Origin of the sequence: Sediminibacterium sp., from assembly GCF_030695065.1 — a bacterium.
Classification (GTDB): Bacteria; Bacteroidota; Bacteroidia; order Chitinophagales; family Chitinophagaceae; genus Sediminibacterium.
Map to the genome: position 1 here is coordinate 115343 of NZ_JAUYTR010000025.1, position 43811 is coordinate 159153.

The 43811-nt window shown below is 34.7% G+C and carries 41 protein-coding genes, 1 tRNA gene and 1 riboswitch (1 of these 43 cut by a window edge); of the genes, 30 read left to right on the top strand and 12 right to left on the bottom strand.

Going from position 1 to position 43811, the window contains the following annotated elements; genetic code table 11:
* The 6 genes from Q8S25_RS14485 to Q8S25_RS14510 form a co-directional block, all read left to right on the top strand.
* A protein-coding gene (locus Q8S25_RS14485; protein WP_305538831.1) for a hypothetical protein crosses the window boundary here: on the top strand, window positions 1-127 show its final stretch. Its footprint begins 221 nt before the window's first position; only the last 127 of its 348 coding nucleotides appear in the window; its start codon lies off the left edge, out of view; it ends in the stop codon at window positions 125-127.
* A 67-nt stretch (window positions 128-194) separates the two neighbouring features.
* Window positions 195-1085 carry an AAA family ATPase gene (locus Q8S25_RS14490; protein ID WP_305538832.1) on the top strand — a complete coding sequence of 297 codons (891 nt, stop codon included), beginning with the start codon at window positions 195-197 and terminating at the stop codon, window positions 1083-1085.
* Window positions 1057-2067 (top strand): DUF3871 family protein, encoded by a 1011-nt coding sequence (locus Q8S25_RS14495; protein WP_305538833.1) that lies wholly within the window; start codon window positions 1057-1059, stop codon window positions 2065-2067. Before Q8S25_RS14490 ends, Q8S25_RS14495 begins: the two co-directional genes overlap by 29 nt.
* Window positions 2068-2116: 49 nt before the next feature.
* On the top strand, window positions 2117-2362 hold the full coding sequence (locus tag Q8S25_RS14500; RefSeq protein WP_305538834.1) for a hypothetical protein: 246 nt from the start codon (window positions 2117-2119) through the stop codon (window positions 2360-2362).
* 10 nt (window positions 2363-2372) lie between these two features.
* Entirely contained in the window at window positions 2373-2831 is a 459-nt protein-coding gene (locus Q8S25_RS14505) for a RadC family protein (RefSeq protein ID WP_305538835.1), read from the top strand.
* Between the two features lie 88 nt (window positions 2832-2919).
* Window positions 2920-3603 carry a hypothetical protein gene (locus Q8S25_RS14510; RefSeq protein ID WP_305538836.1) on the top strand — a complete coding sequence of 228 codons (684 nt, stop codon included), beginning with the start codon at window positions 2920-2922 and terminating at the stop codon, window positions 3601-3603.
* 75 nt (window positions 3604-3678) lie between these two features.
* Here the strand turns inward: Q8S25_RS14510 and Q8S25_RS14750 are convergent, their stop codons facing one another.
* The gene (locus Q8S25_RS14750) at window positions 3679-3918 is read right to left on the bottom strand and encodes a helix-turn-helix domain-containing protein (protein WP_371131622.1); all 240 of its coding nucleotides are present in this window, start codon (window positions 3916-3918) and stop codon (window positions 3679-3681) included.
* Between the two features lie 77 nt (window positions 3919-3995).
* On the opposite strand from Q8S25_RS14750, the gene Q8S25_RS14515 reads away from it, so the two are divergent.
* Window positions 3996-4733 carry a hypothetical protein gene (locus tag Q8S25_RS14515; protein WP_305538837.1) on the top strand — a complete coding sequence of 246 codons (738 nt, stop codon included), beginning with the start codon at window positions 3996-3998 and terminating at the stop codon, window positions 4731-4733.
* 4 nt (window positions 4734-4737) lie between these two features.
* Window positions 4738-5496: a hypothetical protein gene (locus Q8S25_RS14520; RefSeq protein ID WP_305538838.1), complete on the top strand. Its 759-nt coding sequence runs from the start codon at window positions 4738-4740 to the stop codon at window positions 5494-5496.
* A gap of 96 nt (window positions 5497-5592) precedes the next feature.
* Here the strand turns inward: Q8S25_RS14520 and Q8S25_RS14525 are convergent, their stop codons facing one another.
* Window positions 5593-5967 (bottom strand): hypothetical protein, encoded by a 375-nt coding sequence (locus Q8S25_RS14525; RefSeq protein WP_305538839.1) that lies wholly within the window; start codon window positions 5965-5967, stop codon window positions 5593-5595.
* 55 nt (window positions 5968-6022) lie between these two features.
* Here Q8S25_RS14525 and Q8S25_RS14530 point away from each other — a divergent pair, with 55 nt between their 5' ends.
* From Q8S25_RS14530 to Q8S25_RS14580, 11 genes are all read left to right on the top strand, one after another.
* A complete protein-coding gene (locus Q8S25_RS14530; RefSeq protein ID WP_305538840.1) occupies window positions 6023-6388 on the top strand; it encodes a hypothetical protein in 366 nt (121 codons plus the stop codon).
* A 24-nt stretch (window positions 6389-6412) separates the two neighbouring features.
* Window positions 6413-6775, top strand: a complete 363-nt coding sequence (locus tag Q8S25_RS14535; protein ID WP_305538841.1) for a hypothetical protein — start codon at window positions 6413-6415, stop codon at window positions 6773-6775.
* Window positions 6776-6922: 147 nt separating this feature from the next.
* The gene (locus tag Q8S25_RS14540) at window positions 6923-7996 is read left to right on the top strand and encodes a type I restriction endonuclease (RefSeq protein ID WP_305538842.1); all 1074 of its coding nucleotides are present in this window, start codon (window positions 6923-6925) and stop codon (window positions 7994-7996) included.
* Window positions 7997-8101: 105 nt separating this feature from the next.
* Window positions 8102-8350, top strand: coding sequence for a hypothetical protein (locus tag Q8S25_RS14545; protein ID WP_305538843.1), 249 nt, complete (start codon window positions 8102-8104; stop codon window positions 8348-8350).
* Between the two features lie 222 nt (window positions 8351-8572).
* Entirely contained in the window at window positions 8573-10426 is a 1854-nt protein-coding gene (locus Q8S25_RS14550) for an ATP-dependent endonuclease (protein ID WP_305538844.1), read from the top strand.
* A gap of 471 nt (window positions 10427-10897) precedes the next feature.
* Window positions 10898-12142 (top strand): PKD domain-containing protein, encoded by a 1245-nt coding sequence (locus Q8S25_RS14555; protein WP_305538845.1) that lies wholly within the window; start codon window positions 10898-10900, stop codon window positions 12140-12142.
* 9 nt (window positions 12143-12151) lie between these two features.
* On the top strand, window positions 12152-13390 hold the full coding sequence (locus Q8S25_RS14560; RefSeq protein ID WP_305538846.1) for a PKD domain-containing protein: 1239 nt from the start codon (window positions 12152-12154) through the stop codon (window positions 13388-13390).
* A gap of 106 nt (window positions 13391-13496) precedes the next feature.
* Window positions 13497-13895 (top strand): hypothetical protein, encoded by a 399-nt coding sequence (locus tag Q8S25_RS14565; RefSeq protein ID WP_305538847.1) that lies wholly within the window; start codon window positions 13497-13499, stop codon window positions 13893-13895.
* 108 nt (window positions 13896-14003) lie between these two features.
* On the top strand, window positions 14004-15656 hold the full coding sequence (locus tag Q8S25_RS14570; protein WP_305538848.1) for a M28 family metallopeptidase: 1653 nt from the start codon (window positions 14004-14006) through the stop codon (window positions 15654-15656).
* Window positions 15653-16603 carry a threonine/serine dehydratase gene (locus tag Q8S25_RS14575; protein ID WP_305538849.1) on the top strand — a complete coding sequence of 317 codons (951 nt, stop codon included), beginning with the start codon at window positions 15653-15655 and terminating at the stop codon, window positions 16601-16603. The genes Q8S25_RS14570 and Q8S25_RS14575 overlap by 4 nt, the downstream gene beginning before the upstream one ends.
* A 5-nt stretch (window positions 16604-16608) precedes the next feature.
* Window positions 16609-18297: a GMC oxidoreductase gene (locus Q8S25_RS14580; protein WP_305538850.1), complete on the top strand. Its 1689-nt coding sequence runs from the start codon at window positions 16609-16611 to the stop codon at window positions 18295-18297.
* A 10-nt stretch (window positions 18298-18307) separates the two neighbouring features.
* On the opposite strand, the gene Q8S25_RS14585 is transcribed toward Q8S25_RS14580, so the two are convergent.
* Both Q8S25_RS14585 and ggt read right to left on the bottom strand, forming a co-directional pair.
* The gene (locus Q8S25_RS14585; protein WP_305538851.1) at window positions 18308-19117 is read right to left on the bottom strand and encodes a methyltransferase, TIGR04325 family; all 810 of its coding nucleotides are present in this window, start codon (window positions 19115-19117) and stop codon (window positions 18308-18310) included.
* 60 nt (window positions 19118-19177) lie between these two features.
* On the bottom strand, window positions 19178-20899 hold the full coding sequence (ggt, locus tag Q8S25_RS14590; protein ID WP_305538852.1) for a gamma-glutamyltransferase: 1722 nt from the start codon (window positions 20897-20899) through the stop codon (window positions 19178-19180).
* Window positions 20900-20969: 70 nt separating this feature from the next.
* Here ggt and Q8S25_RS14595 point away from each other — a divergent pair, with 70 nt between their 5' ends.
* On the top strand, window positions 20970-23459 hold the full coding sequence (locus Q8S25_RS14595; RefSeq protein ID WP_305538853.1) for a M14 family metallopeptidase: 2490 nt from the start codon (window positions 20970-20972) through the stop codon (window positions 23457-23459).
* An 85-nt stretch (window positions 23460-23544) separates the two neighbouring features.
* On the opposite strand, the gene Q8S25_RS14600 is transcribed toward Q8S25_RS14595, so the two are convergent.
* A complete protein-coding gene (locus Q8S25_RS14600; RefSeq protein WP_305538854.1) occupies window positions 23545-25917 on the bottom strand; it encodes a TonB-dependent receptor plug domain-containing protein in 2373 nt (790 codons plus the stop codon).
* Between the two features lie 59 nt (window positions 25918-25976).
* Window positions 25977-26078: riboswitch (TPP riboswitch) on the bottom strand.
* 73 nt (window positions 26079-26151) lie between these two features.
* On the opposite strand from Q8S25_RS14600, the gene Q8S25_RS14605 reads away from it, so the two are divergent.
* The 7 genes from Q8S25_RS14605 to porQ all read left to right on the top strand — a co-directional run bounded on the left by Q8S25_RS14605 (window position 26152) and on the right by porQ (window position 33265).
* Complete coding sequence (locus Q8S25_RS14605) at window positions 26152-26880, top strand: head GIN domain-containing protein (RefSeq protein WP_305538855.1); 729 nt, start codon at window positions 26152-26154, stop codon at window positions 26878-26880.
* 58 nt (window positions 26881-26938) lie between these two features.
* A tRNA-Met gene (locus Q8S25_RS14610) sits at window positions 26939-27010 on the top strand.
* Window positions 27011-27133: 123 nt separating this feature from the next.
* The gene (gene era, locus Q8S25_RS14615; protein ID WP_305538856.1) at window positions 27134-28006 is read left to right on the top strand and encodes a GTPase Era; all 873 of its coding nucleotides are present in this window, start codon (window positions 27134-27136) and stop codon (window positions 28004-28006) included.
* Window positions 28007-28042: 36 nt separating this feature from the next.
* The gene (gene der / locus Q8S25_RS14620) at window positions 28043-29356 is read left to right on the top strand and encodes a ribosome biogenesis GTPase Der (RefSeq protein ID WP_305538857.1); all 1314 of its coding nucleotides are present in this window, start codon (window positions 28043-28045) and stop codon (window positions 29354-29356) included.
* 80 nt (window positions 29357-29436) lie between these two features.
* The gene (locus Q8S25_RS14625; protein WP_305538858.1) at window positions 29437-29619 is read left to right on the top strand and encodes a hypothetical protein; all 183 of its coding nucleotides are present in this window, start codon (window positions 29437-29439) and stop codon (window positions 29617-29619) included.
* Between the two features lie 196 nt (window positions 29620-29815).
* A complete protein-coding gene (gene lon, locus Q8S25_RS14630) occupies window positions 29816-32218 on the top strand; it encodes an endopeptidase La (RefSeq protein WP_305538859.1) in 2403 nt (800 codons plus the stop codon).
* Window positions 32219-32236: 18 nt separating this feature from the next.
* The gene (porQ, locus tag Q8S25_RS14635) at window positions 32237-33265 is read left to right on the top strand and encodes a type IX secretion system protein PorQ (protein WP_305538860.1); all 1029 of its coding nucleotides are present in this window, start codon (window positions 32237-32239) and stop codon (window positions 33263-33265) included.
* A gap of 12 nt (window positions 33266-33277) precedes the next feature.
* Here the strand turns inward: porQ and Q8S25_RS14640 are convergent, their stop codons facing one another.
* From Q8S25_RS14640 to Q8S25_RS14670, 7 genes are all read right to left on the bottom strand, one after another.
* Window positions 33278-34801, bottom strand: a complete 1524-nt coding sequence (locus tag Q8S25_RS14640; protein ID WP_305538861.1) for an aldehyde dehydrogenase family protein — start codon at window positions 34799-34801, stop codon at window positions 33278-33280.
* A 50-nt stretch (window positions 34802-34851) separates the two neighbouring features.
* Complete coding sequence (locus Q8S25_RS14645) at window positions 34852-35550, bottom strand: LytTR family DNA-binding domain-containing protein (protein WP_305538862.1); 699 nt, start codon at window positions 35548-35550, stop codon at window positions 34852-34854.
* Window positions 35547-36638 (bottom strand): sensor histidine kinase, encoded by a 1092-nt coding sequence (locus Q8S25_RS14650; protein WP_305538863.1) that lies wholly within the window; start codon window positions 36636-36638, stop codon window positions 35547-35549. The genes Q8S25_RS14645 and Q8S25_RS14650 overlap by 4 nt, the downstream gene beginning before the upstream one ends.
* Before the next feature lie 80 nt (window positions 36639-36718).
* Complete coding sequence (locus Q8S25_RS14655) at window positions 36719-37600, bottom strand: exopolyphosphatase (protein WP_305538864.1); 882 nt, start codon at window positions 37598-37600, stop codon at window positions 36719-36721.
* Window positions 37581-39674: a polyphosphate kinase 1 gene (gene ppk1 / locus Q8S25_RS14660; protein ID WP_305538865.1), complete on the bottom strand. Its 2094-nt coding sequence runs from the start codon at window positions 39672-39674 to the stop codon at window positions 37581-37583. The genes Q8S25_RS14655 and ppk1 overlap by 20 nt, the downstream gene beginning before the upstream one ends.
* Before the next feature lie 52 nt (window positions 39675-39726).
* A complete protein-coding gene (gene rfaE2, locus Q8S25_RS14665) occupies window positions 39727-40224 on the bottom strand; it encodes a D-glycero-beta-D-manno-heptose 1-phosphate adenylyltransferase (RefSeq protein ID WP_305538866.1) in 498 nt (165 codons plus the stop codon).
* Window positions 40211-41224: a lysylphosphatidylglycerol synthase transmembrane domain-containing protein gene (locus Q8S25_RS14670; protein ID WP_305538867.1), complete on the bottom strand. Its 1014-nt coding sequence runs from the start codon at window positions 41222-41224 to the stop codon at window positions 40211-40213. The genes rfaE2 and Q8S25_RS14670 overlap by 14 nt, the downstream gene beginning before the upstream one ends.
* Before the next feature lie 139 nt (window positions 41225-41363).
* On the opposite strand from Q8S25_RS14670, the gene Q8S25_RS14675 reads away from it, so the two are divergent.
* The 3 genes from Q8S25_RS14675 to Q8S25_RS14685 all read left to right on the top strand — a co-directional run.
* The gene (locus Q8S25_RS14675; RefSeq protein ID WP_305538868.1) at window positions 41364-42182 is read left to right on the top strand and encodes a glycogen/starch synthase; all 819 of its coding nucleotides are present in this window, start codon (window positions 41364-41366) and stop codon (window positions 42180-42182) included.
* Window positions 42183-42191: 9 nt separating this feature from the next.
* Window positions 42192-43676 (top strand): DUF4270 family protein, encoded by a 1485-nt coding sequence (locus Q8S25_RS14680; RefSeq protein WP_305538869.1) that lies wholly within the window; start codon window positions 42192-42194, stop codon window positions 43674-43676.
* Between the two features lie 30 nt (window positions 43677-43706).
* Window positions 43707-43811, top strand: a 105-nt coding sequence (locus tag Q8S25_RS14685; protein WP_241143773.1) for an S-adenosylmethionine synthetase N-terminal domain-containing protein, incomplete at its 3' end; no start/stop codon positions are given.

A 43811-nucleotide genomic window follows, 5' to 3' on the forward strand; every position in this document is an offset into this window, starting at 1 on the left:
ACCTTATGATTTTACTAATCCTCAAACTGGCGAAGTAATGTCATTAGCCTATAGTTGGGCATATCAGCCAGAAGGTGCAAGTGAAACCATTGGTGAAACTAGAGTAACAATTATGGACGAAGCATAGACAAGACAGAGAAAGCAGGACTGAGAAGTTCTGCTTTTTTATTTTAAACATTTCAAATTAAAAATTTATGCAGTTAATTACAGCTAGCAGAAAGAATGCTAAAATCAAAATGGCACTTCAGGGCCCAAGTGGTTCAGGGAAGACCTATTCCTCATTACTAATTGCTTTTGGTTTGTGCAATAATTGGAGTAAAATAGCAGTCATTGATACAGAGAACCATTCCTCAGAACTATACTCTCATTTGGGTAAGTATAATGTTTTACATGTAGAAGAACCTTTTACACCTGAAAGGTATATTGAAGCTATTCAGTTATGTGAGAAGGGAGGAATGGAAGTTGTAATCATTGATAGCATCACTCATGAGTGGATGAATATCCTTGAGGCACATAGTAAGATGACTGGTAATAGTTATACCAATTGGAGTAAGCTTACCCCAAGACACAATGCCTTTGTGAATTACATCTTGCAAAGCCAAGTACATATTATTGGTACAATTCGCTCTAAGCAAGAGTATGTATTATCTGAAAAGAATGGCAAACAAGTGCCTGAGAAAGTTGGGTTAAAGGGGGTGACCAGGGATGGAATGGATTATGAGTTCACTTTAGTGTTTGAAATTGACATTAAGAACAATGCAATTGCTACTAAGGACAGAACTTCCATTTTTAAAGGAACACCTGAGTTTGTAATTACTTCTAAAACTGGCAAAATGATACTGGATTGGTGTAATGAGGGAGATAAAGTATCAGAATCAAATAAGGAAGTATTCAAAAGAATAAATAGCTGCAAAAGTCTAGATGAATTATTACAGTTGTATTATCAGCAGCCTGTAGACAACCCAACTATCCTTAGTGCGTTTACTGAGAAACGAACAGAACTAGAAAAACTTGCTACTCCATCTCAATTAACTGACCCAACAAATATCAAACCCAATGGAAAACTTAAAACTGCTCAATCATAGTGAGAGTGAGTATATCGAGCATGAATTGATTTTGCCTATTAATAATCTTCCTGTAGAAGTAAGTACAGATAATCCCTTCATACATGCCAATACCACTCAAATACCATTTAGTGAGCTAAATGAAAAGCATATAATTCCTGTTTTCATTAAGGATAATGAGCCAGTAATTAGTTGCCATGATTTTATTAGTGTCACTAGTGATGTGGTTCAGGATATATATGGGCATGAAACGATCCTATGCCCCAATATCAGGGTTTCGCATCCTATAAAGGGAAGAGTGCCAGAAGCTAGAAATAAGCCTGCAAATGAACTATTAGAGCATGAAAAGACCTTGTATTATGAAAGGATGGCTTATATAATTGAAATTCCCACTATTTACGATGTAATAGATGGAAATAAACTTTCATTAACAGTTGGTGGAGTTAAGTCTTACCATTTAGATAACCTTAATTCCAAAAAAGGCAGTGATGAGCATTTTAAAGTGTTCATAGGATTCAAGAATCAGGTTTGTACCAATCTATGTGTTTGGTCTGATGGATTGTATGCTGACTTAAAAGTCACTTCTATTGGTCAATTAAAGGCGCTTATTAGAACCCTTCTTGAAAAGTACAATCCTAATTTCCACTTAAGGCAAATGGAGCTTTTAACAAAGTATCATTTAACAGAGCATCAGTTTGCAACATTAATTGGCAGATGTAGGATGTATCAACATTTATCATATTCCATGAAAAAGGATTTGTCTCCTATGCTTCTAGGTGATTCCCAAATTGGAATGATTTGCAAAGACTATTATAGAGATAGTAGTTTCTGCAAAAATGAGGATGGTACCATCAACCTCTGGAAATTGTACAATCTATTTACAGGTGCAAATAAGAGTACTTATTTCGACAGTTTCTTAGATAGAAGTGTAAATGCTTATCATTTCATTGAGCAGATACGTTTTGCCCTCCAAAACCAAACCAATAACTGGTATTTAAATTAGTAACTAGTCCTGTAGGTGAAAACTTACAGGACTTTTATTTTATTAAAAAATGAGTAATTCTTTAAGATTAAGATTTGTTACTGATAGTTGCTTATTAGTTGTAAAGCAAAATGGTAAAATGGTGGTTTTGTATACCCCATTTAGGGTATTAACAATTATTCCTGTAGAAGGTCTTAATATCCATACCCAAGTATATGTTGATGCTGTTTTTCATCACCATCAATACAGATTATGCTTTCTAATCAATGGGAAGCTTTACCCATACAATTATTTCCAAATTAATGTATCCTTTTAAAAAGAAAATTATGAATGCCTATAATGTCGTAAATGTCGCAGAAATACAAGTAAGTTATAATCCAACTTGTTATAATAATCCTTTAATATCACGAAGCCAAGATGCTTTTAATGTATTAAGGAAGTTTATACCTAATGAAACAATTTCACTACAGGAACATTTTCTTGTTATGTTTCTTAATAATTCAAATATGGTATTAGGTGTTTATATGCTTTCAAAAGGTGGAATAACTAGTACTTCAGTAGACCCCAGATTAATATTAGCTACAGCATTAAAGGTCGCTGCAACTGGTATGATTTTATGCCATAACCATCCATCAGGTAATTTGAAGCCTTCAGAAGCTGATAAAATGCTCACTAGAAAATTAACAAATGCAGCAGCTTTTATGGATATCAAGATTGCAGACCATATAATTATGTCAGGAACAAATAACAGTTACTTCAGTTTTGCTGATGAAGGACTTATTTAATATTGATTTCAATTTATATCTTCCTTTGAATTATTTTAATTTTACTTTGGACTGTAGTTCTATTTACTATTAAATAAATTCCAGAATAATGACATTAGAAAGTCTAGGCGATTATTTAAAAGGGAAACCTAAGTCAATATTAACTTGTGTGCATTTAGGTAATCAATTATCATTTTCTCCAAAATGCTATACTAAAAATGCATTTTTTTATGATGAAAATCGAAACCTTGTAAAACGTTTGGATTTTCATGTTCCATCCAAGCTTATTGATACTTACACATATATTACTAAAGCGAATTATGAAAATACTATTAGGTATGAGTTTCTGGGTAATCAAATTGTACACTACAACATTTACCAATTTGATAAGTTTAGGAACTTGGTTGAAGATGAAGAAATTAGTAAAAGGGGTTATTCGCTAACGAAAACTTATTATACCTATGATGCAAATAATAATTTGATTTTTAAGAAAAAAATTGATTGTATGTCTAATTTAATAATTTATTCTTGCTCAATCAAATATACCAGTGATAGTTCTAGAATTGAAACTGCTGAAATTAAATACATGAATAGTGTAGAAAAGACTTGGCTTGGTACTTTTGAGTATGAAGATAATATTATCATATCTGAAAAATATCTTTTTAATAATAAAAGGTATTATGAGTATCAAGTAAAACAATTGGATAAAAAGGGAAATTGGATAAAAAGGGAGTTTAATTCCAATTTTTATAAAAATCATATTTATCAGAGGGAGATTGAGTACCACATTTAACTTCAATTAGTACTGATAAAATTGTGTAAGAAACTATTTCACTTGGAATTCAATAAATTAGTTTGTTAATTCCTTTTAAACTAATTCTTTAGGATTAACATCCAACGCTTCTGCAATTAGTAATAGGTAGGAAACAGAGAAGTTTACTTTACCTAATTCAACCCTATTTATTTGGGAATAATCCTTATCGTTACATTTAAAGGCTAAATCCATCTGTGTAAGACCTTTTTGGAGACGCAATTCTCTGATTCTGCTACCAATTTTAAGCAGAAATTCATCATCCCTATAATATGGCTTCCTTGACTTTTTTTTCACCCACTAAAGGGAACAAATAAGGATAATTTGTCATAGGGATAATTATCCTTAATTTTAATTTATAATTCAAGTTTTTTATGGAACTAGCTCAGATAAAAGCAATTGAAATTTTTTTAACAAAGTACCCTAAACTTAAAGAAATCATAAATGATAGAAATAAGCTTGAACAATTCCTCGAAAGGAATCCAGATATAAGTTTAGAATTTATGGAAAAATTAGCAAATGCTAATAACCCTTATTTAGAGTTGATTGATGAAATTGATTCAATTCCTGAAGAAGACATTGATGTAGCAATTTTAAAATGTCAACAAGGTGTCTTAAAATTTCCTAATGAACAACATATATTCTACAAGAAAATATCCCAGTTATTTGAAGGAAAAGAAAAGTATACAGATTCTATTACATATGCTAAAAAATCAATTGAAACAACTCCTAAAGAAATAGAAGATTATCAATATAAAATATATTGGCTCCAAATGAACATTTTCGATTGTTATATGAAATTAAAAGAATGGGAAAAGGCATATTCATTAATTGACGAAATTATATTACCTTCTCCTGATTACAAATATAGTAGAGGAATAAAAAAAGTAGAAGTTCTAATTAAATTAGAATTTCTTGAATTAGCAAACTTAATAGTATGGGAACTTATTGATGATATTTCTCCAAAAGTTGGTAGTGATTATATGAAATTATATGACCTTTATTCTTTCAAAGTAAGAATTAGCATTGCTGCAAATTTGGATGAAGATTCTATTAATAAGGATAGAGAAAAGATGGCTGAATATTCTTATTTAATGTTACAAAATTGGTAGGGCTATGCTAAAATTTGAAACTATAGAATCAAGTGGAACAAATGCATCTTGCAATAAATGTGGTATTTCAACTTGGGTTACAAATTACATGGAAGGGACTGAAGAAGGTGAAAGAGTTACTTATTGGGGATTTCAATGTCTTACTTGTGGGAATATAGAAACTGGTAAAGCTAGAGAAACTGAAACAAATGGAGGATGTAGGGAATGTGGTGGCATATTAAGTCGAAAAGAACCAATTAAATGCCCTGCATGTTTAGGAAGTGGAATTGTATCTGATAAGGTAAAAGCTAAAAAAAGATTTTTACTTACTATTAAAAAAGGTGCAGATTATAAAATACCACCTCTTGACAATAAAATAGGATTTACAAAAGAAATTATTTCATCACTACTAAGCCTCAATTTAATATTAGCTAATATAGATGCTGATGGGAAAGATATTGTACATACTGGTGAAGCAACTGTTGCAATAAAAATGCTTAGTTTCTTTGAAATAGACCCTAGTACTTCATTATTTGAATATGATATTTCTATGGAATTAGAAGTTATCTTAAAGTACTTGAAGCACTTAAGGAAAGAGCAGATTGATTGGCTATTAGTTTGCTTGCATGAACTTATAGTTTATGATGAGGATATAAATGAAATCGAATGGAATTTTATGAAAATCCTTCTGAATAACTTTGGAATGGATGAAGAGTACTATTTCAATTGTCTTTTAGAAGCTACCATGACTGATGGAACTTGGATAATCAGAGGTTCTGATTAAATAGCAAATATGGATATATTTCCCTTCATTAGTAAGAATGGCTTATGGCATTTAGATGGGTCTGAATACTTAAGTTTGGATATTAATTGTAATTAACTAGATAATATCTAGTTGCATAACAGAAACTTCCAGTTCTGGTTCATAAAAAGTGTCTTTGATATGTTTGTTAAGGTATTCAATTATTAATATTTCATCTGCTTCTTGATAAAATAATTCAGGGTCTTTGCTAAACTTAGTGAAAATAACTCCTCTTAGAAACTTCATTATTGCTTCAAAGAGTTCTTTATTATAAGTAGCAGGAACTTCTATCAATTGATTCTCTTCATTCCAAATATTGATTTGTAACGAAGCTTGTTTAGTATGGGTGTCATAAACTAATATAAATCCATGTGGTTCACAGCCTCTTTTCAACACCCATTCTACATATATAGGACGAGCAAAATCATCAAATAATTCTATTAGTTTAGACATAGGATAAAGATAACTTACATTAAATTTTAAAAGAATAATTTAAACGTATTTATTAATGCACATGGATATTTTGCATTTTGTTTGTAAAAATGGCTTATGGCATTTAAGTACACCTGAGTTAATTGATAAGTTTGATATTTATCATACTCCATTAATTATTGCAGAAAGAGGCTTTGTTGAGATTCTAGATGAATTATCAACAGGTATATTTAACTATTTGATTCTTGGTTTCCATTATCAGCCCATATATCCATATGATGTTTTGATTATTCGAGAAGGAGCAAGTTATAAATGTGTTTCACTTCTAGGTCAGGATAAGGATTCATTTGTTTGGTTTCCAGATTACGTCTACAAGGCTATGGAGAATAATTATAACTCTAATAGGATTTATATAGAAATTGGTGCTGTATATCTTTCTTGATGTTTGAATTCTTAATTAATAAGCATGGATAAAATTTCCTTCATTAAAACCAACGATTTATGGCATGTTAATATGCCTGAACTTATTGTAAACCATATAACTTATAAAGAGCCAAACTTTATAACTGAAAGAAACATGATTGAACTATTGGACACTTTGGCTAAGAAAAAATCAACCAATCTGCATCTGGAGTTTCATTACGAGTATATAAATCCTTATGATGCAAAAATGGTAAGAGCCAGGAATACATATAAGTGTGTTTCAATCTTTTACAAGGAAAAGGAGATGTTATTGTCTTTCCCTCCAATTCTTGAAAGGGCTATGAAGAGTAATAATAACTCACAGTATATTTTTGTAAGGGTATTTTCTGTATTAGTAAAAGAATAATATTTTCGTCATATCATCCTTTCTTCATATATTCATAGTACCCAATTTATTCCTCCCCCAATTGTTTCGTTTGTAATTATTTACTAACCCTATAAACTTATGTTTCTTAGGTAGTATGATTTGTTTAAAATAAATTAAAACAACAATATGGATTTCAAAGACCAGATTAAACAGTTAGGTGAAAGAGTAATAAAACTCAAAGACCAAATTAACACTGAAGAAGCTACTAAGAATGCTTTTATTATGCCATTTATGCAAATATTAGGCTATGATGTATTTAATCCTACAGAAGTAGTTCCAGAGTTTGTGAGTGATATTGGTATTAAAAAGGGTGAAAAGATTGATTATGCAATATTTAAAGATGGAATGCCAACAATACTCATTGAGTGTAAGCATTGGGCACAAAATTTAAATTTGCACGATGGTCAACTACTTAGGTATTTTCATGTATCTAAAGCAAAGTTTGGCTTACTTACTAATGGTATCATATATAGATTCTATTCAGACCTTGTAGAGGCTAATAAAATGGACGAAAAACCATTCTTAGATTTTAATATTACTGATATTAAGGATAATCAAATTGAAGAGCTTAAAAAGTTTCATAAATCAGTGTTTGATTCAGAAAGTATAGTAAATACAGCTAGTGAGCTTAAATATACAAATGAGCTAAAAGCACTTCTACATCAAGAACTTACGAATCCTAGTGCTGACTTTGTAAGGCATTTTGCAAAGCAAGTTTACCCAAGTGTGGTTACTGCTAAAGTTTTAGATTTATTCACTAATCTCACTAAGAAATCTATTCAACAGCATATCAGTGACCTTATTACTGAAAGACTAAAGACAGCTTTAACAAAAGAAGATGAGGCTACTAAGGAACAGCAATTAGTAGAAGCAGAAATAAATAAAACTGAAGAAAGCAAAGTTGAAACTACTCAAGAAGAATTAGAAGGTTTCATGATTGTTAAATCAATATTAAGGGAAAAAATACCTGTAAAGAGAGTAACTCACAGAGATGCGCAATCTTATTTTGCAATTTTATTAGATGATAATAATCGTAAAACAATTTGTAGACTCTATTTAAATGGGCAGAAAAAATATTTTGTTATACTAGATGAAAGTAAAAAGGAAGTCAAGAAAGAAATTTCTTCAGTTGATGATATTTTCAATTATTCTCAAGATTTATTTAGTGTAGTTGAGAGTCTAGATAAAGGTAAAGAGTAATCAAAATATTTTGTGGGGTATCATTTAAAGTTTTTTCCCATTAAAACATGACTAATTTTATTAAACGCCCTGAATAATAGTACTTAGTATAAACAAGTATAACAAATGGAATACTACTTTATAATATTTTGGATAGCTGGAATTGTTCTAGGTTTTACTGTTTTGTATCTAGTAATAAAATCAGCTATTATTAATGGTATTAAGGAATCTGGTATTTTGAATGCTAGAAGCGATTCAACCAAAGAAGCCAATTCTACTTATTATAAACCCAACTCTGCACAAAGTTTGCTGAAAAGTAGATATGAAAGAGGTGAAATATCTTTTGAGGAATATATTAAGAATCTAATGAGTTGAAGTAGTCGAGGTTTGCCCTAATTATTTTTTGTGGATTAGTTTAATTATTCATGTTTGCTTCATTTTTGGATTACTAGATTAAGCAAAAAAATATTTTTTAAAAGTTAAAATGGTAATGATTTCTAGGTTTTAATAAGGATGATATTCTATTCTAAAAAAAATATCTACTTTCTAGTATATAGAATTTGGGCACTTTTATTTAATAGGTAAAAAAAGTTTAAAATGAAATATAAAAAGTTGCAAATCCAAAATTATAAAGGGATTAAAAATGTAGAAATAGATTTTACACATAATCGAATACTAACTTTAGTTGGATTAAATGAGAGTGGTAAGACAACAATATTAGATGCAATTAATTTGTTTTATTCTTTAGCTAAAGATAAAAAATTAACAACTGAAGAGCTTAATCTATTAAGACCTAAAGGAATAGATTTTACTGGAGATATTATACTTAGGGGTACTCTAGAATTTGAAGAATCAGATTATGCTAAAATGGATATTTATTTAAAAGAAAACAATATTCCAACAAAAATAATTTACCCTAAAATATATAGTTATGCTTTTTCATTTAAATATGAGGTTCATACATATTTATCTAGTATTGGAAATGTAATATTCGAGGCAAAAGACAATGCCAAAGCCAAAACCAATAAAACGCTATTCAAAACAAACAATGAATTATGGAATAAGTTAGTCTTTTTTATAAGAAGAGAATTAGTACCAGAAATTTTATATTATGAGGATTTTATTTTTGAAATTCCAGATAAAATAAATTTTGATATTAATTCTAAAATAAATTTGCCTCAAAAGAATAATGCAATTGAAGAATGGAAACTTGTATTTGATGATATCTTAAAATCAGTAAATCCTAAATTCATCACTTTTCAAGAACAAGTAGTAAATATTTGGAATACAGATAATGATACTGCGAGGCAAAGGATTGCAGCTATGGAAAAGATATTGGATATTAAAATTACGAAATCTTGGAAAGCACTTTTTGATGATAATGATGAAAAAAGTAATCAAAGATTGAATTTTAAAGAAATCAAATTAATTCCAATTGCTGTTGAAGCCAATTCTATAAACTTTTCGTTTAAAATTAAAACAGATAGTGGGAAAGAATTTTCTTTGAATGAAAGAAGTAAGGGATGCAAATGGTTTTTTTCTTTTTTAATATTTACTGAGTTTAGAAAAAATAGGACTAAGAATATTTTGTTCCTGCTTGATGAACCAGCTTCTAATTTACATTCATCAGCACAGCTGAAAATTTTGAGTGCTATTGAATCATTAAGTGATAAATCTGTTATTGTTTATTCAACTCATTCACACCATTTAATTAATCCCAAGTGGTTAAATGGAGCTTATATTGTAGTAAATGAAGCAATGTCAACAAGTAATCTTGAAGGTGCATTTACAGATAACGATGCTAAAATAACTGCTTATCGTTATTATAATTATGTAAGTCAAAATAAACAACAATCTCAAAGTCTTTTTTTTCAGCCTATTTTAGATAGATTAGATTATAAGCCTAGTTATTTAGACCCAATTCCAGATGTTGTTATTACAGAAGGTAAATTCGATTGGTATACTTTTAAATATATTAATGAAGTCCTTCTCAATAATGAATTTGATATTAGCTTCTATCCTGGAAAAGGTGCTGATTCAAACGAACAAATTTTAAGGCTCTACATGTCTTGGGGTTCTGATTTTATCTTATTACTTGACAGCGATGAGAAAGGTAAATCTGCAACTATTCAATACATCGATATTCTTGGAGCATATGTTAATGATAGAATAATTACTTATGAAAATATTTTCAATAGACTACTTGTTACAGAGGATTTATTTACAGATAATGATGTTAAGGAAATAATTACTGCTGCTTTTGAAAAAGAAAATTATGATTCCATAAAAAGTGATAAAAAGAAATTCAAATCAACATTAAATTTTGCGATTTCCCAATTATTGGTTTTAAAACAGCCAATTTCACTTGAATCCACAACGATTGAAAACTTTAGACTACTTTTCAATCGTTTAGCAAATGCATTAAAGGGGAATAAGATTTATACTCATTAAGGTGTTATTCCTTTTTGATTATTAGAAGAGTTTGAAAAAAACAAAAAGGGGCTACCAAAAAGGCTAAAATTTTCTTTATATTTAGATTTAATGATAATTTTAATATGTGGGCTACAAATTTATATAGGAAATATTAAAGGAGCCTTAAAATTAGATGGTTTAATTGATTTCTGGTCAGTCAGTAAAACCATTAGAAGTTTGATTGACTGACTAATATTTTCAGATAACGATATTTTGGGTCAGGTTTGGGTCACAAGTTACAGTCAAAAAAGATGGAAGTGCTGTATAAAAAGGGTTTCAGAAGAATTTCAATTTGCATGCCATGCAAGCGCTCTAGCCAACTGAGCTAACCCCCCATAGGAGTGCAAATGTAAGCGGCGGGCGCTAATCCCCAAAATTAGTTTTGGCCTAATATCACAATAAAACGCCCTATTTCTCGTTGTACTTGACAGATAAGTTTAAGTGAACACCATGAGAAATAGCCAACTATTCATAGTCCTCTGCCTTTCAACTGCTATTGTGCTATCGGCATGTAAAAAGGAAGTAGACAAACCTGCAGATCAGCAGGAAACCACTGAAGATAATAGCCCGCCCATTGGGGGTGCTACGGCGGTGTTTAGAGACACTGTTTCGGTGAAAGATGGGGAAGTAACCATTACTTATGCAAAGTCTGATGCTTGCTATCCTAGTAATGAAATTTTTTCTTTTACTGCTTCTGCAGCCGGCATTCCTGCTGGGGCTAAATATGTGTGGGAATTTGGAGACGGCAAATCACTTACAGGAACAACGGTAAGAAATATGTATCGTAATCCTGCAACTTATACCATTATTTTACAAATCAAGAATGCTGCAGATGTATTGATTCATAAAGCTTCTGTTTCAGTTAAAGCTTTGGGGCAACAAGTAACCCCGACTGCAATTTTTTCAAGTGCGTTGCCCGACATCAATTACTTAAACAACATGACTTTTACCAGTAGATCTACAGTTCCTACTGGTACAATTGTAGACCATTTATGGGATTGGGCCGATGGTACCACTAACAATAGTTCTAATTCTTTCATGCCAAAGAATTTTCCTAAAGTTCCAGAAGATAAAACCTATAATGTTAAGCTGATAGTTTCTGCTAATTCAGGCTGTAAAGACACAGCTTCTTTAAATGTATTCGTGCCTGCTTCCTATAATATCAGTGGCAACTTTACTGCTGAACAATTTGATGCTTGTACCAATGAGTATTTTGTTTTCACTCCAACGGCAACAGGTGTTCCAGCAGGTGCGGTGTACACATGGGATTTTGCCGATGCTACTGGTTTAGTTACGGGCAGCCCTGTTAAAAAGCAGTTCACTTATCAGAACGATTACGATGTTAAAATGACCATTACCTTAAAAGGTAAAATTATTTATCAAACCCATAAACCTGTTCGTGCATTTGGTCAAAACATTAAGCCCAAAGCCTTGATGTTAAAGAATGTAGTAAGTTCTACTTCTACCAAAGAAATATGGGCGTTCTATAGCCAGTCAAATATTCCGCACGGGTATTTAACTGGATACAGATGGGAAATGCCTTTTAACAGAGTTGATGATAATTTCAACACTATTGTAGAACAAGAATATACCAAAGCTGCAACGCCTACTAATTATTCTGTTCTTTTAATTGTGACCAGTAATACCGGTTGTAAAGACACAGCCGTTGCTAATATAACCGTACCGGCTAAATAAGCCTACCCAATGAAGCAGTTAAGTGTTTTGTTCCTTGTTGGCTTTATGGCAATCATTCTTTTTTCTTGTAAAAAAGAAGCGGATATAGATTTGGATAAATTGGTGCAAGTAGACTCTGTACAAATTACTAAGGGAGCAATTGTTACGGTGGCTCGGGATACCACAACGGTTACTTATGGAAATGTGGAAGCAAAGTTCAGCCAAACTTCTACCTGCTATCCTTCTAAAGAAGTGTTCTCATTTACAGCATCAGGTGTTGGCTTGCCTGCAGGTGGTTATTATAGTTGGAGTTTTGGGGATGGGAATATCGCCAACGGCGCAACCACTACCCATTCTTACCAAGCCGCTGGTTCTTTTGTAGTAACTTTAATGGTGATGGCCAATGCCAATAATATGTTGGCTAAAGTGAGTTTTGGTGTAAAAGCTTTGGGTCAGCAAACCAAGCCAGAAGCCATTTTTTCGACCAAGTTTGATTTTCCGCAGAATATTAATTACGTCACATTCAATAGTGCTTCTTCCATTAATCAAGGAGATATTATTCAATTCAAATACAATTGGGGCGACGGAACCGAATACATTAGTTCAGTGGGTTTGGTACGGCATGAGTTCCCCAAAAAAGTGAATGATACCACTTATTCAGTTAAGCTTACAGTGCTTTCTAATTTTGGTTGTACCGATGATACCACCGTTCAAGTAACTATTCCGGGAATGTATAGTATTAAAGGAAAATTCAAAACAGAATCCATTGATGCATGTACCAATGAAAGAATTTTATTTACGGCGGAGGCAGAGAATGTGCCTACTGGGTCAGTTTATGAATGGGATTTTTCGGATGGAACAGGGCCTAGAACAGGTAATCCAGTCCTTTACAAATACAAGCACCCCAATGATTACGATGTAATCATGACCATAAAATTAAACGGAAGAGAAATTTATAAGACCAATAAACTAGTGAACGCAAAAGGAGAGAACCCTAGGCCTAAAGCAATTTTTGAAGAGACGCTTGTTTGGGATTATCCTTCTTCACAACGATGGTCTTTTAATAGTAAATCTACCATCCCTACCAGTACCATTGATTCTTATCAGTGGAATTTCGGAAATGGCAATACCAATAATGAATTCTACAGTTTCATTGAAACCAGCTACAATAAAGAAACCACTAGTAAATCTTACACTGTTCAATTAATTGTAACCGGAAATGGTTGTGCGGATACTGCTAGAAAGACGATTACTATTCCGCCTAGATAAATTTTATGGAAACACATAGCTTTTTAGTTATTATTTATCAATATCTAAAATGTTGTTTATGATATTGGTATACTTATTGTTGTGTATCTATGAATAAAATGAGCCCATGAAATTTTTCACATCAACCATCTTATTTGTTTTTGCTTTTGCAAGTTGCAAAAAAGATTCTACTCCAGAAATTGACCAAAGAGTGGTTGTTAAATATGATTTACTAGCAACAGCAAAGTTTACCAATCCAAGTTGGGTATATATAACTGAAAGTCCCGGAAAGGAATTGCCTACTAATATGCTTATAACAGATTCTGTTTGGAGTGCTGAATTTAAATTTCCTAAAGGAGCTATCATAAAGTTTGAAACTGGGATTGCACTAGCAGGTATTAATCAATCTTTTGTTTCTTCTATTTATTTTAATGGGGTAAAAAAAGCAACATTGGTCCCAAGTGTAACTACTAATGTAAATAATACTACAAGAGGCGCTACTAAACTAGAAATGGTGGTTGAATAATTCTTTTCATATTGTTATTAATTAGGTTGATGTGCTGCTTTTTTTAAGAAATGTTTTTTTATATATGCATTTCTTATATTTAGTTTAATTTCAAACTAAACTAGCAATATGTACAAAATACTCAAAACAGTATTGGCTATTCCTTTAATAATAGCCTGCTCCAATCAGGGTAATCAGTTTAATGAAGAAGACGGTCTCTCCGTTTTTAACGCCGACACACTCAAAAAACATATTGCTGTATTGGCTTCAGACGATTTTATGGGGCGTAAACCTTTTACTGAAGGAGAAACCAAAACGGTAGCTTATTTGCAAGCTCAGTTTAAGCAAATGGGGCTAGAGCCTGGTAATGGGGATAGCTATATTCAAGAAGTGCCCATGGCTAATATTTTGGCAACTGCTGCTCCTAGTCTGCAAGTAAAATCTGCAAAGGGAACTTTTAATTTAAAAGCATTTGACGATTATATTATTTGGACAGATAAAACCGATTCAAGCATTAGTTTAAACAATGCAGACTTAGTTTTTGCAGGGTATGGGGTAGTGGCTCCTGAATATAATTGGAACGATTATGCAGGCTTAGATGTGAAAGGAAAAGTGGTAATGGTAATGGTGAACGATCCTGGTTTTTGGGTAGGAGATACTACCCTCTTTAAAGGGAAGGCCATGACTTATTATGGCAGGTGGACCTATAAGTTTGAAGAAGCTGCAAGGCAGGGTGCTAAAGGTTGTTTAATTATTCACAACACTGCTGCAGCAAGTTATCCGTTTAGTGTACAACAAAACAGTTTTAATACCACTCGATTGAAATTAGACAATCGCGGTAAGGATATTCCCAATTGTGATGTGATAGGTTGGGTGCCAGAAAAAATTTCACACCAATTATTTGCTGCCGCGGGTTATGACTCTAGTTTGTTGGTTAATGCCAATCAGCCTGGCTTTAAAGCGGTGCCGTTGGGTTTGCAATTGAGTACTACCATGACTGTGAAAGCCAGCTTCAATAAGTCGAGCAATGTGATTGCAAAAATCACCGGAACTAAAAGACCTGATGAAGTGATCATTTATACTGCGCATTGGGACCATTTAGGTATTGGACGTCCAGATCAAACTGGGGATTCAATATACAATGGGGCTTTAGACAATGCTTCAGGCACTGCGGGTTTATTAGAAATGGCGAGGGTATTTAAGAATATGAAAGCTAAGCCCGAACGTACGATTGTGTTTTTAGCCGTTACTGCAGAAGAGCAAGGGTTATTAGGTTCTGCTTATTATGCAGAAAATCCAATTTATCCAGTTAATAAAACAGTAGCCAATATCAATATGGATGGGCTCAATCGTTTCGGTAAAACCAAAGATATGGTGGTAGTTGGACAGGGCCAATCGGAGTTAGAAGATTATTTAAAAGAAGCCATTGAAAAAACGGGTGGATACCTTTCATTTGATACGCATACCGAAGCGGGGTATTATTATAGATCCGATCATTTCAATTTTGCAAAAGTGGGTATTCCTGCATTATTTGCCAACAATGGGGTAGATGTGGTTGGTAAAGGAAAAGAATATGGGGAGACTTTAGAAAATGAATATACCAGTAAAAATTATCATCAGCCTTCTGATAATTATGATGCAACAACTTGGACGGGTGATGGTGCCATTAACGATTTAAAATTATTGTTTACCATTGGCCGCAGAATGGGTTTTGAAACTAGTTTTCCAAAATGGAAAGAGGGTTCCGAATTTAAATTGATTAGAGAAAAAAGCAACAAATGATTACCCAAGCAGCCATAGAAAAAGCCCACGAAAAAATCAAACCATTTATTCATCATACGCCTGTATTAACCAATAGTAGTATAAATGAAATGGTAGGTGCGGAACTTTTTTTCAAGTGCGAAAATTTTCAAAAAATTGGCGCGTTTAAAATTAGGGGAGGAATGAACGCGGCCCTTAGTTTGAGCCCCGAACAAATTGCTAAGGGATTGGCTACACATTCATCTGGCAATCATGCACAGGCTATTGCATTTGCTGCAAAAACATTGGGCACCAAAGCTTTTATTGTTATGCCTGAAAATTCTCCTGCAGTTAAAGTGAATGCTGTAAAAGGGTATGGCGCAGAAGTTATTTTTTGTGCACCTAATCAAGCAGCTCGTGAAGAGGCACTTAATAAAATTGTTGCTGAAACGGGCGCTGAGTTTATTCACCCTTACGATGATGATCGGGTAATTACAGGTCAAGCAACTTGTGTGAAAGAATTGATTGCAACAGTACCCACATTAGAAATAGTTTTGACGCCAGTAGGTGGTGGTGGTTTACTATCGGGTACTGCTTTGGGAGCGCATTATTTTAAACCTACTCTAAAAGTTTATGCAGGTGAACCAGAAGGTGCAGCAGATGCCATCTTAAGTTTTAAGTCGGGCAAAGTTGAAAAAGCGCCCTATGTAAATACCATTGCTGATGGCTTATTAACCACTTTAAGTGAACGAACTCTTTCAATTATTCGCGAACATGTTACCGATATTTTTTTAGTAACAGAAGCCGAAATAAAAGCGGCATTACGATTGGTATATGAGCGAATGAAAATTGTGGTAGAACCCAGCTGTGTAGTGCCTTTAGCAGCAGTAATTAAACACAATGAATTATTTAAAGACAAGAAAATAGGCATTATTTTAACGGGGGGTAATGTAGACTTGAAAAAATTTGCTGATTGGTTTAATGATTAAAGTATATGCCTGAACAGAATATCCAATTTGATGCAATTGTAATAGGGTCCGGAATCAGTGGAGGTTGGGCTGCAAAAGAATTATGTGAAAAAGGATTAAAAACGTTGGTGCTAGAACGTGGTAGAAATGTGGTGCACAAAAAAGATTATCCCACGGCCAACTTTAATCCTTGGGACATGCCACACAGAGGAAAAATTCCTCCCCCCGAAATGGACCTTGATCCCATTGTAAGCAATTGTTATGCTTATAAAGAAGACACCAAACATTTTTTTGTAAAAGACAAGGAACACCCTTACATACAAGAGAAACCGTTTAGTTGGATTCGTGGCTACCAAGTAGGTGGTAAGTCTTTGTTATGGGCCCGGCAAACACAACGTTGGAGTAAATACGATTTTGAAGCACCACTTAGAGATGGCTTTGCAGTTGACTGGCCAATTCGTTACAACGATATAGATGCATGGTATAGTTATGTAGAAAAGTTTGCTGGCATCAGTGGTAATAAAGATGGGTTAGACGTGTTGCCAGATGGTGAATTTTTACCTCCTTGGGAAATGAATTGTGTAGAGAAAATTCTACAAGAAAAAATCATGCAAGCTTACCCTGATAGATATGTAATTCAAGGAAGGTGTGCGCATTTAACTGAGCCCACTGCTGAACATTTAGCTCAGGGAAGAGGACAATGCATGGCCAGAAAATTATGTGAGCGTGGATGTCCTTTTGGGGCTTATTTTAGTTCAAATAGTGCTACTATTCCAGCTGCTGAAAAAACGGGTAATATGCATTTGAAAACCAATGCAGTGGTTGAATCAATTGTATACGATGATCAAACTAAAAAAGCTTCAGGAGTTAGGGTAGTAGATGCCATTACACATGAAGTAACAATATACAATGCGAAAATTATTTTTGTAAATGCAGCTTGTTTAAATACCAATTTAATTTTACTCAATTCAAAAAGCACTCGTTTCCCCAATGGGTTAGGAAATGACAATGGTTTAATGGGCAAATACATTGCATTTCATAATTACCGTGGTAATATCACTGCTCAATTTAAAGGTCCATTAGACCAATACTATTATGGAAGAAGGCCCACCCAAGTGATGATGCCTAGTTTTAAAAATGTATTGAAACAAGAGACTGATTTTTTAAGAGGCTATATGGTTCATTTTAGTGCATCACGAGCCGGAAGGCCAATGGTGGATGGGGTAGGAGCTGCATTTAAAGAAGCGATAACAGAACCGGGCGATTGGAGTATTTATATGATGATGCAAGGGGAAACTATACCCAAGGAAACCAATCAAGTTTCTTTAAGTGAATATGAGCGAGACAATTGGGGTGTTCCTCAATTGGTTGTATCAGTAGACTACGATGAAAACGACGAGAAATTACTCCAAGACTTTTTTAGAGAAGGGAAAGCCATGTTAGAAAAAGCGGGTTGTACAAAAATTAATACATGGGATAGTAAGCAACCTCCGGGTTTAGATATTCATGAAATGGGTGGAGTAAGAATGGGTAAAGATCCCAATACTTCTTTACTGAATCAATTCAATCAATTGCACCAATGTAAAAATGTTTTTGTGACCGATGGGGCTTGTATGACTTCTACCGGAAACCAAAATCCTTCTCTTACTTTTATGGCACTCACGGCAAGGGCTGCTGATTACGCGGCTGAACAAGTAAAACTTGGCTTATTATAAAAGCCCAATTTTATTTTAATTTCCATAATTGTCCTTCGTAAAAAAAAGGTTTAAGTTGAATATAGTATTTATCTGAGTCTGCAATAAAATCGTATACCAAGTTAAAGTGTTGGTGCATATACCCATAAAATTTGGGCTTACTATAAAACCAACAAGTATAAGAAGCAGGTACCCCATAAAATTCTGGTGGTACATGTTGTATGGCTATTCTATCTCGGTCTTCATCGTTAAAAGCAATATAGTCAATGTATAAATATTTGACCCCGCTCATTCGTATCTGGTCTAATAACTCGTAAGTCTTTTCTATATATTGTATAACTCCAGAAAAAATAATGATATCAGGCTGATGGTGTTGTAAGCATTCTTCTAAAGAGTAGTAAAAATGCAATCTTTCATGTTCAAATTCTTTTCTACCTATTTCTACATAATTAGGCTGTTCAACAATACACCAGTTTAAATTATGCACAGATTGTAGAAACTGCTTTTTATGATTATAAGTGGTTCCTAAAGAACCCCCAAAATCGAGCACAGTTAAATTGCAGTTGTTTTCCGCAGCCACATGTAAAAGGGTTGATAGCATAGTGAAATTCAGCTTCGGATTATCGTACACAATCCCGTCTCGCTCATAAGCCACTTCGCCATTGACTACTTTTCTTGTAGTTACTCTAATTTTCTCAACAATGCTTTGTTCATCATAGCCTTTGGCTATTTTATTGGCTTCTGCAAAGTTTTCATAATCTCCCTTCCAACCATATTTAAAACTATACCAGTAAAGGGTTCTGAATATAGGCGGTATAAATTGTTTAAGTAGGTAATGCATAACTGTGTAAAAATAACACAGCAAATCCCATATAAAAAATAAACTATATAACCTGTAGTTTTAATATCCTGCAACCGAATCATCCCCTCTTCTGTCAGCAGCAGCTTCTCTTATTTTATTGGGGAGTATTCTAATTCCATCAGTTCTTCCTATACTGCTTCTGTCTTTTAGTATATAGCCCATTTTTTGCAACGCTTCTTTGGTTTTGGGATTGAAATTGGTTTCAATCATTACTTCATCTGGCAACCACTGGTGATGAAATTTAGGGAGGTCAATGGCATCGCCAATTTTCATATTGAAATCAATGATATTCACCAATGCTTGGTAAACCGAAGTTGGTATGGTTGTTCCACCTGGTGTGCCAATGACTACATAAGGTTTTTTATTTTTTAATACCAACGTAGGGGTCATTGAACTCAACATCCTTTTACCCGGAACAATCGAATTGGCTTCTCCACCAACAGCGCCAAACATATTGGGTACTCCTGGCTTTACACTAAAATCGTCCATTTCATTATTCAATAAAAAACCTGCACCACCCACAACAACTTTAGATCCATAACTACCATTTAGGGTGGTTGTTACAGATACCACATTCCCTGCCGCATCCACTACACTTAAGTGAGTTGTTTCTTCACTCTCTTTAATAAGACCGGCATTAATTTCTTTACTACTGCCAGCTTTGTCGGGGCTATAGTCACTCATTCTTTGTGCCAAATAATCATCACTAATCATGGTCTTCACAGGGACTTTCCAAAAATCGGGGTCTCCCATATGTTCAGCTCGGTCTGCAAATGCCCTTCGCTCAGCTTCAATCATTAGTTGAACCGATTGAATGGATTGAAATCCCATTTTAGAAACTGGATATTTTTCAATCATTTTCATCATTTGTGCCAATAAAATTCCTCCACTGCTGGGCGGAGCAAAGCTGACTACTTCGTGACCTCTATAGTTGAACACAATTGGTTCTCTAAGTTTGGCGGTATAATTTTTTAAATCAGCATGTGAAATAATTCCTCTGCCTCTTTCCATTTCTGCAACAATCAAGTCTGCTGTTTTACCGCCATAGAAACCCAATGCGCCTTCTTTTTGAATTCGCTCAAACGTTTGCGCTAACTCTTTTTGAATTAAAGTGTCGCCTACTCTCCAACGGTTGGGTCTATAAAAAGCGGTAGGTTGAGTACTGAATCTTGCAATGGCATCTTTTATACTATTAATACTGGCTGCTTCTTTTTCTGTTAATACAAATCCTTTGGCAGCAATATCAATGGCAGGTTGAATAAGCACTTCAAACGGAAGTTTGGCATATGCATGTGAAGCAAATAACCCTGCAACGGTACCGGGAATACCAGAAGCCAAATGGCCATGTTGAGATAAATTGAGTTGTGCATTGCCGTTTTTATCTAAGTACATATCCCTAGAACCTTTTTCTGGAGCGGCTTCTCTATAGTCTATGCCAATCAATTCACCGTTCGTTTTTCTTGCCAATAAAAAACCACCCCCACCAATATTGCCGGCATTTGGGAATACAACAGCTAATACCAATTGAGTGGCTATAGCTGCATCAAATGCATTGCCTCCTTTTTTCATTATAGCTGCACCAACCATACTTGCAAGTGGATGCGCACTACTTACTGCTGCCTGTTTAAACTCGGCCCTTTTTACAACTGTATAATGATAAGGATCAATTTCTTTATTGGGTCCTACAATGGAGGCTATTTGCTGTCCGTTTGTTTGGTAGATGCTGCCCAACAAAACGAAACCTATTAAATATTTTCTCATATGGTAATTTACATTTTTTATCGGGTTTTCATTCCCTTTCTTCCTATTTTCATGTTTCATTAATGAACTTATGAAGAAATTATTATTTGGACTTTTAAGTCTTGCCTTTTCATTGGCAACCATTGCTCAATCGGTACCTAGCCCCGAACAATTTTTGGGATACAAGGTAGGAACTCGTTTTACGCGTCACCATCGCATAGTAGAGTATGTTAAAACGGTTGCAAACGCAAGGCCAGAAATGGTTAAGATAGAAAAATACGGGGAAACCAATGAAGGCAGAGAACTGATGTTGGCTTTTGTGAGTACGCCAGAGAATATGCAAAAATTAGATCAAATTCGCATCAATAATTTACGCATGGCTGGTTTGTCAAAAGACAAAGCAGCTCCTCAAGTTGAAAATGCACCTGCCATTGTTTGGTTAAGTTATAACGTGCATGGCAATGAGGCTTCTTCTTCAGAAGCATTCTTGTTAACCATTCATGCTTTAACCGATCCAGCTAATGCACAAACCAAAGAATGGTTAAAAAATACAGTAGTGGTTTTAGACCCTTGTATTAATCCAGATGGAAGAGATCGTTATATTAACTGGTATAATTCAGTTGTAGGAAAAAACTACAATGCCGATCCAGCTTCAAGAGAACATGCAGAACCATGGCCAGGCGGAAGAAGCAATCACTATAATTTTGATTTAAATAGAGACTGGGCTTGGCAAACACAAGTTGAAACCCAACAGCGTATTAAAAAGTATCAAGAGTGGATGCCACAAATTCATGTAGACTACCATGAGCAGGGTTTTAATGAGCCTTATTATTTTGCACCTGCGGCAGAACCGATCCACGAAGTGATTACTCCTTGGCAGCGCGATTTTCAAGTAATGATTGGTCGTAACCATGCTAAGTATTTTGACCAAAATAATTGGTTGTTTTTTACAAAGGAAAGATTTGATTTATTGTACCCTTCTTATGGGGATACTTACCCGGTGTACAATGGAGCAATTGGTATGACTTATGAGCAAGGTGGAATTAGAGCCGGTTTGGGTATTTTAAATGAAGACAACGATACCTTAACCTTGGTAGACCGTGCAGCTCATCATTTTACTACAGGCTTGTCTACTATTGAAATAGCTTCAAAAAATAAAAGCAAATTATTAGCTGAGTTTAAACAATTTTTTGACGACAGCAGAGCAGGAAAAATTGGGGAATACAAAACCTATGTTTTCACTGCAAAGGATGAAAATAAAATGGCAGCATTAAAAAAATTGCTAAGTCAAAATGGAATTGAGTATGGTGTATTAAGTAGCAAAACATTTAGAGGGTTTAATTATTTTACAGGGAAAGAAGATGCTTTTACCGATGAAGGAAATCATATTGCAGTAAGTTCATTTCAACCAAGAGCAGTAATGGCTAAAGTATTATTAGAGCCAAGAACGGTAGTATCTGATTCAAATACTTATGATATTACTGCATGGGCGGCGTCTTATGCTTATGGAATTAAAGGTTATGCAGTTAAGGAAAAATTAGCGGTAAACCCTGAATCAGCAGGCACTTCAGTTGCTTCAATTAACAGCAACTATGGTGCCTTGGTACCTTATACATCATTCAGTAGTGCCAAAGTATTGGCTTATTTACTTAAGAATGGGGTGAAAGTACGTTTTGTTGAAAAACCGTTTACTTATAAAAGTAAAAATTACGATAGAGGTACATTGGTAGTGTTAAAAACCAGTAATCAACAAAATTGGTTAACAGTGTTAAACAATGCTTGTGCACAATTTAATGTTCAAGCCGATGCAGTAGAAACTGGCTTTATGGATAAAGGCTCAGATTTTGGATCGCCTGACATCAAAAATATCGCTGCAACACCAAGAGTTGCTATGTTAACTGGTGAGCAAAGTTCATCATTAGCTGCTGGAGAAGTTTGGCATTATTTTGATAAAATTTTGGAGTATCCCATTACGCTATTGAACGCAGTAGATATTGCTCGTTATAATTTAAAAAATTATGATGTGCTTATTATACCTGATGGAAATTACAGAAGCTTAGGTGAAAAAGCAACGGCAGATAAATTGAAAGACTTTGTGCGTGGAGGTGGAAAATTGATTGCTTTAGAAAACGCAATGGCGCTCATGAGCCGATCAGACTGGGGTATTAAATTAAAAGAAGCAAAAGCAGACAAGGCAGAAGATTCAGTGAAAAAATATGCCAATAGAGAAACCGATTACATCACTAATTCTATTCCAGGAGCAATTTATAAAGTTGATTTAGACAACACACATCCTTTGGCTTTTGGATACCCTGAATTTTATTATACACTAAAGCAAGATGGCAATGTATATGAAATGATGAAAGATGGTTGGAACGTGGGCACTATTAAAAAAGACGCGTATGTAACTGGTTTTGCTGGAGCAAAATTAAAACCCAATTTAAAAGATGGAATGTTGTTTGGTGTGCAAGATATAGGGGCAGGAACAGTGGTATATATTGCTGAAGATCCATTGTTTAGAAACTTCTGGGAGAATGGTTATTTGTTAATTGCAAACGCTGTTTTTTTAGCTGGTAAATAATTTAATGCTATTATAACAAAAGGGTTAAGGATTCGACCAGTAGGCGCTCCTTAACCCTTTTTTAATTTGATTCAAATTCGATGAGCTATATCCGAATATTCAGTGCCAGCATAAAGTTTCTTCCAGCCATTGGGTAATAAAAATTTTCTGTGATAACCCCTCCTCCAGCAAAATAGCTAAAAGTATATCCATTTGGTTCATACTTTTTATTGTAGAGGTTATTCAGCTGAAAAATCAATTGTGCTTCTTTTATTAATTTATTCTTGATGGTATAAATGGCTCTAAAGTCTTGCGTGTAAAATCCATTTAGTTTTCTTTGTTCGTTTTGGGTGTTGTCTAAGTATTGGTTGCTTACCCATTTATTTAATAAACTCAACTCAAGTTGTTGTATTGGTGTAAAGTTGATTCCTAATGCAGCAACCAATGTAGGTGAAAAAGAAATGTCTTTATTGCGGTGCTCAAAACTGAGTTGTCCGCCATTATCATAATCGTCTATATATTCAGTAAAAGCTTTGATTTTATTTTTACTAAGGCTAATATTTCCGTTAATATTTAACCAATTTTTTACTGCAGCAGCTGCTTGTATTTCTATACCTGCTCTGTAACTATTGGGTATATTGGTTCTGGTATATGCTCCCACATCATTAATAGCACCTGTTAAAACCAGTTGGTTATTATACTTCATGTAATAGGCAGTGAGGCCCAAAGAATATTTGCTATTTTTTTGTTCAATTCCTAATTCCCAATCGTGTAAGGTTTCATGTGTAGGTTGATTTATTTGACTAGCCTGAAAATCGTCTCTATTGGGCTCTTTACGTGCAACAGCATAACTGATATAACCACTCCAATTATTTTTATTGTAGGCAATACCAGCTTTTGGGTTAAAGAATGTGAACGATCTGCTGATATTCAATGTTGGATTATCACTAAATCCATTCATGCTATGTTTAACAGTTCTTAGTTGTAAGTCGGTAAAAAGCGAAATGTTTTTAGCAATAGGGTATTGCCATTTTGCATATATATTGGCATCGTTTTTTGTAGCAGGTAAATCATAATATTTATATCCGCTTGGTACCGTTCCAACTTCCATAAATGGAATGGTGCCGAAGTGAGTTCCATTGTAAACAGACCAGCCTCCACCTAAAGTAAATTCATGTTTGTTTTTCTTGTATTGTAAAGAAATGATTTGACCATAAAAATCATTATCTAGCCAACGCTGCCTTACTAAATTGGTTCTGGTTATGGTGTTGCCAGCAACTACTGCATTTGGAAGTCCATACCTAGAAAAACGTTGGTCTGCTTTGTATTCTTCATAATAGCCATTTCCCTTTGTTAAAAAGAAAGCGGTATTAAATGACCAGTACTCATTAATGGCGGTATTGTAAAATAATTGGTAATGTATTTGTGTGTAATTATCGGTTTGATTTTCGTATGGGCTTCCTACTTTTTCAGTACCTGCAGGATTATTGGTGCGATCTGTTCTTAACAAATTTTCAGCTACTCCATACCATGCTTGATAGGTTTTTTCTTTGCCTGAAAATACATTTAATCTGAGTGAAGATTTTTTGTTAAGGTAAGCAGCACTTATATAAAAAGACTTTAGATCACTGCTGGCCCTGTCTATGAATCCATCACTTGTAATTTTGCTGACTCTTGCATCTAATGTAAAATGATTACCTATTAAGCCTGTGCCTGCTTTAATGGTATTTTTTATGGTGTTAAATGAGCCAATACTATTATTGAATTCTGTGTATGCTTTGCTATTGAATTCATTGGTGCTCATATTGAGGGTTGCACCAAATGAACTGGCACCGTTAGAAGAGGTTCCTGCTCCCCTCTGAATTTGTATACTATTAACGGAAGAGGAAAAGTCTGGTAGGTTTACAAAAAAAGTACCCATACTTTCTGCGTCATTATATGGGATACCATTCAAGGTTACATTTATTCTTGTGGCATCTGTTCCCCTGATTCTTATTCCCGTATAACCCACCCCATTGCCTGCATCGGCATTAACTACTACAGCGGGTGTTTGATTTAATAAAAATGGAATATCGGTTCCTAAGTTTAATTTATTAATGGCCGATTTATTTAAATTGGTTTTGGTAAAAGGGGAGCGATCGCTTGCTCTAATAGCTTTTACTTCTAATGGTTGAAGAAATAGTTGAAACGGCTTTAATTCAAAAATATGCAGTTTGTCAAAATTGGAGGGGATTGTAAAACTGCCGTTTTCGAAGCCAATACTGCTAATGGTTAAACTGCCAGGTTTAGGCACTGGTACAATGAATACTCCTTGCTCATTGGCACTAATTTGTCTGTTGCCAATGCTAATGGTAGCCCCCGCAATAGGATTGCCACTGCCTTTTTCTACTACTTGGCCATTGAATGTGTTGGAACTTGTTTGTGCAGTAATCATTAAGCTGAAGAGCATGATTGCTGTTGTTCCCATAATTTTTTTCATTTTTTAAATGGTTTAAAAATTAAATAATGGGAACAGGGAAATGCAATAGGAGAGGTATCCGAAAAATGTATCACCTTCCCTTCGCAGGAATTACCCTGTTCAGGTTCAACGGGTATTTCTCAGCCGAACGAATAAAACGTTCAGCACCCCGAGGACAAGGCAAAAATAGTTCTTTCTTTTTTAAAGAGGGTGTAACTTTCTGGCTGTTCAACCGTTTTTATAAAAAATCTCGCTATGAAGAAACAAATTCTACTCATGTTAAGTGCTTTCATATTTGCAACAAGCTTTGCACAAGATGAAAAAAAATTAGTGTTTGATGTAAATGCCCAAGAGCGTAAAGTAGGTCCATTTAATGGTATTGAAATTTCTGGAGCCATTAATTTGTTTATATCACAGGGAAAAGAAGCAGCGGTTGCTGTAAGTTCCAATGAGCCTGAATTATTAGACAAAATAAAGACCGTTGTAAGGAACAATACTTTATATATATCCCTCGATACAAAGGGGATGAGCTGGAAAAAATGGGGCAATAATCAAATAAAAGCATACGTAACTTTCACCGATTTAATGAAGTTGGAAGCTTCTGGTGCTTGCAATATCAAATCGGCCGGTAAAATGAAATTAGATGAATTAAAAGTGCAATTATCTGGTGCTAGTGATTTTACAGGCGATCTTGAAATGGGCAATATTCGGATAGATTTAAGTGGTGCTTCACAAGTAAATTTAAAAGGGACAGCTGTTAAAGCTACTTATTTAGCAAGTGGAGCTAGTAGTATAAAGGCATTCGATTTTGCTGTAAATTTTTGTAAAATTGATGCAAGTGGAGCTTCTTCTGTTCGAGTTTTGGCTAATAAAGAAATTAGTGCAGAAGCAAGTGGGGCAAGCAGTATACAATACAAAGGGGAAGCAATGATTAAAGATTTTAACAGCAGTGGGGCTTCTTCAGTTAAGCGAAAATCAGACTAAAAGTTAAATAATATTTGGTTGCTAAGTTTCTAAAACCTACTTTTGCAACCCATTACATCGCGAGATAGAGCAGCGGTAGCTCGTCGGGCTCATAACCCGAAGGTCGGAGGTTCGATCCCTCCTCTCGCAACAGCTTAAAGGCCCTTATGGGGCCTTTTTTTATGGGTTTAAGTTATAATAAAAGATAAACAGTTATTTGAACTGCCTTTTTTGGCAGCAAGGAGATTGCCTAAATAATGATTAAATTGAATTGGTGAAAGCAGGTTTTGTAAATATTTTTGGTAAACCCAACGCGGGTAAAAGCACCCTCCTAAATGCATTGATAGGAGAGAAGATGGCTATTGTTTCTCCAAAGGTTCAAACAACCAGGCATCGGATCAAAGCATTTTTAAATAAGCCCGGCGAATACCAAATTATATTTTCTGATACCCCAGGCATTATTGATCCTAAGTATAAGCTGCATCAAAAAATGATGGATTCGGTAAAAGGTGCATTGGAAGATGCAGACTTAGCCTTATTAATGGTAGACGCCAATGATAATTTTGAAGAGTGTGATGCTATTTTTTCTGCACTTAAATTAAAAGTGCCCGCTTTACTTATTTTAAACAAAATTGATATTGCAGGGAATGGTAAAATTGCAGAAGCTGAAGCTTTTTTTGCGAATAAGCCCTATTGCAAACAATTGGTAAAAATTGGTGCGCTACAAAAATTACACCTCAATAAATTGTTGGCTGTAATTGTTGGAATGTTACCCGAAGGGGTTCCATTTTATAATGAAGATGATTTGAGTGATTTGCCAACTCGTTTTTTTGTATCGGAAATGATACGGGAAAAGATTTATGAATTGTTTGCAGATGAAATTCCTTACCACACTGCTGTATTAGTAAATGAATACAAAGACAAAGGGAATATTGTAAAAATTCAAGCAGATATTATTGTACATAGAGAAACACAAAAGGCAATCATAATTGGTGAGAAGGGAACCATGATAAGGCAAATTGGTATTCAAGCAAGAAGAGATATTGAAGCTTTTGTGCAGAAAAAAATATTTTTAGAGTTATTTGTAAAAGTGCGTCCTAAATGGCGCGACAATGACCTTCAATTAAAAGAATATGGTTATCAATAAAAAGATAACTGATTACCTCAATTAGAATTATACAAAATGAGTTACACCGTAGCAATTGTTGGAAGACCCAATGTAGGAAAAAGCACTTTCTTTAATCGTTTATTAGAACAGCGTAAAGCTATTGTAGACGATATTAGTGGTGTAACACGCGATCGCCAATATGGTGTTGCAGACTGGAATGGAAAATCCTTTAACCTTATAGATACTGGTGGTTTTGTTCCACAAAGCGAAGACATTTTTGAAGTTGAAATACGCAAACAAGTAAAGATTGCAATAGATGAAGCCAATGCCATCATTTTTATGGTAGATGTGGCAACAGGTATTACAGACTTAGATGAAGCCATGGCCGATTTATTGCGTAGAAGCAGTAAGCCTGTATTTGTTGTGGTAAATAAAGTAGATAATGGAACAAGAGAATTAGAAGCTACCGAGTTTTATAGTTTAGGATTCGAGCACACATTTTTTATCAGCAGTATTTCAGGAAGCGGTACAGGAGACCTGTTAGACGCGGTGGTTGCCAATATTACCGATGAAGAAGGTCAGGAAAATCCACTTGATAATGAATTACCCAAGTTTGCCATTATTGGGCAACCCAATGTGGGCAAGTCTTCTTTATTAAACGCGCTGGTAGGAGAAGAAAGAACAATCGTAAGTAATATAGCTGGAACAACTAGAGATACCATTCATACCCACTATAAACTTTTTCAGAAAGAGTTCATGCTAATTGATACGGCTGGTATTAGAAAGAAAAGTAAAGAGAAAGATGATCTTGAATTCTATTCTATTATCAGGGCCATTAAAGCAATGGATGAAGCGGATGTATGTTTATTGGTAATTGATGCACACAAGGGAATTACCGCACAAGATATTACCATATTTAGTTTAGCTGCAAGAAAGGGTAAGGGCATTGTTATGCTGGTGAATAAATGGGACTTAATTGAAAAGGAAACCAATACTGCTCGCGATTATGAAAAAGTGCTCAAGCAAAAAATGGCTCCATTTAATGATGTGCCTATCTTATTTATATCTGTAACTGAAAAAACCAGGATTTTTAAAGCAATCGAAACTGGCTTAGCTGTGTACGAGAACCGATGCAGAAAAGTAACCACTTCTGTATTAAATGAAGTGATGCTAAAAGCAGTTGAAAATTATCATGCACCAGTAGTTCGTGGTCATTCTATTAAAATCAAGTTTGTAACTCAGTTACCTACTCCAGTTCCTTCATTTGCCTTTTTTACCAATTTCCCAGAAGACATTAAAATGCCCTATAAAAACTACTTAGAAAATCAATTAAGAGCCAATTTTGACTTTAAAGGGGTTCCAATTCGGATTTTCTTTAGAAAAAAGTAAAAATTTTAGGAAAATTTTGGCTTTAATACCCTAATTGCCCTATTTTTGCAACCAAATAAAAAAACCCAAAAACAAGTACAATGAAAAAAGTATTCGCAATTCTAGCTGTAGCAGGTTTAATGACTGCTTGTAACAACGCTGAAACAACTGATGCAACTGCTGACACTGCTGCTGCAACTGTAGACACTGCTGCTGCAACTGTAGACACAACTGCTGCTACTGTTGATACAACTGCTGCTGCTGTTGATACAACCAAGAAATAAGTTAATACAAGTACTAGTTACTAATATTACTTCTTGCAAGAAGGTCCTCCCGATAACAATCGGGAGGATTTTTTTTGTGCCAGTTTGTACCAAAAACTGGGTTGTTGAACAGATGGCATTAATATTGTTTCTTTAATCCTTTTAATAATGGAAATTTTTCCATTTCATTTTTGTGACAATTTGACCCTAGTAGAATATGGATAAGCGTAAATTAATTTTTAAGTCTGAAGATGAGACCGATTTTATGCCAATTATTCCCATCAATGAACAGGAAGGGGATCTAGACAATAATTTGGTTATTCCTGATGAATTACCCATTCTTCCATTAAGAAATACGGTATTGTTTCCTGGAGTAGTTTTACCTATAACAGTTGGTAGAGATAAGAGCATCAAAGCAGTAAGCGATGTTTATAAAACCGACAAATTGATTGGAGTAATAGCACAGAAAGATGCCAATATAGAAGAACCAGAACCCAAAGACCTTTGCAAAATTGGCACAGTTGCCAAAATTGTCAAGCTCATTAAAATGCCTGATGGCGGAACTACTATTATTATTCAAGGCAAAAAGCGTTTTGAGTGGATGGAAATGTTGAGTGATGATCCTTATTTCAAAGCTAGTATTCAATTATTTACAGAAGCGGACGCTCCTGACACAGAAGACTTCAAAGCTTATGTTAGTACCATAAAGGATTTGGCTGCTCAAATTATTCACCTCTCCCCCAATTTACCAACAGAAGCTTCTATTATTCTAAAGAATATAGAGAACCCTGCTTTTTTAATCAATTTTGTTAGCAGCAATTTAAACAGCGATTTACAAGAGAAACAGCAACTTTTAGAAATCAATGATGTTAATGATCGTGCCATTAAATTGGTTCATATTCTTCAACGTGAATTACAGTTTGCAGAACTAAAAGATAAAGTAACCAACAAAACTAGAACGGAATTAGATAAACAGCAACGCGATTATTTTCTTCAGCAGCAACTCAAAAGTATTAAAGAAGAATTGGGTGGAGACACCAATGAAAGAGAGATTGCTGAAATGAAGAAGAAGGCCGAAACAAAAAAGTGGCCTGAAGCTGCAAAAAATGCCTTTAAAACTGGTATTCAAAAGTTAGAAAGAATGCATGCGTCTACACCAGATTATTCAGTGGTGTATAATCATTTAGACTTAATGCTAGACCTTCCTTGGGATGAATATACCAATGATAACTACGATTTAAAGAATGCTAAGAAAGTATTAGACATTGACCATTATGGCATGACTAAAATTAAAAGCAGGATATTAGAATACTTGGCTGTTTTGAAATTAAAAGGAGACATGAAAAGTCCAATACTATGTTTTTTAGGTCCTCCCGGTATTGGTAAAACCTCTTTGGGAAAATCTATTGCGCATGCAATTGGAAGAAAATATGTGCGATTAAGTTTGGGTGGTTTACACGACGAAAGTGAAATCAGGGGGCATAGAAAAACTTATATTGGTGCTATGCCTGGAAGAATTTTGCAAAATATTCGAAAGTGCAAAACGTCTAATCCGGTTATGATTTTAGATGAGATTGATAAAATAGGTTCAGACCATAGAGGAGACCCATCTTCTGCCTTATTAGAAGTGTTAGACCCTGAACAGAACCATACTTTTTACGATAATTATTTAGAATTAGAATACGATTTAAGCAAAGTACTTTTCATAGCTACTGCCAATAATCTACAAAATATACAGCCGGCTTTAAGAGATCGATTAGAGATTATTGATTTAAGTGGATATGCAATTGAAGAAAAAGTAGAAATAGCCAAACGCCATTTGGTGCCTAAGCAAAAAGAAGCCCATGGTTTAGCTAAAGTAAACTTTAAAATAAACGATAAGGTTTTAGAAAAAGTAATTGAGCAATATACTAGAGAGAGTGGGGTAAGAGAATTAGATCGTCAGCTTGCTTCTATTATGCGTTTTCAAGCGAAGGAAATGGCATTAAAAGAAAAAGTAAAATTGAATTTAACGGCTGCTGATGTTGAGAAGATATTGGGTCAACAACGATACAGCAATGAAATTTATAAAACAGCCAATATGGCTGGAGTAGTAGTTGGGTTAGCTTGGACTTATGTGGGAGGAGATATTCTATTCATTGAAACCATTTTAAGCGATGGAAAAGGCGAATTGAAACTAACAGGTAATTTGGGTAATGTAATGAAAGAAAGTGCAACAACTGCTTTAAGTTATATTCAAGCTAATTACAAAAAACTAGGCATAGATCCTGAATTGTTTAAGAACAAGAATATTCATATTCACGTTCCGGAAGGTGCAGTTCCCAAAGATGGACCTAGTGCTGGTATTACCATGTTAACTTCTATTACTTCTGCTTTTACAGGACGAAAGGTAAAACCATTCTTAGCAATGACAGGTGAAATTACTCTTCGAGGTCAAGTGTTACCAGTAGGTGGAATTAAAGAAAAAGTGTTGGCGGCAAAACGTGCAGGGTTAAAGGAAATAGTGCTTTGTCACTTGAATCAAAAAGATGTGTCTGAAATAGACAGTAGTTTTATTAAAGGACTACATTTCCAATATGTTAAAACCATGCAACAGGTTGTTGATTATGCGCTTGTATAGTTGTAGTTTTAATATGGAATGACAATCAAGAAATTTGTAATAAGTATATGCTTTTTTGTTGCCACCGAGTCTTTTTCTCAAACACTCGGTGGCAATGCTGTTTATAATTTTCTCTCACAACCTGGATCTGCTCAATTGTCTGCTTTAGGCGGAATAAATATTAGTAGTCTAAGCAATGATGTTTCTATGGGTTTAGGAAATCCGGCTTTACTTCGAAAAAGCATGCACCAACAAATAGCCACATCCTTTAATGGTTTTTTAGCGGGTATTAGTAATTATAGTGCAGTTACTTCTTATTTTCAGGAACGACATCAAATAAGTTGGGGACTGGGGTTACAATATTTGCATTATGGTAATATTACTCAAACCGATGCTGCAGGTTCTATATTGGGTACATTTAAACCCAATGATTTTGCCATTCAATTCCTCATGAGTAAACAGTACAATAACTATTTTTATATAGGTGCAGCGGCTAAGTTTATTCAAAGTAATTATGGATTGTATCGTTCGTCGGGCATTGCCATGGATATTGGACTTACTTATACTGACACAGCAAATCAATTTCAAGCAGCCATTGCCATTAAAAATATGGGAACCCAACTAAGTACTTATGGCGGTGCTGCCAAAGAAGAATTGCCTTTTGATTTACAAGCTGGAATAAGTAAAAGACTTGAAAATGCGCCTCTGCAGTTTTCCTTAACAGCACATAATTTACACAAGTTAAAAATACTTTATAATGACACTGCATTTAATGCATCGGAAGGCGATTTAAGAACCGCTGGCTTGTTGCAAAAAACTTTTGCCCACCTAATATTTGCTGCACAGTTTTATCTAAATGATAAAGTAGAAATCAATTTGGGCTATAATTTTTTAAGAAGACAAGACCTCAATATATTTAATGCTACTAGTGGATTGAATGGACTCACTGCTGGCGCAGGGTTCTTGCATAAAAAACTACATATTCGTTACGCAACAGGCTTTTACCAGCAGAAAGTCTTCCATCAGTTTACCCTCAATTTCAATTTTGCAGGGAATAGTCTTAATTAAACCAACTTATAATTAAAAGTCAAATTTAATACCCTGAGCCAATGGCAAATTATTACCATAATTAATGGTATTGGTTTGTCTACGCATATAGGCTTTCCATGCATCGCTTCCACTTTCTCTACCACCACCTGTTTCTTTCTCACCCCCAAATGCACCTCCAATTTCAGCACCACTAGTTCCTATATTCACATTGGCAATACCGCAATCACTTCCGTTGGCAGAAAGGAATAATTCTGCTTCTCTCATATTTAAGGTCATAATTGCCGAAGACAAACCTTGTGGTACATCATTTTGCATGTTTATGGCTTCTTCTAATTTACTGTATTTCATTACATATAAAATAGGAGCAAAAGTTTCATGTTGTACAATGGATAATTCGTTGGTAACAGCTGCAATACATGGCTTAACGTAACAACCACTTTCGTAACCCACTCCTGTTACTACACCTCCTTCTACTAAAAATTGCCCACCTTGCGCTTTACATTGTTCAATTGCGTGTAAATACATTTTAACCGCATCTTGATCAATCAATGGTCCTACATGATTATTTGAATCTAAAGGGTCACCAATTTTTAATTGGTCGTATGCTTTTACAAGTTTTGCAGTAAACGCATCATAAACCGACTCGTGTATGATTAGTCTTCTAGTGCTGGTACAACGTTGTCCTGCAGTACCAACTGCCCCAAATACACAACCTATTAAAGACATATCTAAGTCGGCGTCTTTAGAAATAATGATAGCATTGTTACCTCCTAATTCTAAGATACTCTTACCTAATCTTGCTGCTACTGCAGCACTAAGCGCTTTACCCATTCTGGTAGAACCTGTAGCGGAAACCAAAGGAATTCTGGTGTCGTTGCTTAACCATTCACCCACTTCACGTCCACCTTGGATTAAGCAGTTCACCCCTTCTGGAACATTGTTAGCTGCAAAAACTTTTGCAATAATATGTTGAACAGCCACCCCACATAATGGTGCTTTCTCACTTGGTTTCCAAATGGTTGTATTCCCACAAATCCATGCTAAAGCAGCATTCCAACTAAATACCGCAACTGGAAAATTAAATGCTGAAATAATTCCTACAACACCTAATGGGTGCCACTGTTCATACATTCTATGTTGCGGGCGCTCACTGTGCATAGTTAGTCCGTATAATTGGCGTGATAAACCCACTGCAAAATCGCAGATATCAATCATTTCTTGTACTTCACCATATCCCTCTTGTAAGCTTTTACCCATTTCGTAGCTAACTAGTTTACCCAAGGGCTCTTTGTTTACTCTTAATGCATCACCAATTTGGCGAACGATTTCTCCTCTTTTAGGTGCGGGCCAGTTTCTCCAAACTTTAGCAGCTGCTACACTGGTTTGCATTAAAGCTTCGTAACTATTTTTATCTACAGTTGTTACAGAACCAATTTTCTTGCCATCAACTGGAGAAAAAGAATCAATGGTTAATCCATTTGAATTCATCCAAATGGTACCAGAAGAAACACCTTGATTGTGTTGTTGTAAACCCAACTGCTGCAAAAATTCCATAGTATGTTATTTTGCTGCAAAGGTACATCCTAAATTTTAATAGAGACAGGTTAACCAAGCTTAGAAACCGATAAAAGTTGGTCGTACACATTATTGTAGCTACTCCCAATGGGCACTTCCTTGCCGGAAATCCAGATTTTAGATTTGCTGAATTTTTCAATTTTATGAATAGGTACAATAAAAGAGCGATGCACCCTCAAAAAATCCCTAGAAGGCAATTTATCGCTTATGCTTTTTAAGGTCATTAAGGTTAAAACAGGAGAGGGCTTTATGTAAATTTTAATATAGTCGTCTAGGGCTTCAATTAACTCAATTTCTTTTAAATTGATTTTCATTATTTCGTAATTCACTTTTACGAAAATGGAATTGAGTTGTAGTTCTTGGGAGCTTAAAAATTCTAGGTATTCTTTTGCTTTATAACAAGCTTTTAAAAAACGGTCGTATTCAAAAGGCTTTAGTAAGTAGTCTACTGCATCTACAGAAAATCCTTCTACTGCAAAATCCTTGTAAGCAGTAGTGAAAATAACAATTGGCTTAACCGTTAAACTTTTATAAAATTGGAGCCCATTAATATCGGGCATTTGAATATCTAAAAATAAAATATCTACTTTATTTTGCTGTAAATACAATCTGGCTTCATCGGTGTCTGTAAATGTTTTGTCTAGTGAAAGGAAAGAAATTTTACTACAATATTCTTTCACCACTTCTAATGCCAAAGGCTCATCATCTATAGCAATACATTTAATCATGAAAGGGTATTAATTTCAAGGTTAACAATATAATAGCCATTTTCTGTTAGGTGGCTTAATTGGTGTTTCCCTGGATACAATAATTCCAGCCTTCTTTTTACATTATTGATACCAATGCCGGTATTTTCCATCATATTGTTTTCTGAATGAACAATATAATTCTTGGAATAAAAGTAAATGATATCTTCAGTTACTTTAAGGTTAATTTCAATACTACTTTGTTCTTTGGTGCTTACCCCATATTTAAACGCATTCTCTACAAAAGGGATAAAAACAAGTGGCGCAACCAATAGGGGCGCGGTATTCCCTTCAATGTTAAAATTTACCTGCACTTTATCGGTTAATCTTACTTGTTGTAATTCTATATAATTATGTATAAATGCTACTTCATTTTCTAATGGCACTAAATTTCTTTCTGTTTCTGTGAGTATATAACGCATGATGGCAGAAAGCTTTAAAACGGCATGGGCTGTTTTATCACTTTTTACAATGGCTAAAGAGTAAATATTATTCAAGGTATTAAAGAAAAAATGCGGATTCACCTGCGATTTCAAGAAAGAGAGTTCGGTGTTTATTCTTTCGTGTTCTGTTTCTTTTCTGTTTTGTTCTGTTTGTAGCCAACGCCTCACTACTTCAATGCATGCACCAAATGTAATTACCAACAAAAATAAAACGGTATTGAAGAAGTCGGCATATGGTCTTCTTCTTATTCTTCCAATTCTATTACTCTTGTTGAAGCCCCTTGTATTTTCAGTAACATTTAAAGGGATCTCAGGTGGATAAATCATCATAGCCAACGTTCGAGGCACATACAGAAAGAAAAGTAAACAGCCCACTAAGCTAAGAATGTATAAAAACCATTTTTCTTTGATTAATAATTTGGGTATTAATACCATTGTATTTAAATAGTAGAATACCATCAGCATAATATTGTTTAGCACAATTACTGTGAGCATATGGTTGCTCATGCTAAAATCTCTCAACCTAGGAAAAAATACCAGGTAGGGAAGAAAGAAAAAGCAAAGCCAAGCAGCAAGATGTGCTACAAATTGGATGGCTCTATTTTTATCTGAAATGGTATTAATCATATAGTTTGGTACCAAAGGGTATATCCAAATGTAGGCTGTATGCGCTTTATTTAATCAAAAATGGGCCGAAAATAGGCTTATCATCGGTGAATTTCGGCATATAAATGTTGAACCAATCCGTCGGCAAGCCCTATTTTGGGAACATAAATCTCATCTGCATCTGCCCAACGCATCACATTAATATAAATTTGGAGGGCAGGAACTATTACGTCTGCCCGGTCGTTTCTTAGCTTATAAATATTGATTCGATCTTCTAATGAAAAGTTAGAAATCTCTTTATAATAATCTTTCAATAAATCTAAGCTAAGGGGTTTGCCATCTTTCTTCTTACTCAACGAAAAAACCTTATTGATGTTTCCTCCTGTTCCTATTGCGATTATTTTTTTGTATCCCTTGGTGGCCAATTTAATATAGTCTTTCATTTCATTCCATTTATAATCGTCTACCATGTCTTTTAATAGCCGAATGGTTCCAATATTAAATGAACGTTTAAAAGTTAATTTGCCATCATTAAAAAAAGTAAGCTCGGTGCTACCGCCCCCTACATCAATATACATATAGCTATTGGCTACATCCATATTTTCTGCAATATGGTTTTCGTAAATAATAGATGCTTCTAAGTCTCCACTGATTATTTCAATTCCAAGCCCAGTTTCTAGTTTTACTTTTCTAATAATATCGGCCGAATTAGATGCATCACGCATGGCACTCGTTGCACAAGCAATCACTTCCTTTACATTATAGGCATTCAATAAATGGCTATAAGCTTTCATGGTTTGCAGTATCATGCCTCTTTTTACTTTAGAGATTTCTCCATTGGCAAATACATCAAAGCCCAAACGCAGGGGAACCCTTACCAGGTTCAGTTTATTAAATTGGGGTTTACCGTTTTTATCATTGCTTACTTCAACAATCAATAATCTTGCTGCGTTACTTCCTATATCAATTGCTGCTAGCCTCACTGGTGGTATTGTTTTTTCTGAACAGATAATGATAGGTCTCAATTTGTGACCTAATTTTCTTTTTTCCTACGAAAGGTACATAGTTGTTGGCTAATTCACTATTCAGAATTCGGGCTTTTACGTTGTCTCTTAACTGAATGTGGATAATATCAATCAATTCCTGTTTGATGGCAGGGTCTGTAATTGGAACTGCTGCTTCTACCCTATGATTGAGGTTTCTTACCATCCAGTCTGCACTAGATATATATACTTTTTCTTTTCCTAGATTATGAAAAATCATAACCCTAGAATGTTCTAAATACTCATCTACAATACTAATAGCTTTAACCGGTTGTTTAAATTTCTTTCGATCTATTTCAGCACAAAAAATACCCCTAACAATCATTTCGATTTTTACCCCAGCAGCGCCAGCTGCATACAATTTATCTATCAAGCTTGCATCACTTAAAGAGTTAACTTTTAAAATAATTCCAGCTGCTTTGCCAGCTTTGGCGTGTTTAATTTCGTTATCAATTAATGCGTATAGTTCATTGCGCATATTGGTTGGGCAAACCATTAATGTTTTACAAGATTTTAAAAGCATTGGTCCTGCTTTCCAATTTTCTAAATATCGAAACATCTTATTGATGTCGTTCATGATATTTCTATTAGAAGTAAGCAAGCAATGGTCACCATATACTCTGGCCGTTTTTTCATTTAAGTTACCTGTGCTAACAAATCCATAATGGGTAGATCTTGTACCTCTTTTTTTATTAATTACACAAAGCTTCGCATGAATTTTCATTTTGGGTACACCCAATAAAACTTTTACCCCTTCCTCTTCTAATATTTTCTTCCATTCCAAATTTGCTTCCTCATCAAATCGAGCTTTTAATTCTAACATTACAACTACTTGTTTGCCATTTCGGGCGGCATTAATTAAAGCGTTGATGATTTTAGAATTGGATGCCAAACGATAAGCAGTGATTTTAATGGAGTGAACTTCAGGATCCATTGCCGCTTCTCTTAACAAATCTATGATTGGGTCGAATGCATGATAAGGAAAATGAAGCATTACATCTTGCTTCAAAATAATATCTGTGACTCTTAATGATGTTTGTAAAGATTTGGGAATAAAAGAAGCCCTTCGGGTACTTTTATTGTTTAGGATATCAGGGAAATCCATGAAATGCCTAAAGTTGTGAATTCGGGCTCCAGGAATGATATTGCTTTTCCTATTTAGACTCAATCTTCTAATTAAATACTCTAACAATCCTGGGTCCATTTCTTTGTCGTACACAAATCTTACGGGCTTCCCTTTTCTTCTACTTTTTATTCCTTTCTCAATTTTTTCAGCAAAGCTGGTGCTGATATCGTTGTCTAAATCTATTTCAGCGTCTTTGGTTACTTTAAAAACATGTGCTTCAAAAATATCGTAGCCAAAATAAGAGAAGATAACAGGTAGGTTAAAACGGATTACGTCTTCTAATAGGATGATGTTTTTCTCGTCTTTTCGAGAGGGCAATAAAATGAATCTTCCTACCGCTTTAGTAGGTATTTCTATCAAAGCATATTTTTGTTGATAGGCCGAGTTCTTTTTGCGCATCACCACTCCTAAAAAAATACTTTTGTCTCTTAAATAGGGGAGCTGTGGTAGGGTTTCTATCATTAAGGGAATGATATTAGATCGAACTTCTTCATCAAAAAATTTTCTTACAAATTGTTGTTGCGTTTTAGTTAACTGAGTTTCTGTAACAAGGGTAATTTTTTCTTTTTTTAATTCCTTTTGAATACCCTCCCAAATTCGATTGAATTCATTTTGCTGTTGCAAAACGGTCATTTGTATTTGGTCTAAAATTTTTTGTGGATCTTCTTCCATGTACATATTGAGTTTCTTTCTTTTCTCAGAAAACTCAATCATGCGTTTAAGGGTAGCTACCCGCACCCTAAAAAACTCGTCTGTATTATTAGAAAATATTCCTAAAAATCGAATCCGCTCTCTCAATGGTACCGTTGCATCATTGGCTTCTTGCAATACTCTTGCATTAAAACTGAGCCAGCTTATATCTCTCTGAATCAAATGGTTTTTAGACATGCTCAAATATACTTTATACAATAAAAACGCAGTGTTAAGTCTTTACACCAAGCTATGAGTAAGATTTTTTGATATGCTCAATTATGCCAGTAGTAGAGAATCCTTCAACAATGGGATTAATAACCACTCTTCCGCCATTGGCAATCACTTCCTTAGAACCCACTATTTGATCTATGGTATAGTCTCCACCTTTCACAATTACATTTGGCATTAAAGCTTGTATTAATGCTAAGGGTGTATCTTCTTCAAAAATGACTACCGCATCTACAACTGCTAAATTACTCAGCATGATGCTCCTGCTCATTTGATTATTGATTGGGCGCTCTGGGCCTTTTAACCTTTTAACGCTTAGGTCGCTGTTTACGCCAATAATTAATATATCTGCTTCTGATGCAGCTTGATTCAATGAAAAAATATGTCCTTCATGTAAAATATCAAAACAACCATTGCTAAATGCAATCGTCTTGTTATTTACCCGCCAAGCTGCTACTTGTTTTTTTAAGTTATCAAGCGTAAATATTTTATTGGGTATTGCGTCAGTTGCTTTCATTCGTTATTTTTTTGTTGTACCAAGGAAGTAGCCCCAAACTAATGAAGCCAACTATTAATACGATGATAAATTGGGCAAACCATTGTAGGGTCCCGTTTGCAAAGCCCAATTCAAATCCAATTCCATTCTTCTCTAATACTTTTGCAATAAAATAGGCATATGCCCCAATACCTCCGGGGGTGATAATCATACCAATACTGCCAAATGCAAGGGCTGAAACAGCGGCAGCTATGCCTAAACTGCTGGTGCCTGCTGTAGCATAGAGTCCAATCCATGTACCCACTATATAAAGCCCCCAAATGAGTACACTATATATAATGAAAAGTCCTTTTTGTTCTAATTGTCTGATGCTACTGAGCCCTTCCCAAACCCCTGCTATAATATTACTAAAAACAGATACCAGTTTATTATGGGGGAATTTTTTAATAATGACAATACTTCCTATTATAATAAAAAATAATATAAATAAAGTCAATCCAATTTTAAAATAGGGGATGGCGGCATTATCTGTATTAAATAATGGCCCCAATAATTGACCAGCATACTCGCCCACAACATCAAATTGGCTAATTAAAGCTATTAAAAAAACCAAGCCCAAAGAAATTACATCAAATGCTCGCTCCACCAAAATGGTTCCTACCAATTTGTCTGCGGGTACTTTCTCATATTTGGCTAAAAGGGTGCATTTGAGTAATTCTCCCAATCTGGGAACCGCTAAATTGGCTAAGTAACCTACCATCACAGCAAAAAACACATTAGGGGTTCTAGGGGTATACCCCATTGGCTTCATCAAAATTTTCCACCTCAAAGATCGAATGAAGTGGCTGGCTGTAAGTATTAAAAAGACGGGAATCAGTAACCAATAATTGGCATTTTGAAGGGATTTTTTGAAATCGCCCCACTTTTCTGGGGGTATTTGTTGCATACTCCACCAAACTAAAAACAGGCCTAAGCCTAGAAAAAACAAGTATTGTAGTATAGAAAACCACTTTTTTCTCATATTTCAAAGATACCATATTTGGCTTTCATTCTTTTTTTAACAGCCCACTTGAATCAAAAACGAATACAGTAGTGTATTTCACGCTATATTTCGTAACTTTGCAAACTTATTCAGGGTCAGGTTCTAAAAAGAAGTGTTCATGTCTACAAAGAAAAGGATATTATTTATTGCCACTGAAATGTCTCCGTATTTGGAATTGACGGAGTTTGCAGAAGTAATAAATAAGCTTGCTATAAAAAGCAACGACAGCGGTTTAGAAGTGAGATGCATCATGCCGCGTTTTGGTGTGATTAATGAGCGCAGGCACAGATTACATGAAGTTGTAAGGTTGTCTGGAATTAATGTAACAGTTGACAATGATGATCATCCTTTACAAATTAAAGTAGCTTCTTTACCTAATGCAAGATTGCAAGTCTATTTTTTGGAAAATGAAGATTTCTTCAAGCGTAAGCAAATTTTTCATGATGAAAATGAAACCTGGTTCGACGACAATGATTTAAGAACAGTCTTTTTTTGTAAAGGCGCTTTAGAAACGGTTAAGAAATTTGGATGGCCTCCTGATATTATTCACTGTAGTGGTTGGATGAGTGGATTAATTCCTGCTTACATTAAAACAGCTTATAAGAAAGAACCCGTATTTGGAAATAGCAAAGTGGTATTTACCATTGGGCAAAATACATTTGAAGAGAGCCTTGGTGCCGATTTTTTAAAGCGTGCGGTAATTAATGTTAATGTAAAAGATAAAGACTTAGATGTTTTTAAAGACAGCAATAATACTGCTATGTTTAAAGGCGGTGCTCATTTTGCAGACGCAATTTCATTTGGTTCAGATATCATAGACAAAAAACTGACCGATGAATTCTCTAAAGTAAAAGGCAAAAAAGTAGTTCCATTTAAAGGATGGGATTCTGATTTAACAGAGTATTTAGAATTGTACAACGACCTTGCGGGTAAGTAAAACCAGAACATGTTAGCTAATTTTAGACTGCGTTTATCGCATATTTTTTTCCTAATTATTTTGTTTGTTTCAGCAGCATGTACCAGAATTACTACCACTGAATTAGGTGGTGGATTAATTCCTGCAGTAGATGGGGTGAATACTTTTGACACCATCATGGAATTACAAACAGACACATTTGAAGAAAGCGATACCACCAGAGTATACAATTCTGATAATATGGTTATTGGTGCAATTACCAACGACCCTTTATTTGGAAGAACTTCTGCTGAATTGAATTTTGAACTTTCCCCTTCTTTTTATCCCTTTTTTGTGCCAGGATCTAAAGATAGCTTAGTGGTAGACTCTGCCGTTTTGATCTTGAGTTATAAAGGGTTTTACGGAGACTCTAGCCAACCCCTTCAAGTAAATGTTCAAGAAATTAGCCCGGCAACTCCATTAAGTCCATTCATCAGTTATCCAGTAAATCATCCAACTGTATATCCAATTAATACCATTGGAAATTTAGGAAATACAAAGTCTATAGACATCAGAATACTGGGTGATTCTGTAATAAATAGATATGAACTTAGCAACAATCAAATAAGAATACCTCTAAGGTCGGATGTTGCAAGAAGATTTTTAAGAGATTATGATTCAACCAATGCTTATAGGAACGATAGCACGTTTAAATCTTTCTTTAAGGGATTTTCTGTAAAAGTACAGTCGTCTAATCCTGCAAATGCCTTATTATACATAAATTTATTAGATACCAATACCAAGCTTGCTTTGTATTACAATACCAGCAGCACTGGCGCAACAGTTAGAGATACTTCTGTAACTTATTTTAAATTCAATTCTGCTGCAAGTGCTTACGCCAATTATATTGTAAGAAATACTGCAGGAGCTGAAATCAATAATCATATAACTACCACTTCTAAACCAGATTCATTGGTATATGTGCAAAGTTTTCCGGGTACCTATGTTCGTATTAGAATTCCCAATTTGCAGGGTTTAAGTAATAGAATTATACATCGCGCAGAGTTGGTTGCAGAGCAGGTTCCTGATGATAATAACATAGTAACTCTAGATCGTTATTTTCAAGCTCCTCGTTTATTGTTATTAAGTGCTTTTGACTCGGCTAAAAATCAAAAAAGAAATATTCCAAACGATTATTTAGTAAGCACAGCAGGTCCTAACACGGTTGATTTTGGAGGATTTAGAACCTTTAAAACAATCAATGGATACGATAGAGTAGCTGCGTATAATTTTATTATCAGCAGGTATATCCAAGGGATTGTTACCAGAAAAGATTCATCATTTACACTAAGACTTTCTGCACCATCAAACGACTCTTTAAATTTTACACCTCCTTATCCCAACAACCTTGTTTCTCAAATGTATTACTTAAATGCAGCTATTGGTAATGAAGTTGCCAATGGTAGAGTTAGATTGGGAGGCGGAACGCATAGCAGATTTAGAATGCGTTTGAGGTTGGTGTACTCTAAACTTTAATCATCTACAACCATTTAAAAACTATATTCAATGCCGTATTTATTTACTTCTGAGAGTGTTTCTGAAGGACATCCGGACAAGGTAGCGGATCAGATATCTGATGCGCTGATCGATAACTTTTTAGCGTTTGATCCA

What these genes read in the sequence shown, in the direction of transcription:
- Q8S25_RS14490 (WP_305538832.1), top strand. Translation starts at nt 195, where the DNA reads ATGCAGTTAATTACAGCTAGCAGAAAGAATGCTAAAATCAAAATGGCA.
- Q8S25_RS14495 (WP_305538833.1), top strand. Translation starts at nt 1,057, where the DNA reads ATGGAAAACTTAAAACTGCTCAATCATAGTGAGAGTGAGTATATCGAG.
- Q8S25_RS14500 (WP_305538834.1), top strand. Translation starts at nt 2,117, where the DNA reads ATGAGTAATTCTTTAAGATTAAGATTTGTTACTGATAGTTGCTTATTA.
- Q8S25_RS14505 (WP_305538835.1), top strand. Translation starts at nt 2,373, where the DNA reads ATGAATGCCTATAATGTCGTAAATGTCGCAGAAATACAAGTAAGTTAT.
- Q8S25_RS14510 (WP_305538836.1), top strand. Translation starts at nt 2,920, where the DNA reads ATGACATTAGAAAGTCTAGGCGATTATTTAAAAGGGAAACCTAAGTCA.
- Q8S25_RS14515 (WP_305538837.1), top strand. Translation starts at nt 3,996, where the DNA reads ATGGAACTAGCTCAGATAAAAGCAATTGAAATTTTTTTAACAAAGTAC.
- Q8S25_RS14520 (WP_305538838.1), top strand. Translation starts at nt 4,738, where the DNA reads ATGCTAAAATTTGAAACTATAGAATCAAGTGGAACAAATGCATCTTGC.
- Q8S25_RS14525 (WP_305538839.1), bottom strand. Translation starts at nt 5,967, where the DNA reads ATGTCTAAACTAATAGAATTATTTGATGATTTTGCTCGTCCTATATAT.
- Q8S25_RS14530 (WP_305538840.1), top strand. Translation starts at nt 6,023, where the DNA reads ATGCACATGGATATTTTGCATTTTGTTTGTAAAAATGGCTTATGGCAT.
- Q8S25_RS14535 (WP_305538841.1), top strand. Translation starts at nt 6,413, where the DNA reads ATGGATAAAATTTCCTTCATTAAAACCAACGATTTATGGCATGTTAAT.
- Q8S25_RS14540 (WP_305538842.1), top strand. Translation starts at nt 6,923, where the DNA reads ATGGATTTCAAAGACCAGATTAAACAGTTAGGTGAAAGAGTAATAAAA.
- Q8S25_RS14545 (WP_305538843.1), top strand. Translation starts at nt 8,102, where the DNA reads ATGGAATACTACTTTATAATATTTTGGATAGCTGGAATTGTTCTAGGT.
- Q8S25_RS14550 (WP_305538844.1), top strand. Translation starts at nt 8,573, where the DNA reads ATGAAATATAAAAAGTTGCAAATCCAAAATTATAAAGGGATTAAAAAT.
- Q8S25_RS14555 (WP_305538845.1), top strand. Translation starts at nt 10,898, where the DNA reads ATGAGAAATAGCCAACTATTCATAGTCCTCTGCCTTTCAACTGCTATT.
- Q8S25_RS14560 (WP_305538846.1), top strand. Translation starts at nt 12,152, where the DNA reads ATGAAGCAGTTAAGTGTTTTGTTCCTTGTTGGCTTTATGGCAATCATT.
- Q8S25_RS14565 (WP_305538847.1), top strand. Translation starts at nt 13,497, where the DNA reads ATGAAATTTTTCACATCAACCATCTTATTTGTTTTTGCTTTTGCAAGT.
- Q8S25_RS14570 (WP_305538848.1), top strand. Translation starts at nt 14,004, where the DNA reads ATGTACAAAATACTCAAAACAGTATTGGCTATTCCTTTAATAATAGCC.
- Q8S25_RS14575 (WP_305538849.1), top strand. Translation starts at nt 15,653, where the DNA reads ATGATTACCCAAGCAGCCATAGAAAAAGCCCACGAAAAAATCAAACCA.
- Q8S25_RS14580 (WP_305538850.1), top strand. Translation starts at nt 16,609, where the DNA reads ATGCCTGAACAGAATATCCAATTTGATGCAATTGTAATAGGGTCCGGA.
- Q8S25_RS14585 (WP_305538851.1), bottom strand. Translation starts at nt 19,117, where the DNA reads ATGCATTACCTACTTAAACAATTTATACCGCCTATATTCAGAACCCTT.
- ggt (WP_305538852.1), bottom strand. Translation starts at nt 20,899, where the DNA reads ATGAGAAAATATTTAATAGGTTTCGTTTTGTTGGGCAGCATCTACCAA.
- Q8S25_RS14595 (WP_305538853.1), top strand. Translation starts at nt 20,970, where the DNA reads ATGAAGAAATTATTATTTGGACTTTTAAGTCTTGCCTTTTCATTGGCA.
- Q8S25_RS14600 (WP_305538854.1), bottom strand. Translation starts at nt 25,917, where the DNA reads ATGAAAAAAATTATGGGAACAACAGCAATCATGCTCTTCAGCTTAATG.
- Q8S25_RS14605 (WP_305538855.1), top strand. Translation starts at nt 26,152, where the DNA reads ATGAAGAAACAAATTCTACTCATGTTAAGTGCTTTCATATTTGCAACA.
- der (WP_305538857.1), top strand. Translation starts at nt 28,043, where the DNA reads ATGAGTTACACCGTAGCAATTGTTGGAAGACCCAATGTAGGAAAAAGC.
- Q8S25_RS14625 (WP_305538858.1), top strand. Translation starts at nt 29,437, where the DNA reads ATGAAAAAAGTATTCGCAATTCTAGCTGTAGCAGGTTTAATGACTGCT.
- lon (WP_305538859.1), top strand. Translation starts at nt 29,816, where the DNA reads ATGGATAAGCGTAAATTAATTTTTAAGTCTGAAGATGAGACCGATTTT.
- porQ (WP_305538860.1), top strand. Translation starts at nt 32,237, where the DNA reads ATGACAATCAAGAAATTTGTAATAAGTATATGCTTTTTTGTTGCCACC.
- Q8S25_RS14640 (WP_305538861.1), bottom strand. Translation starts at nt 34,801, where the DNA reads ATGGAATTTTTGCAGCAGTTGGGTTTACAACAACACAATCAAGGTGTT.
- Q8S25_RS14645 (WP_305538862.1), bottom strand. Translation starts at nt 35,550, where the DNA reads ATGATTAAATGTATTGCTATAGATGATGAGCCTTTGGCATTAGAAGTG.
- Q8S25_RS14650 (WP_305538863.1), bottom strand. Translation starts at nt 36,638, where the DNA reads ATGATTAATACCATTTCAGATAAAAATAGAGCCATCCAATTTGTAGCA.
- ppk1 (WP_305538865.1), bottom strand. Translation starts at nt 39,674, where the DNA reads ATGTCTAAAAACCATTTGATTCAGAGAGATATAAGCTGGCTCAGTTTT.
- rfaE2 (WP_305538866.1), bottom strand. Translation starts at nt 40,224, where the DNA reads ATGAAAGCAACTGACGCAATACCCAATAAAATATTTACGCTTGATAAC.
- Q8S25_RS14670 (WP_305538867.1), bottom strand. Translation starts at nt 41,224, where the DNA reads ATGAGAAAAAAGTGGTTTTCTATACTACAATACTTGTTTTTTCTAGGC.
- Q8S25_RS14675 (WP_305538868.1), top strand. Translation starts at nt 41,364, where the DNA reads ATGTCTACAAAGAAAAGGATATTATTTATTGCCACTGAAATGTCTCCG.
- Q8S25_RS14680 (WP_305538869.1), top strand. Translation starts at nt 42,192, where the DNA reads ATGTTAGCTAATTTTAGACTGCGTTTATCGCATATTTTTTTCCTAATT.